This window comes from Bacillus sp. SCT118 (assembly GCF_058566435.1).
On the sequence record NZ_CP191225.1, the window covers coordinates 1,038,085 to 1,095,755 of the forward strand.

The following is a 57,671-nucleotide window of genomic DNA, read 5'->3' on the forward strand; positions in this document are numbered from 1 at the left end:
GCCTTTTTTCTACATAGGATATATAAGACCGGTACACTGGGAAGGAGTGGCTGTATGAAAAAGGCTTGGTGGAAGGAAGCCGTTGTTTACCAAATTTACCCCCGCAGTTTTAAAGATTCAAATGGCGACGGAATCGGGGATATTCAAGGAATCAGATCCAAGCTTTCTTACATAAAAGAGCTGGGCGCTGACGTCATATGGATTTGCCCGCTGTATGATTCACCGAATGCCGATAATGGCTATGATATCAGGGATTATCAAAACATATTAAGCGAGTTTGGCACGATGGAAGATTTTGACGAGCTGCTTGGTGACATTCATGATCTGGGCATGAAGCTGATTATGGATCTCGTTGTGAACCACACAAGCGACGAACATCCATGGTTCATAGAATCCCGTTCATCCATATACTCGGAAAAGCGCGACTGGTATATTTGGAAAGACGGCAAAAACGGAAAAGCGCCTAACAATTGGGAAAGCATTTTCGGCGGGGCGGCTTGGGAGTATGATCAAAAGACAAGCCAGTATTATCTTCACCTTTTTGATAAAAAACAGCCTGATTTGAATTGGGAAAATGAAAAGGTGAGGAATGCCGTTTATGACATGATCAATTGGTGGCTTGATAAAGGAATTGACGGATTTCGGGTGGATGCCATTACGCATATTAAGAAAAAAGAAGGGTTTCCCAACATGCCGAATCCAAAGGGGCTGGACTATGTCCCTTCCTTTCCTTATCATATGAATGCTGACGGCATTATGGATTTGTTAACAGAACTGAAGGAAAACACATTTTCCCGCTATCCGATTATGACAGTTGGTGAAGCAAACGGCGTCGCTGCAAAGGAAGCAGCTGATTGGGCTGGAGAAAAAAACGGCATATTCAGCATGATTTTTCAATTTGAGCATCTCGGCCTGTGGGATGTAGAGATTAATGAAAGTATTGATATCGCCTCTTTTAAACGAATTTTAACTGACTGGCAGGACAGTCTGGAAGGGATCGGCTGGAATGCTTTGTTTATGGAGAATCACGACCAGCCCCGTTCAGTTTCTGTGTGGGGAGATGACGGAGTGTACCTGAAAGAAAGTGCAAAAGCGCTTTCCGCTGTTTATTTTCTCATGAAAGGCACACCGTTTATTTATCAGGGACAGGAACTCGGGATGACGAACGTGGCTTTTCCCTCTATTGAGGACTATGATGATGTCGCAATGAAACGCCTGTATGAAACAAAAACAGCGAAAGGCGCATCACACGAGGATGTGATGAAGATTGTCTGGAAAAAGGGAAGAGACAATTCGCGAACGCCGATGCAATGGAATGCTGGTCCATACGCCGGATTTTCTGAGGCCAAACCGTGGATCGGAATCAATGAGAATTACAAATGGCTGAATGCCGAGGCGCAAAAAAACGATAAAACATCCGTTTACCATTTTTACAAAAGCTTGATCAAGCTGCGCCCAACATATGATGTTTTTATTAACGGGACATACGAGCTCATTTTACCGGAAGATCAGCAAATCTTTGCATATCTTCGGAAAAACGAGAGCCATACTGCACTGATTGCGGCCAATCTGACAGGAACACCGGCGTTGTTCAGGCACTCTGGATTGCCATTGTCATCAGATGCACTCGTCTTGTCAAATATTGAAACAGAGCCGCACAAGCATATGACATCAGTACTCTTAAAGCCGTATGAAGCAAGAATATATCTATGGCGCTAATCTCCAGCCTTAGACTGGAGTTTTTTTGTTGTATCAGGTTTATGAGAGCGGTTTAACAGGAAAAAAAGAACACAGAACGAATTAATAGAGCGGACAAAAGAAAGGAGAAACAAATGCTGAAAACACTGCAAATCAAAACGACAAAACGAGATGAAATGATTGATATCACCCGGGAGGTGGAAGCGTTTCTTCAAGAAACAGGTATAACGAGCGGCGCAGCGCTGATTTACTGTCCGCATACGACTGCGGGTATTACAATTAATGAAAATGCCGATCCGGACGTCAAAAAAGATATGCTCAGAAGGTTTGATGAGGTATATCCGTGGGAACATGAGCTGGACCGCCATATGGAGGGCAATACAGCTGCACACATGAAGTCGAGTACGGTCGGAGCTTCACAGCATGTCATTGTGGAAAACGGCCGGCTCATTCTTGGAACGTGGCAGGGCATTTATTTCTGCGAATTTGACGGCCCTCGCACCCGGACATGCTATATCAAAATGATGGGATAATAGTGACAAAAGCATGATCGCTGAACAAGCGCCGATAGCCGGAGGGCTTGTCACACCCGCCTCGGCTGCCGCTTTATCGAATGAAGGCGCGCTTGGCATTCGGCTATCTCAGTCACGACATGCTCGAAAAGCTAATCCATATGCAAAATAAAAAGCGCGGGAAAGAGACACGCGCCTCATCCTTTGTTTTCAGGAAAGCCTGCATGAGGGATAGTCAATCAATGGATGTAAACGTACCGAGCTTTGCCGAACGTAACTTGATAAACTGAGGTGACAGATATGAACATTCTTCAATATTCTTATAAAAAAAGAGGGAAAATTGAGTTTGTATTTGAAGGCTGGCCTCACTCAAAAGTTACAATGGTTCCTATCAAAGGCTACTATTTTGTCCGCTTTATCAAATGGAGCAGCCAGGATCCAATCGTGACAAGAAATGACCTTGAAAAAATGGAGTGGGCTGCGAACCAATATTTCGGCACAGCCCCCTTCTATCGAAAACGAAAGGCATTTGAAACCCCACCGTCCGGAAAATAGGCGATGGGGCTTTTTAGCGGACGATGCGGAAAAGAGACGGAACATCCAGTCTGGTCGCCTGAGACAGAAGGTAGGCTGACTGTAAGGCTCCTTTTTTCCTAAAAGAATTCAGCTTATCAATAATTTGCTGTCCGTTTAAGATTCCAAGACCATGGGCAAAATATTTATCTTCCCCCAGTAAAATTACATTTTCGCCTCTCCATTGCGCCTTTTGTGGATCAAATTCAGGATTCTTAAAATACAAACAATCTCCAAGGAAAAAGTGGTGTCCTGTTTCCGTATATATCGGCAATTTCTCATAATGCCAGTCATATAAAATAATTCTGTCAAAGCTGGCATTGAATTTATCTTCTCCGATTGTATCGATTAAGGCCAAGTAATAAATGATAACGATTGCGGTTGCGCATTCAAACGCATAAAACGGGCCGTTCTCTGCAATGTCCCGAATCGCTTTTGAAGGCGGCATTCTGTATTTCAGCTCCAAGGCGCCCTCCGGTGAAACCCTCCAATACGTTGTATTCCCGTATGTTTTTAAAAAAGTGGCAAACTTCGCCCCGCTTTTGTGCAGCGTCTTTGCCGCTGCTACAATATTCATCCGCAGTTTAAGCTCAAACATCAGTTCAGCAATTGAATGATAATCAAACTGAACAGGCGTCTCAATCATCTCTTTTAACAGCGGATTCAGATTTTGATCAATCTGCCAATTTTCAATATCCTGGGGACGGAGCAATTGTCCTGATACAATAATCATGTTTAGCCCCCCTTGTTTTTTATAAGATATGCAAAGGGCTTGGGCAATGAAAGTTAAAAAGACAGAAGACAGCCAAAAAGAACTTCTTCCATTTTTTATTTTAAAACTTTTTTAAGCAGCCGATATATACTGTATCAAACCTGAAGGAGCAAGTGACATGAAGACTTTTATCAATTGGCTGAAGAAACCGTCTATTTCAAAGAAATTAATCGTCTCATTTATCGCGATTCTCATTATCCCTATTCTTATATTAGAATTTAGTTCTTACCGAAGCGCCAGCGGAAAGCTGGATCAGGAAATTATGGGAAATGCGAAAAACAGTGTCGATACATTTAATACAACTGTTACAAATAATCTGGGAGAAAAAGCGAAAGCAGTCACCTTTTTCAGTGAATCTCTTAAAAGATCCGCATTCAAAGGGAAATCTAATCAAGAAGAGATCAAAGCTAAATTTTCACAATATGTATCTATTAATCAAGGAGTAGCCAGAATTTATGGGGGCGCAGATAACGGCACTTACGTACAAGCGCCAAAAGAAAAATTGCCGGACGGATACGACCCGAGACAACGCCCTTGGTACCAGGATGCGATGAAGGCCGGCGGTGAAATTGTCGTGACAGATCCTTACGTGGCTGCGAGTGACGGAAGCATGGTCATTACCATTGCACAGGAGCTGAAGGACGGATCTGGCGTTGTCGCCATGGATATTACCATTGATAAATTGTTAGAACAAATGAAACAAATCAAGGTCGGAAAAGAAGGTTATGCTTTCATTGCAACAAAAAACAAAACCTATGTCGCCCACAAGAACCATAAGGCTGGAGAAAAGCTTTCAGGCGACTGGGTAGCCAAAATGTATGCGAATGACAGCGGTGAACTCCAGTATACTCTTAATAACGAAGATAAAAAGATGACCTATACTACAAACGAACTGACTGGTTGGAAAATAGCCGGCACAATGTATATGGATGAAATTAAGGATGCCTCAAAGTCTGTGCTGACAACAGGAATGATCGTGCTGATTGCTTCGATTGTGGCAGGCGGAATTTTAATTCTGTTTATCGTTCGTTCGATTACAAAACCGTTAAAATGTCTTGTCCAATCATCGAAAACGATCAGCAGGGGGGATCTGACCGAAACGATCGAAATCCATTCAAAGGATGAGCTTGGGGAGCTTGGGGAAAGCTTCAATGAAATGGGACAATCTCTCCGCTCTCTGATCAGCGCTATTCAGGACTCGGTGAACAATGTGGCCGCATCTTCCGAACAGCTTACCGCATCTGCCGGGCAGACGAGTAAAGCCACCGAGCATATTACGATGGCGATTGAGCAGTTTTCAAACGGAAACGAGGAGCAAAGCGAAAAGGTTGAATCCAGCTCTCATCAGCTGAACTTAATGAATGAAGGACTTCAGCAAGTCTCACAAACATCGTCAGATATTACAAAGGCATCTATCCAATCAACGGAAATTGCCGGAACGGGTGAGAAGTTTGTGCAGCAGACAGTCGGACAAATGAACTCGATTAATCAATCTGTTCAGCAGGCTGAAGCTGTTGTCAAAGGCTTAGAAGGAAAATCAAAAGACATCACAAGCATTTTGAGAGTCATCAACGGAATCGCTGACCAAACAAATCTGCTTGCACTAAACGCAGCCATTGAAGCGGCGCGTGCCGGAGAGTCAGGACGCGGCTTCTCTGTTGTAGCGGAGGAAGTGCGCAAGCTGGCTGTCCAATCAGCCGATTCAGCAAAAGAAATCGAAAAGCTGATCCAAGAAATCGTCGCAGAAATCGAAACCTCTCTTCACATGTTTAAAGAGGTCAATCAGGAAGTACAGTCCGGACTTGTTGTCACAGACAATACAAAAGAAAGCTTCCAGAGCATTTTCAGCATGACAAACGAAATCGCGGGCAAGCTGCAGACGATGAATTCCACCGTCGAGAAGCTGTCAGACCGTTCACAGCATGTTTCAGCAGCAGTCAGCGGCATTGCAGACGTGTCGAAAGAAAGCTCGGCAAGCATCCAGGACATTGCCGCATCAGCTGAAGAACAGCTTGCTTCCATGGAAGAAATCAGTTCCTCAGCGACCACTCTTGCGCAGATGGCAGAAGAGCTTCGTGATCTGACGAAACAATTTAAAATCGAGTAAAAGCCAAAAAACAGCGCATCAAAGCGCTGTTTTTTTATATGGTAAACAATAATAAAGTCCTAGTTTAACAGGTGAATTTAGAACTATTTTTCATTTTTTCCTCCATTTTCAATGTAATTTAAAGGAAGATCCGCCGATATAATTTGTAAATTATTGAAAGAAGGTTCAAAAGGAAATGAAAAAAACACTCACCACTATTCGCAGATCATCAATTGCAAGGAGACTTATTATTTCTTTCCTGCTGATCTTAATTGTTCCGATAACCGCCCTTTCGGTTAGCGCTTATCAATCAGCAGTTGCCTCACTTGATGTACAGATGACGCAAAGCGCAAAGGAAAATGTTCAGATATTAGATCACATCATTGATGATAAAATCAGCACGACTGAAAAAAGCCTCGCGTATTTCAGCGATTGGGCTACAGCAGAAAAATTTCAGGATAAAAAGAAAACAGAGCTGAAACAGGAATTTAAACAATTTATCCAAATGAATGATAATGTCGCTGCGGTATTCTCCAGCAGCAAAGACGGGGAATTCACCCGTTATCCGTACGCTGACATGCCAAGTGACTTTAATGCTTTGGATCGAGATTGGTACAAAGAAGCAACGGCCAATAAAGGCAAAACAATTGTCACTGAGCCTTATGAATCGATTTCATCAGGAAAAATGGTCGTCACCATCGCCCGTCAAACGGTGGATGGATCAGGCGTTGTCGCCATTGATATGAAAATTGATGACTTAGTCACTACTGCGAAAGGAATCCATATCGGAAAAGAAGGCTATGCTTTTATCTTGAACCAAAACAAGAAAGTCATCGCCTACTCCGGAGAAAAAGCGGGAACAGAGCTAAAAGGGGACTGGGTTGATAAGCTCTACAAGGATAAGAGCGGGGACTTTGAATATACGTACAAAGGCAAAAAGAAAAAAATGGCATTTGCAACAAGCGAAACAACAGGCTGGAAAATCAGCGGTACGATGTATGCAAACGAGATTCACGATGCTGCAAGCAAGGTTCTGATCATGGCTTCAATCGTTCTGGCGATTGCCATCGCAGCTGGAATGACGGCGATTTATTTTGTGATTCGGTCCATCACAAAGCCATTGAGACGCATTGTCGCATCCGCTGAAAAAATTAGTGAAGGCGATCTAACCGAAACGATTGAAATCAATTCAAAAGATGAACTCGGTGTTCTGAGCGAGAGCTTCAATCATATGGCACACTCGCTTCGCTCGCTCATTCACGGGATCAAAGACTCAGTAGAACACGTTGCCTCATCGTCTGAAGAGCTGACTGCATCGGCAGACCAGACAAGCAGAGCTACTGAGCACATTACGATGGCTATCGAGCAATTTTCAAACGGCAGTGAAAGCCAAAGCGAGAAAATAGAAACGACAACCGAACAAATTAATGAAATGAATGACGGATTAGCAGAGCTGGCGCGGGCTGCAGCAGTGATTACAGAAACATCCGCAGATTCAACAGAAGTGTCAAGTAAAGGGGAGACACTCGTCCAGAAAACAGCAGGCCAAATGAACACAATTGACCATTCCGTTAAAGCAGCGGAACATGTGGTGAAAGGGCTGGAGATCAAATCAAAGGATATCACAAATATTTTGCGTGTCATCAACGGCATTGCGGATCAAACCAATCTATTGGCTTTAAATGCCGCCATTGAAGCGGCCCGAGCGGGTGAATACGGACGGGGCTTTTCAGTCGTCGCTGAGGAAGTGAGAAAGCTCGCGGTACAGTCGGCTGACTCGGCAAAAGAAATTGAATCGCTGATCAGTGAAATAGTAAAAGAAATTCACACATCACTGAACGTGCTTCAGTCCGTAAACAAAGAAGTTGAAACAGGGCTTGTCATGACGGATGAAACTAAACAGAGCTTCAAACATATATCGCAAATGACCAATCAAATTGCTTCCGAGCTGCAAAACATGAATGCGACGGTTGAGGAACTGTCAGCGGGAGCTCAAGAAATTTCCGCAGCTTCAAATGATATCACAGCCATTTCTAAGGAAAGCTCGGATGGCATCCAAGATATCGCCGCTTCAGCTGAGGAACAGCTGGCATCCATGGAGGAGATTAGTTCATCTGCACTGACGCTTGAAAGAATGTCTGAAGAACTCCGTGATCTGACAAAACAATTTAAAGTAGATAAATAATAGGTCTAAAATACTATTTATTTATGGGAAATTAGTTACTTTTGTTAAATTTCTTCTTTTTTGCTGTATATATTTACCCATTTCCAGCCGATATGAAGGGTAGCATAAAAAAGGAGAAATGAATGATGAAAAAAATACTCCAACTCATAAAACAAAGATCAATTACAAGGAAGCTTCTCGTTTCCTTTCTGTCGATCCTTATCATACCGGTTGTCATATTGGCGATCTTTGCGTATCAATCGGCTAGCAGCTCACTCGACAGACAGATGATGGGGAGCGCATTGGAAAATGTACAGCAATTAAACGAAATCATTAACACCAGCATCAGCGAAAAAGAAAACAGTGCTGATTATTTCAGCGAATGGCTGACAAAAGAGAAATACAATGCAAAAAGCAATGCAAGCATTGCAGAGAAATTCTCACAATATATCAGCCTTAACAAGGATGTAGAATCCATTTATACAAGCGACACAAAAGGACACTTTACCCGCTATCCGGATCTTCCGATGCCAAGCGGCTATAATCCGGTTGAACGCGACTGGTACAAAAAAGCGGTTGCAAATAAAGGGAAAGTCGTGATCACAGACCCTTATAAAACCGCGTCGACAAATACGATGGTTGTGACAATCGCCCAGCAGACAAAAGATGGTTCAGGCGTTATCGCAATCAACATGACGATTGAAAATCTGCTGAAAACAACCAAAAAAGTCAACATCGGCACACAAGGCTACGCATTTATCATGACGAAGGACAAAAAAGTTGTCGCTCACCCGAATGAAAAATCAGGAACTGAATTAAAAGGCGACTGGCTCGATAAGATGCTGAGTGCTGATAAAGGCGATTTTCAATACACCATGGATGGCGATAAGAAAAAAATGGCCTTTGACACAAACAAGTTGACGGGATGGAAGATCGGCGGCACCATGTATTTGGATGAAATCCATGAAGCAGCCCAGCCTGTCCTTCACCTTGCTTTAATTGTCTTGGCCGCAGCTATTATCATAGGGATTATCGTCATGACTTTGATCATTCGATCGATTACAACACCGCTGAAACAGCTTGTCGGTTCCTCTAAGCGGATCAGCGAGGGAGATTTGACGGAAACCATTGATATCCGTTCAAAAGATGAATTAGGCGAGCTCGGCAAAAGCTTTAACAATATGGCGTCGTCACTTCGTTCTCTCATACACGCCATCCAGGATTCGGTAGATAATGTTGCCGCTTCCTCTGAGGAGCTCACTGCATCAGCTGCGCAAACGAGCAAGGCAACAGAGCACATTACATTGGCGATTGAACAATTTTCTAACGGCAATGAAAAACAAAACGAAAACATTGAAACGGCAGCAGAGCACATTTATCAAATGAATGACGGATTGACGAATATGGCTCAAGCTTCTGAAGTGATCACTGATTCATCTGTTCAATCGACAGAAATTGCAAGTGAAGGCGGCAAGCTTGTTCATCAAACCGTCGGCCAAATGAATGTCATTGACAAGTCCGTTAAAGAAGCGGAGCAAGTCGTACGCGGATTGGAAACGAAATCGAAAGATATTACAAACATTTTGCGTGTGATCAACGGCATCGCAGACCAGACGAACCTGCTTGCCTTAAACGCAGCAATTGAGGCAGCGCGCGCAGGCGAGTACGGCCGCGGCTTCTCGGTTGTAGCGGAAGAAGTAAGAAAACTGGCAGTACAGTCAGCAGATTCAGCAAAAGAGATTGAAGGATTAATCATCGAAATTGTGAAGGAAATTAATACATCTCTCGGCATGTTCCAATCTGTCAATCAAGAGGTGCAGACAGGTCTTGACATCACAGATAAAACAGAAATGAGCTTCAAACGCATTTCTGAAATGACGAACCAAATCGCCGGCGAACTGCAAAATATGAGTGCGACGGTTCAGCAGCTTTCTGCGAGCTCTGAGGAAGTTTCGGGAGCATCCGAGCACATTGCATCGATTTCAAAAGAAAGCTCAGCGCATATACAAGATATCGCGGCGTCAGCCGAAGAGCAGCTTGCTTCCATGGAAGAAATCAGCTCGTCAGCAGAAACCCTTTCCTCTATGGCGGAAGAGCTTCGCGATATGACCAAACGATTCAAAATCGAATAATAAGCCTTAACACCCAAGCTTGTTGCGCTTGGGTGTTTTTTTAGTTTTTTTATTAAACCTTTTATCCTAGTTTGACGATATTAGATTTATCTTAAAGGAGGAGTCAACGAGAATGGGAAAATTCATACAATGGATCAAACAGCCATCGATCAGCAAACCGCTAATCGCTGCGTTTCTGGCAGTGCTTATTTTGCCGGTTGGGGTTTTAGCATATTTCAGTTATCAATCAGCTTGGAATGCGTTAGACAGAGAGCTCATAAGCAGTGCGAAGGGAAATGTTGAAGAACTAAACAGTACGCTGCAAAATAAATTAGAAGATAAAGTAAAAGCAATAGATTATTATAGTGAGACTGTCGATAAAGACATATTGCTAGGCAAAAACAAAACATTACTGAAAGAGAAATTTAAGCAGTACACGACACTTAACGACGATGTAGGCGCAATCTATGCTGCTTCAGAAGATAAGAAGCTTTATAAATATCCGGATAGCGGTGTTCCGAAAGGCTTCGATCCGACAGGACGTGACTGGTACAAACAGGCGGTTGCGGAAAAAGGACAAGCTGTTTTCTCAGAACCGTATACCGATGAAGCGACAGGAGATATCGTTGTCACAATTTCAAAACAATTAAAAGACGGTTCAGGGGTTATAGCGCTGGATTTAAACCTGGATGAAGTGCTTACTGCATCAAAAAGAATCAAAATCGGTAAAGAAGGCTTTGCATTTATTACGACAGGCAACAAAAAATATATCGCCCATCCGACCATTAAGCCGGGGACAACCGGTTCCGGCGATTGGACAAACCAAGTATATTCCAAAAAAGAAGGCTCATTTGAATATACATTCGAAGGCAAAGAAAAGAAAATGGCCTTTACGACAAATAAACTGACTGGCTGGAAAATCGCGGGCACATATTTTGTCAGTGAATTGCAAGATGCTTCAAGCCCGGTGCTGAACACTGCGGTTATCATTCTATGCGTGTCAATAGTAATCGGCGGCATACTCATACTCTATATTATCCGTGCCATCACCAAGCCGTTAAGAAAACTTGTCTCAACGTCTGCAAAAATCAGCAGCGGAGATCTCACAGAAGTCATTGACATTCACTCGAAAAACGAGTTTGGCCAGCTTGGTGAAAGCTTTAATGAAATGTCTGCATCATTGCGTTCTGTAATCGGCGTTATTCAAACGTCTGTAGAAAACGTTGCTTCATCTTCTGAGGAGCTGACGGCAAGCGCAGCCCAAACAAGCAAGGCAACTGAACATATTACACTTGCCATCGAACAGTTCTCAGATGGCAACGAGGCACAAAGCGAGAAACTGGAAACAAGCTCAAATCATCTTTCTCAAATGAACGAGGGGATTTCAAAAGTGGCTCAGGCCTCTTCAACCATTACGAAATCATCGATTCAGTCCTCTGAGGCAGCGGGCAGCGGAGAAAAGCTGGTGGAGCATACAGTCGGCCAGATGAAAACAATTGACCAATCCGTTCAAAAAGCGGAAGCGGTTGTAAAGGGCCTTGAAACAAAATCACAAGACATCACAAGCATCTTGAATGTGATTAATGGCATTGCTGATCAAACCAACCTGCTTGCATTAAATGCTGCGATTGAGGCGGCAAGAGCGGGAGAATACGGAAGAGGTTTCTCAGTAGTTGCGGAAGAGGTTAGAAAACTTGCTGTACAATCAGCAGACTCCGCCAAGGAAATTGAAGGATTAATTCAAGAGATTGTCAGGGAAATCAGCACCTCACTTTCAATGTTCCAATCCGTGAATCATGAAGTGAAAGAAGGCTTGCAGATTACGGATCAAACAGCGGAAAGCTTTAAACAAATCTATGAGATGACAACTCAAATTTCCGGCGAATTGCAAAACTTGAACGCGACGGTTGAACAACTGTCAGCCGGATCGCAGGAAGTGTCAAGTGCCGTTGAAGATATTTCTGCAGTGGCGAAAGAAAGCTCAGCAGGCATTCAGGATATCGCAGCTTCGGCTGAAGAACAGCTTGCGTCTATGGAAGAAATCAGCTCTTCAGCGGAAACGTTGGCAAACATGGCGGAAGAACTTCAGGACATTACGAAGAAATTTAAAATTGAATCTTAATGAAAAAAGAAAGCGGCATATCTGCTGCTTTCTTTTTTGTTAAAAACAAAAATAAACAAAAACAATTCAAAAACAAACGGAAATCATATATAATGAAAACGGATACAAATAAAAGGGGATGGAGGAATATCAAATATGGTGAAACATATATGGGATTCAGACCGAGCTGCACAGCTGCCTAAAGGTGTAGACGAATTGGTGTACAGGTCCAATCTGATCGGGTCAGACCGCACTGTCTGCAACTGGGGCGGGGGGAATACATCTATGAAAACAACGGGAAAGGATTTTAGAGGCCGTGAAATAGAAGTCATGTGGGTAAAAGGAAGCGGTTCGGATTTGGCAACAATGAAAGCGCATAACTTTACCGGTTTGAAATTAGATGATATCCGCCCGCTGATTAAAAGGGACCAAATGCCAGATGAAGAAATGGTAGATTACCTGTCTCATTGTATGATAGACAGCAAACATCCCCGCCCTTCAATTGAAACGCTATTACACGCTTTTCTGCCATACAAACATGTTGATCATACCCATCCAGATGCGATTATCAGCATATGCTGTGCAGATAATGGAAAACAAATCGCTGAAGACATTTATGGAAACCGGTTTGTATGGGTGCCATACGTCCGTCCTGGATTTACTTTGTCTAAAATGATCACTGAAGGCGTAGCAAAAAATCCCCACGCCGAGCTTGTATTAATGGAGAAACACGGCTTAGTCACTTGGGGAGAGACGTCTGAAACATGTTATCAAAAAACGATATCCATCATTCAAGAAGCCGAGCAGTATATTAACGATCGTATCAATCAGCATGAGGTATTCGGAGGCAAAAGGTATCAGCCGCTGCCGGAGGATAAAAGAAAACAAATCTTGGCAGGCATCATGCCTGTGATCAGAGGAGCAGTAAGTGAAGAAAAGAAAATGATCCTTTCCTATGATGATCATGACGACGTCTTGGAATTTGTAAACAGTGTCCAAGCGCCAGCACTTTCGCAAATCGGTGCGGCATGCCCGGATCACCTTGTTCACACAAAACGGGTTCCGCTGTACATTGATTGGAATCCGGAAACTCAAGATGTGCACAAGCTTGCGGATCTGATCAAGTCAGGAGTCGAGACCTTTACATCAGAGTATCAGGCTTACTTTACACGCAATCAGCAGGATGGGGATCAAATCTTTGAATCCGCCCCGCGGGTGATATTGATTCCTGGAATTGGAATGGTGAATACAGGAAAAAGTTATGCCATGTCTAAAGTAAGCGGGGCTTTATATCGGAGGGCCATCGCCGTGATGAAAGGAGCAACCGCTCTGGGGCAATTTGTTTCTTTACATGAAAATGAATCCTACCATGTCGAATATTGGCCGCTCGAACTATATAAACTCACGCTGGCCCCGCCGGAAGCAGAATTTTCCCGAAAAGTCGCGTTGATAACTGGAGGAGCCGGCGGAATCGGCAGTGCAGCATGCCGCCGATTTGCAGCTGAGGGAGGGCACGTGATCGTAGCTGATCTGAATATAGAAGGTGCACAGAAAATTGCCGGGGAAATAAACGATGCATACGGAGAAGGACGGGCAATTGTTGTCAAAATGGATGTGACAAAGGAGGAAGACGTACAGTCAGCTTTTGAACGAGCGGCGCTTGCTTACGGCGGCATTGATATCGTCGTCAATAATGCCGGGCTGGCCACATCAAGCCCATTTGACGAAACAAGTCTAAAAGAATGGAATCTTAATATGAATGTTTTAGGAACAGGCTATTTCCTTGTAGCCCGTGAAGCGTTTAAACAGATGAAACAGCAAAATAGAGGCGGAAGCATGGTATTTGTCGGATCGAAAAATTCGGTTTATGCGGGCAAAAACGCCTCTGCCTACAGCTCTGTTAAGGCGCTTGAAACCCATTTAGCAAGATGCATCGCAGCAGAAGGTGGAGAATTCGGCATTAGGGTCAACTCCGTTTTGCCTGATGCAGTTCTTCAAGGATCGGCAATCTGGGGTTCAAGCTGGCGGGAGGAACGAGCCGCGGCGTACGGGATTGAACCAGATCAGTTGGAGGAACATTACCGGAAACGTACAGCATTGCTCGTCAATATTTACCCGGAGGATATTGCCGAAGCCATTGCATTCTTCGCTTCTTCCAAAGCCGAAAAAACAACGGGCTGCATGATTACGGTAGACGGCGGCGTCCCTGCTGCTTTTACGCGTTAGAAATATGCTAAGATAAAAAATATAAGATGGACTACGATATGAGGAAGGGCGTTACTGATGCTAGTAGCAGAACGGCAGCAAAAAATAGTGGAAATAGTGAATACGCGTTCAAGCATCCGCGTTTCCGAATTAAGTGACATATTTTCAGTCACAGAGGAAACCATTCGGCGTGATCTTGAAAAGCTTGAAAAAGAACATAAACTGAGCCGGAGCCACGGAGGAGCGGTCAGTATTCAGCAGAAGGAATCAGAAATTCATTTTTCTGAACGGGAAATCACGAATGTCATCGAAAAAAAAGCTATCGCTCACGAAGCGGCCAAATATGTAAAAAGCGGAGACCGAATCATTCTCGATGCAAGCACAACCGCCTGGTACATGGCGAAAATACTCCCTGACATTGAGCTCACCGTGATTACAAACTCAATGAAAGCAGCTATTGAACTCAGCAATAAAGAAAACATATCAGTCATTTCAACAGGCGGCATTTTGCTGGAAAAATCATTATCGTTTGCCGGCCCGTTAGCAGAGCGTTCACTTGAGACCTATCATGTCAATAAAACCTTTCTGTCATGTAAGGGATTCGACGTACACAACGGGATGAGTGATTCAAATGAGTGGCAGGCGCTGCTCAAAAAACGGATGATCGAAAGGTCGGACCAGACCGTTTTGATGGCCGATTCAAGCAAATGGGGGAACCGCGAGTTTTCACATATAGCCTCGCTGCAAGATGTCAGCCGCCTAATTACGGATTCTGGACTTGATCCGGCATCGGTAAAAGCTCTTGAGGACAAAAAGGTGAAGGTGACAGCTGTTCCTCTTTCGAAGAGAGGGTGAAAGAATGATTTATACTGCCATTGATATAGGCGCATCAAGCGGGAGAATCATGGTAGGTGAACTGAATGAAGGGAAGCTTGACATACAAGAGATTCACAGGTTCGCTAACGGTTTCAGTCAAAGAGACGGGCATTGCTTTTGGGATATTGATCATTTGCTAAAACAAATCCTGCAAGGACTGCAAAAAGTAAAGACGCTTGGGTATGAACACTGCACCGTAGGCATTGATACATGGGCAGTTGATTATGTCTTACTGGACGAAAAAGGCGATCGGTTGCGGGAAGCAATCTCCTACCGTGATAGAAGAACAGATCACACAATAGACAAACTGGAACATATCCTCTCAAAAGCCGCAATTTATCAAAAAACAGGAATACAATTTCAGCCTTTCAACACGATCTATCAATTGTATGAAGAAGACCGTGAGCTGCTGAAAAAGACAGACAAAATTATGATGGTTCCTGATTATTTAGGCTATTGTTTAACCGGAAAAGCTGTAACGGAAATCACAAACGCGTCCACAACACAGCTTTTAAACGCCTCAACGGGAAATCTTGATCCTGAATTGCTTGAAGCCGTGTCCGTTCAGGAACAGCAATTTGCGCCGCTGACTGAACCGGGGTGTGAGCTCGGGAAGCTAAGAAATGAGTGGTTCCCGGATTATGATCTCCCGGCGTGCAAGGTGATGACAGTCGCAACACATGATACGGCCTCGGCCGTCATTGCGGCGCCAGGCGTACATGATGGCTGGGCGTATATCAGCAGCGGAACATGGTCGTTAATCGGGATTGAAAACAAAACACCGATAATAACTGATCTTGCTTTAGAAAACAACTATACAAATGAACGCGGCGCAAACAACACCATTCGCTTTCTCAAAAACATTATCGGCATGTGGGTGATACAAGAAGTCAGACAGCAGTTACAAGCAGATTATTCTTTTCAGCAGCTTGCAGAAGAAGCCGAAAAAACAGAACCATTCCAGCAATTTATAAACTTAAATGATAAACGATTCCTGAATCCAGAAAACATGATAAAGGAAATACAACATTATTGCAGACAAACCCGCCAAAAGACTCCTCGCACTGCAGGCGAACTTGCCTGCTGCATCTACAGCAATTTAGCCATCATCTATGCGATTGCCATCAAAGAGCTGGAAACGATCACAGAAAAACAGATTCAGCAGCTTCATATCATCGGCGGCGGAGCCCGAAATGACTTCTTAAATCAATTAACGGCAGACATGAGTGGAAAAGCGGTATATGCAGGGCCGATAGAGGCAACTGCCACCGGAAATCTTTTGATGCAAATGATTGCTGCCAAAGAAGTCAAAGACATAAAAGAAGCCCGGCAAGTCGTCAGAAATTCCTTTCCGATCAAAGTGTTTACACCTAAAGACATTGACAGAAGCACGATCATTCAGTCCTTTCAGCAAACTGTTTTGAAAGCGCTATCTCAATGATGAAGAGGTGAAAAGGTTTGAAAAGAAAAGCCAGTATCATGTTTGTCCATCAAGACAAGTACGAAGAATACAAGCAGCGGCATGATGACATTTGGCCTGAGATGGCCGAAGCACTCAAAGCTCATGGAGCACACCATTATTCCATTTTTCTAGACGAGGAAACAGGCAGGCTTTTTGCATATTTAGAAATAGAGGATGAAGAGAAATGGAGAAAGATGGCGGACACAGAAGTTTGCCAAAGATGGTGGAAATCGATGTCGCCATTAATGAAAACAAATTCGGATTTCAGTCCTGTTTCGGTAGATCTAAAGGAAGTTTTTTATTTGGATTAAAAAACTGATAAAGGGAGAGAGCCGTATGACCATAAAAACCAATTATGACAGTGCAAAACAGGCATATGAAAAATGGGGAATTGATGTTGAAGAGGCGCTTCGGCAATTAGAGCAAGTGCCCATTTCGATCCACTGCTGGCAGGGTGACGATATTGAAGGCTTTGAAGTAAATAAGGGCGAGCTTTCAGGCGGAATTGACGTGACCGGCAATTATCCCGGAAAAGCGCAAACTCCTGAAGAATTAAGAAGAGATTTGGAGAAGGCTCTTTCTCTCATTCCTGGAAAGCACCGCGTAAACCTGCATGCGATATACGCAGAAACAAACAGGGAAGCGGTAGAACGTGACGAATTGAAGCCGCAGCATTTTGAAAACTGGGTGAAATGGGCAAAAAAACTTGGTCTCGGTTTAGATTTTAATCCAACCTTGTTTTCGCATGAGAAAGCGGCTGACGGACTCACCCTTTCACACCCTGATCCGGACATCAGAGAATTTTGGATCAGGCATTGCATCGCGTGCCGCCGTATCGGGGAATACTTCGGGAAAGAATTAGGAACACCTTGCTTGACGAATATTTGGATTCCCGACGGCTATAAGGATATCCCGAGTGATAGGCTGACACCGCGTAAAAGACTAAAAGAATCACTGGATCGGATCTTCGCAGAGGAGATCAGTGAACAACACAATCTTGATTCAATCGAGAGCAAGCTGTTCGGGCTTGGCTCCGAATCATATGTTGTCGGATCTCATGAATTTTATTTAGCTTATGCTTTGACGAATCATAAGCTTTGTTTACTTGATACAGGCCATTTCCATCCGACTGAGACGGTATCAAACAAGATCTCGTCCATGCTGCTTTACACAGACAAGCTTGCCTTGCACGTATCGCGGCCTGTTCGTTGGGATAGCGACCATGTAGTGGTTTTGGATGATGAATTGAGAGAAATCGCTCTTGAAATTGTACGAAATCAGGCTCTTGAGAAGGTCGCCATCGGTCTGGATTTTTTCGATGCCAGCATTAACCGTGTAGCCGCCTGGACCATCGGAACGAGAAATATGATCAAAGCTTTATTGTATGCCTTGCTTCTCCCGAACGGCTATTTAAAACAATTGCAGGAAGAGGGCCGCTATACAGAAAGGCTGGCCCTGATGGAGGAATTCAAAACATATCCTTTCGGAGCCATCTGGGATTCCTACTGTGAGCAAATGGGCGTTCCGGTAAAAGAGGCATGGCTTCATGACATCAAAGAATATGAGCAACAGGTGCTTTTAAAAAGGAAGGCATCTTCTCCGATTGTCTAATAAAAAATCCGCCGCGGCATTTGCGCGCGTGCGGATTTTTTTAAGCTTGATCAGCAGGGTATATAATCCCCATTTGCTTTCTTGCTTCTTCCATAATTTTTGCGGTGGTCAAAGACCGTTCAAATGTATTCTCTTCAGATTCTTGCTTATTCTCTTTTATGAGCGTGACAAATTCTTCTGCTTCATAGAACATCGCCGGTTTAGGATCAGGAATCGAGATGTTTTCTAGGCGGCCGTCCCGGTAGCGGATTTCAACACGTTCAGGCCGGTGAATTGTATCGATTACAATCGTCCCGTCTTCACCCTGGATTTCCGCTGGGGCATAGGAAGTAGAGATTTTGGAATGCATCAGAACGGCTTCGAACCCGTCGTAAGACAGAATGACAGTTCCTTCTCCATCCACTCCGGAAGATAAAGCATATCCGTTTGCTTTTACATCCTTTGGCTCGCCAAACAACACAACAGCCGGATAAATACAATAGACGCCAATATCCATTAATGACCCATTGGAAAGCTCAGGCTGAAACGCATTCAAAACAGTTCCGCTTCTGAACGCGTCATACCGTGAGGAATACTGGCAGTAGCTTGCGGTAAATCTGCGGACAGTACCGATTTTATGCAGGTGTTTTTTCAGCTCTTTGAAATTCGGCAGGAAAGTGGTCTTCATTGCTTCCATGAGAACAACGCCGTTTGCCTTAGCCGCTGAGATCATCTCTTCTGTTTCTTTTGTATTCGAAGCAAACGGCTTCTCACAAAGCACATGCTTGCCATGGTTCATAAAGAGAACGGCTTGTTCCTTATGAAGAGCGTTCGGGCTCGCTATGTATACGGCATCAAAGCAATCGCTCGCCGCCATTTCCTGAAGGTCTGAGAAGGCATGCGCAGCGTTGTGTTTAGCAGCAAACTCGGCAGCGCGTTCAGCCGATCTTGAATAAACAGCAGTCAGCTGAAAATCTTCGATATCCGCTGCTGACTCAAGAAAGCGGTCTGTAATCCAGTTGGTTCCTATTATTGCAAAACGTATCACTCGTATCGCTCCTTTTGTATGATATAGCTAAATTATAGCTTAAAAAGAACAAAATCACATGATAGATATAAATAGAATGTTAAAACCGTGAAAGCTTTTCCAGCAATTAACGGTTTTTATTTTTCATTATAGGGACGATAGTGTACAATTTAATTAAACTATGTATGACGGAGGAACGATAGTGGAGACGTTGCAAACATGGAGCGGCAGATTCAAGCGATTCTTCTTGGACAATAAGTTTGTTTTATTTTTGCTTGTGCTGCTGCTGATTGGTTTAAATATTCTAGTATTTACAAAAACATCATTTATTTTCACCCCGATTATTGTTTTGCTCAAAACGATATCACTTCCGATTATTTTGACAGGCATTGTTTTTTATCTGTTAAACCCGGTCGTCGATTTCCTTGAGAGAAGAAGAATAAGAAGAATCTATTCTATTTTACTGTTGTATCTATTGATTATCGGGCTGATCACGATCACAATCGTGTCCATCATTCCCTTTTTAAAAGAACAAATTATGAGTTTAATCGACAACATCCCAAGATATGTGGATATCGTTGAAAATCAGACGAAACAGCTGATCGGCAGCAACTTCGTCAATCAGGCCCAGCAAACGACGAACATCAATATATCTGATCTCGCAACAAAGGTTTCAGATCAGGCAGCGACAATTGTGAACAGTACCTTTACCGGCGTTGGGAATTTTATCGGCGCCCTGACTGAGATTATCATTTCAATCGTTACGGTTCCGTTTATCCTTTTCTATTTGTTAAAGGACGGAAAAAAATTGCCGGTCTACATACTGAAGTTTGTTCCGACGCAATTGAAAGAACAGACATACACAGTCTTAAGCGAAATGAATCATCGGTTAAGCTCTTATATCAGAGGCCAGATCATTGTCAGCTTCTGTATCGGGTTTTTGCTGTTTATCGGTTATTTGATTATCGGGCTGGATTATGCTTCATTGCTAGCCGTCATTGCGGCTTGTACTAGCATCGTTCCATATTTAGGGCCAACGATTGCCATTACGCCTGCGATTATCATTGCCATAGTGACATCGCCGCTCATGCTGCTTAAATTGGTGATCGTTTGGACCATTGTTCAGCTGATTGAAGGGAAGCTGATCTCTCCGCAAATTATGGGAAAAAACCTTCACATCCACCCTATCACAATTATTTTTCTGCTGTTAACAGCTGGCAAACTGTTTGGCGTTGTTGGAATCATTCTTGCCATTCCGGGCTATGCAGTTGCTAAAGTCATTACGACACATTTATTTGACTGGTTTAAAATGCGGTCACATTTATACGACGAAGAAAAAAATGAAAATGCGCCGGGTCATAAAGTGTGATTTTCGTTTATAGTTATATAAGACGGGCTTTCCATTTATGGAAAGCTCCCGTTATGTAAAAAATAAATGTCTAATGGGGAGAATCAAAATCATGACTCTATGGGAATTGTTTGTAGCCGCCATTTTAGGAATCGTAGAAGGATTAACAGAGTACGCGCCGGTTTCTTCGACAGGACATATGATTATAGTAGACGACATCTGGCTTAAATCAAGTAATCTGATGTCAGAAGAAGCTGCTAACTCATTCAAGGTGGTTATTCAGCTAGGTTCCATTTTAGCAGTAGCTATCGTGTTTAAAGACCGAATTTTAAACTTACTCGGCTTGAAAAAAAATATCACAAGCGACCAGGAGCAGGGACATAAATTAAGCATTGCCCAAATTGCCGTCGGACTCGTGCCTGCAGCTGTTCTCGGCTTTTTGTTTGAAGATTACATTGATGAATATTTATTTTCCGTTAAAACTGTGGCCATCGGTTTAATTGCCGGGGCAATCCTGATGCTTTTTGCTGACTGGGTCAATAAGCGGAAAACAGCGACAGACACGCTCGACCGCATTTCCTATAAACAGGCGATAGCAGTCGGCTTATTCCAATGTCTTGCCCTTTGGCCGGGTTTCTCGCGTTCGGGTTCAACCATTTCCGGCGGTGTTATTCTCGGATTAAACCACCGAGCGGCAGCCGACTTTACGTTTATTATGGCGATGCCGATCATGATGGGAGCCAGCTTTCTAAGCCTCGTGAAGCATTGGGACAGCTTAAGCTCGGATCTGATGCCATTTTTCATCGTCGGCTTTATCTGTGCCTTTGTGGTCGCACTGTTTGTCGTCCGTTTCTTCTTAAGGCTGATTAACAAAATCAAACTTGTCCCATTTGCAATCTATCGAATTATTCTCGGTGTGATTTTACTTTTGATCATGATGTAAGTCGAAAAATAAGGCTCTTTTCCGAGCCTTATTTTTTCTGTCAATTCGAGAGGAAACAGCTTGTTTTTCAAAAAAAAATCATCTATAATAAACATGACGTTACATACGGGGCCATAGCTCAGCTGGGAGAGCGCTACGCTGGCAGCGTAGAGGTCAGGGGTTCGAGCCCCCTTGGCTCCATACCTTTAAACCCTTATTCTATAAGGGTTTTTTGTTTTGAGGAAAAGGTTCATTCTCTGAATCCTACAGTTGAGCGAAGTCAAAGTGAGCAGTTTATCTGTCAATCATGAATTTTTCAATACCTCCTTTTGTTCCTCAAAGACCGTCATGTCTTCCAAAGGGGGGGAGTAGACATGAAGAGACACCATTCGTTCGGATGTCGGATTGGACATTTTGTGAATTAAACCTTTGGTTGAAATAAGGCATTCTCCTTCGTGGACAAAGTATGAATTGGAGAGTTCTGCGTGTTCGCCGGCTGAGCGATAAATAGAATTAAGAAGCTTTCCTTCTAGCACCATTGCACAACCAATGGATTGACCATGATCGTGTACTGTCGTCTCCTTGTTTGGCGGAATGTTAATCACGATAATTTCCAATTCATTATTTCGATAGATGGCATTTCGGCCGTAAGCGTACTGGTCTGGTTCCTTAATATACGGTTGACTCAATTTTGCTGCGTTTGGAATTTGTTTTAAAGATGTTGCTAAATCTTTAACCGATGGATTTTTTAAGCCGCTAAAAATGTCTTGGATACACTCATACAGTTCCATTCGTTTTTGCCTCCCAGAATATTTAAAATTTCCTTACATTGGTATTTCATAGGTTAATTCATGGTATTTACCCATATACAATTTAGAGGCGGCAAACGCCCAGTGAACACAAAAAAATGTGCGGCCAAAATGTTGTCTTATCACCAACTAATTCGAGTTTATTAGTTGGAATAGTGGATTGAAAGGATTAAAACGGCCTGCTTTAATTCGCTTGAGGGAACGAGCAGGGATCCATAAGTGCAGTTCTAGGCCCCTTGGCTCCAAAACACAATATCGGGGAAAAGCTTTCAGACTTTCTATGTTGTGCTTGAAATTTACTCCATTGACAAAACACAATCGATTTGAAATAATATTTGATTATATGCTCATTCATTCACATAATTATAATAAAATAATATCATTTCCCCTGAAAGGGAGAATATTAGAATGAAAGCTAATGGTATGCAAAATCTATTAGCTTCTTTTGTTTTCAAAAAATGATGTGTTTCGCATGTATTCATATAGGAAGGAATGACAACATGAAGACAAAACACTATTGGATGATTTCTTTGCTCGCCGTCTTAGCGGTCGGGCCGGGATTGATGTCTAACACGGCATTGTCGTCAGTTCAAGGCCTTGTTCAGAAAGCGGTTGGAACAAGTGGCTTCACATCAGTAAATCCAATATTGATCGGCAATATGGCCTTTGCCTTACTAGTTCCGGCAGGACCGCTGCTGAGGAAAAAATTCGGTGCTCGTCCCGTCTATCTGGCTTCATTACCTGTCTTTATACTAGGCTCACTGCTCATCGCATGTTCAGGCGATATTGCATGGATGGCGGCAGGGCGCTTTTTACAGGGGGCGGCAACAGGCGTCATGCTGATGATTATGATTCCAATGCTTGTACTGTCATTCCCGATTGAACGCAGGAACTATGCACTGCTTGTGCTGATCGGGGGATTCTATGGTTCTGTTATCATCGGCACCATCCTGGGAACCATTGCAACAAGCTGCGGGCATTGGAGATGGCTGTTTTTCATCTTTGGCACCTTGTCCCTGATCGGTGTCGCGGTGAGCTATTTCTTTCTTCATGACGAGCATCACGGGGCGTCGGATCAAGAACAGCCGCTTGATCGTGCGGGAATTCTTTTATCTGTTTTCCTTGCCGCAGCCTCAGCGGTTTCATTCATTTTTCTGCAAAAATGGGGGCTGTCATCGGGTTATGTAAGGATTGGTTTCGGGGTGACGTTATGTTTGCTCATTGGTCTATTGATTGTGGAATATAAAGTGAAAAACCCCTTCATATCTATTAAACTGATGCTGCTGCCAAAACCGGTGCTTGGCTTATTGATCATAGCTGCAGGGACGATAACGGTAGCTGTCAGCCTGTCTGCTTTTCAAGGCTTGCTCCGTCAAATGTATGATATTTCTCAGGAGCATCTCATTTTTTTAAACTTGACTCTTTTAATCGGAGTGGCGATCGCGGCCATTTTGAGCGCTCTGTTATATGATAAAGTCGGACCAGGGATGCTCGGTATTATTGGCGGACTTATTCTCGTTTTTGTGAATTTTCAATGGCTGCATATACAGGATCGATCATCTCTTTATATGTTCGCAGCACTGTTTATCATGCTTGCAGCGGGAACAGGCCTGACAGTCGCCGCAGGGCTGATGGGAGCTGCCATGGGAGGCCCGCTGCCTGATTTGGTCAAGAGAATGACAGCTGTTCAGTTTTTAAGATTGTTTGTCTATATGGGAGTTCCCATTCTCATCGGCTTTTTCACGAAAAAAGATGCTGCCAGACAAAGCGGTTCGGTACAGGATTCTATGATGACTGCTTATCATGATCTCTTCTTCATTTCTTTTATCCTTAGCGTGCTGCTCGTCTGTCTGTCATTTTGTATGAATGCCACTGGAATGGGGCACAAGCTGGCACATAAACCACATGATAAAGCGAAAACAGCTCCGGAAAAACAGGCCGTCTCAGCACAAGGTTTGTCGAAGGCAACCGTCAATTCATATAAAGTAATAAATGATACGGAATATCGGAATGCACTCAGAAATTTACAAAAATAGAAACATGGTAAAACCTTTTCATTGAGCGAAAAGGTTTTTATTTTGCAATCTTTTCCCAACTTTATCCCTAAAGAATTGAAAAATATTAGAAGTGCAAGTAAAATTCTAAAAGGTAGATTCTTTTACATTCGTAATCTTTTAATTCGAAGGAAGGTTTTCATGGCCCGTAAAAAACTTAAAAAACGTAAACTCTTGATTTCACTATTTTTCCTTGTATCGATTCCGCTAGCTCTGTTTGTTTTAGCGACAACTTTATCAAAACCGATTGAAATATCCAAAGAAACTGAAGAAATCGATGAACAGCAAGTGTTTATAGACAGTCTGTCCGGACATGCCCAAATTTTGTATGAAAAATACCATGTTCTCCCCAGCATCACAATTGCTCAGGCCATTCTCGAATCGGACTGGGGGAACAGTGAACTGGCTGCTAAGGCCAACAACCTTTTTGGCGTAAAAGGGAATTATAAAGGCCATCATGTCACGATGGAAACGGACGAAGTTGAAAAAGGGAAAAGAAAAACCATTCGCGCGAAGTTTCGAAAATACAGCACGTTTTTTGAATCTATGGATGATCACGCCCAATTGTTCGTCCGTGGCACATCGTGGAATAAAAAGAAGTATAAACCGGTGCTTGAGGCAGGGAATTATAAGGAAGCGGCAACCGCCCTGCAAACATCAGGATATGCTACAGATCCTGACTACGCTGACAAAATCAGCGCTATTGTGGAAAAATACGATTTAGATGAGTACGATGAGGTAAATCCATCCCTCAAATCTGTGGATTTAAACGCCTCTATTAAAGACAGTGCCGTTCAAGATGTATGGTCCAAGCCTTCTACTGATGATCGGTCCATAAGGCTTACCTCTGCCCAATCTTACGTCGGCAAAGATATAAAGGTTGTGTCTAAAAAACAGAAAGGCCAGTCTGTATGGTACCAATTCCAAATCAATGATAAACTTATTGGCTGGATTGATGATTCAGCTGTTGAAATAAAGGAGGCAACCTAAGCCCTTTTTACTGGTATTTTTAATTCTTTGTTCCATTCTGGGGAATTTGAGGTATAATATTCCACGGAAGTTATCACTTTTTAACTATGCTTTCGGGAGGGAACAAAGGTGCAGAAATATAGACGCAGAAACACGGTTGCCTTTACAGTATTAGCTTATTTTACTTTTTTTGCGGGAGTATTTTTGTTTAGTATCGGACTCTATAATGCTGATAATCTGGAACTCAATGAAAAAGGTTATTACATCGCTGTTATGATACTTGTAGCAGTTGGTGCGATTCTTACACAAAAAGTAACCCGTGATAACGCGGAGGATAATGAAATCATCGCGGAACAGGAAAAAAGACAAAATCAATCTCATATCGAATCATAAAAAAATCCGGCGACTGCACGCCGGATTTTTTGATATCACCCTGTAAACACTTCGCCGTCAGGATAACGGATATTTGATTGCTCTGTTTTTGCGAATGAAAACACGAACGTTAAAGGACCAATTCTTCCGATAAACATGATGACAATAATGATACACTTGCCAGCTGTTGTCAGTTCAGGAGTAAGCCCCATCGTAAGGCCGACAGTTCCGAATGCGGAAAAGGTTTCAAACACAATTTGAAGAAATGGCGCTTGTTCTGTGATCGTCAGGGCGAAAATCCCTAAAAACACGATGAACAAACTGGTGACGCTCACAGCTAAAGCTTTAATGATAATCGGATATTTGATGGAACGGCGGAAAATAACCGTTTCTTTTTTACCTCTCAAGTAAGCAATAACAGATGTTAAAATCACGATGAACGTAGTCAGCTTAATGCCGCTCGCCGTTGATGCGCTTCCTGCTCCGATAAACATCAATAATAAAGTAAATACAATTGTTCCTTCTCTCATGCTTCCAAAATCTAGAGAATTGAAGCCTGCGGTTCTCGGCGTCACCGCTTGAAAATAGGACGCCCACAGTTTATCCACTATATGCAGGTGGCCGAGCGTCCCAGGGTTGCTGTATTCTAAAATAAAGATCGCAAGCATAGCAATCGCATTCAACATCAGCGTTCCTGTAAGCATGAGCTTTGTATGTAAAGAAAAAGCTTTAAAACGCCGATTTTTCATCACATCAAACAGAACCGTAAATCCGATCCCTCCTGTAATAAATAGGAAAGTAATCACGAGGTTTACTGTAGGATCGCCAACGTAGCTCATCAAATTATCAGGCCACAACGAAAACCCGGCATTGTTAAAAGCAGATATTGCGTGAAACAAACTGGCAAACAAGCCGGATGACCAGCCGTACTGAGGTACAAGCCTGATGGATAAAATGAGTGCTGCTATCAATTCAATACTGATCGAAAACAGAAACAGGACTTTGACAAGGCCAATGACACCGCCGATTGTCGGCTGGTTTAAGGCTTCCTGGACGAGCATTCGTTCTTTTAAGCCGATTTTTTTTCCTAATATCATGACGATCAAGACCGCAAATGTCATAAATCCAAGCCCGCCAATCTGAATCAGCCCCATAATTACTGTTTGCCCGAATACCGTAAATTGAGTACCGGTATCGACAACAGCAAGCCCTGTAACAGTTGTAGCGGAAGCCGCAGTAAAAAGGGCATCTATCCATGACAATGGCTTCGTAGTGGAAATCGGAAGCATTAATAGGACAGCCCCGATGATAATGGTAAGGAAAAAACCAATGGCAAGCACTTGAGGCGGTGTAAACCGAACCCATTTGATCACTTTATCCTTTTGAAGTGTCACCTTTGTCTACATCCCTTCGTTTTCAAAACGTTTAATATCCTTTTTGTGGCCCATGATCACCAGGCAATCTTGCTCGTGAATGATGTCTTCAGGCGCGGGGGAAAGACAGATATCTCCATGGTGTTTAATGGCCAGGATCGTGCAGCCGTACTTTGCTCTTACATTCAGGTCAATAATCGATTTTGAATCAAGCTTGCGCGTAGCCAGCAGCTCGACAATACTGTATTCATCAGATAGATCAATGTAATTCAAAACATTTTCGTCTGAAAGGCTTTGTGCGATTTTAACCCCCATATCTTTTTCAGGATGAATAATGCGGTCAGCGCCGATTTTTTCAAGCACCTTGTGATGATAATAGTTTTGAGCCTTTACCCAAATATTTGGAATATCAAGCTCCTTTAATAATAGGGTGGTCAGCGTACTCGCTTGAATATTTGCTCCGATGGCAACAATCACATATTCAAAATTGCGTATTCCTAATGAAAGCAATTCGTTTTCTTCGGTGGCGTTGGCAATTACCGCATGAGTGGCGTAAGAAGCATATGCATTGACCTTTTCTTCGTTGATATCAACCGCAAGGACCTCATGCCCCATTCTATGAAGTTCTTTACAAATGCTGCCGCCAAACCGGCCCAGCCCGATCACGGCAAATTGCTTATTTTTAATTCTTCCCAATGTTCATATCTCCCTTAGTGAATTAACGTTTTTGAAGCAAAAAAGACCATTGCAAAGAATGGCCGATAATAGACCTCCTCTCTGTATACGCCTACGAGGTTAGCTGTCGGATTAGGGATTCAGAGTACCCCCTCTTACTTAGTAAGATTCACCCCAAGGCTGTTAATAAAACAGCCAATCGTTGGTTCCCCCGTTCGTGTTTGATTAAGCGGTAAAAGAGACTGTATGAAATTGAACACTCAAGAATTTACTCCTGTTTCTAGTGTTTGTCAATTTAAATTTTAAACCAGAAAAAAGATAACGGGGATTAGAGAAAAAGGGGAGGGTAAAACGCAAAAAAGACCGGCGTTAACCGGTCTTTTACATTAGTTGCAACCGCAAGGCTGAGTCGGAGGAGTGCTGCGCTTAGCCACGTCAATGCTGGCTTCTGCGTAAAATTTATTTCCGATGCTTAATGATTTATTCTCCGCACGGAAAGTATATGTACCAGCGGCAGGAAGTGTTTTGTTATTCAGTTTTAATTTGAATTCGCCAGCTCCTAACAAATCAAGTGCCAAAGGAACTCTTACTGTTTTCCCGTTATTGAGGATCTGTGTTGTACGCAAGGCATTTCCGTTCAATGTGTCTTTCGTGTTTGCAGTAAATCCGCTTGGCAATGTAAACTCCATAACGCCAAGGCTGAGAAGCGTGTTTGGACGGTAAGTCAATTCGATATCTGAGAAAGACCATTCCGTTTTGCTGGCGCCAGTGATTGTTGCGAACAATGAAGCTGTAGACTGTGTTCTCATAGTAGATTCAGTATGAGCTTTAGTTGATGTAGATTCAGCCGCGAAAGAAGCTGTAGGTGCAGAAACGAGTAACCCGAGACTTAATGCACTAATTGCCAAAGAAGATAATAATTTGCGTTTCATAACAAAATTCCCCCTAAAAAATGATAAATTAAACAGGCCTGCCCGCTTTTCACCTCCTCTGAAGGCCAAATACAAATTTTACCTACATAAAATTACCATCAAATATTTTGGAAGTAAATGGGGTGTTTTTCCCGTATTTTTCAAATTTGTAGTAGTTACATCAAAAAAACGCCTGGTTTCCCAGACGTTTTCTGCTTTACTTTGTTTCGATCGGTATAAATTTAAAAATTTCTCCGGTCTGCACCGATTCAGCAAGCCGTTTCAGCCAGTCATAGTAAGCTTTAGAGCTTTCCAGCTGATCGTATAACTGCAGTGCCTCATTTTTGATATCCTCATCGAGATCTTCCTTGCTTAAAACCTTTTGTAAATCAGCTTGAGCTTCCTCGATCGCTGCTACATTCACTTGAACCTCCCGCTCCCATTTAGGTGGAAAGAAATTTGTGAAAAATTTAAAGAAATCCTTTTCAGCCACAAATGTATGCTTGCGGATTCCCCGGTGAAATGTTTTTTTCACTACATTTAAGTCTTGAAGCTTTTTGACGCCTGTGCTCATGCTTGGTTTGCTCATTTGCAACTCCTCACGCATTTCGTCAAGCGTCATCTCATCCCTCATATACATCGTCCCATATAAAATCCCGACACTGCGGGTAATTCCGTAAAGATCCATCGTTTCAGCAATGGAGTCAATAACAAGATCCCGAGCCTGTTCTATAGCTGCAAATTCTGGATTTTCATCCATACTGACCCTCTTTTCCTTTAGAAAATTAAATTCGTTAAGTTATTTCTTTATGTTCTTTATCTTAACGAAACATGAGGAAAAGTCAAAAAGAAAAATCGAAATGGGACTTTGACAGTTTAAAAACCATATGTTAGATTAAGGTTGTTAAAAACATTAAATTTTTATTTAACAAACTTTATTTACGTCAAGGAGGCTTATATGAGTCAAACATTATTCATTGACGGAGAATGGATCAGTGCCGAAAAAGAACAGATCCGCAGTATTATCAACCCATTTAATCAAGAAGAAATTGCAACTGTAAGCGAGGGAGGGCGAGAGGACGCCATCAAAGCAATCGCAGCCGCACGCAGAGCATTTGACAAAGGAGAATGGTCATCGCTATCCGGGCTTGAACGCGGGAAAATTGTTCTGAAAATTGCGGAATTAATCAGACGCGATCTTGAGGAGCTGGCTGAGCTTGAATCTCTTGATACAGGAAAAACACTCGAAGAAAGCAAGGCCGATATGGACGATATCGCCAATGTTTTTCAATATTACGCCGGCTTGGCAGACAAAGATGGCGGAGAGATCATTTCATCTCCGATTCCTGATTCAGAAAGCAAAATTATTAGGGAGCCAATCGGGGTTTGCGGCCAGATTACTCCATGGAATTATCCGCTCCTTCAAGCGAGCTGGAAAATCGCCCCTGCACTGGCTGCAGGAAACACAATCGTCATGAAGCCGAGTGAGATTACGCCGCTGACGACAATCAAAGTCTTTAAGCTGATGGAAGAAGCCGGTGTTCCAAAAGGTGTCGCAAATCTTGTTCTTGGACCGGGAGCCACAGTGGGCGACGAGCTTGCCGTAAACAAAGACGTCGATTTGATTTCATTTACGGGCGGAATTGAAACAGGCAAAAAAATCATGCGGGCGGCAAGCGGAAACGTCAAAAAAATCGCCCTTGAACTTGGCGGGAAAAACCCAAATATTGTTTTCAAGGACGCGGATTTAGAAGTTGCGGTTGATCAGGCCTTAAACGCTGTATTTTTCCACGCCGGCCAAGTATGCTCTGCAGGTTCCCGCTTGCTTGTTGAGGATGCCATTCATGATCAATTTTTGGCGGAGCTGGTCAAACGGGCAAAACGCATAAAACTCGGAAACGGTTTTCATGCTGAGACAGAAAGCGGTCCGCTTATTTCGGCGGAGCACAGGGCAAAGGTAGAAAAATATGTAGAGATCGGAATAGAGGAAGGCGCGAAGCTGGAGACAGGAGGCAAACGCCCGGAAGATCCTGCGCTTCAAAACGGCTTTTTCTATGAACCTACTATTTTCTCAAACTGTAATTCTGACATGAGAATCGTTCAGGAAGAGGTTTTCGGTCCTGTATTGACAGTCGAAACCTTCAGCTCTGAAGAAGAGGTAATCGAGCTTGCGAATGATACCATCTATGGCTTGGCTGGAGCGGTATGGTCAAAAGATATTGAAAAGTGCGAACGGGTAGCAGCCCGCTTGAGAATGGGAACCGTTTGGATCAACGATTTTCATCCGTACTTTGCACAAGCGCCATGGGGCGGATATAAGCAATCCGGGTTCGGACGCGAGCTTGGAAAAATAGGCCTTGAAGAATACACAGAAGTCAAACATGTATACCGCAATACAAAACCGGCAGCGGTTAACTGGTTCAATTCATAAGAGGGGGAGATTGATGATGACATTAAATATGAAGGTAGAAAGCATGCAGAAATTCCACACATTTGAAATTCCGACTGTGATTAAGCATGGAATCGGAGCCATCAAGCATACGGGTGAGGAAGTAGCTGCACTGGGCGTTTCAAAAGCGCTCCTTGTCACAGACCCAGGGATTTATAAAGCCGGTGTTGCTGATCCTGTAATCGAATCACTTAAAGAAGCAGGCATTGAAGTGGTGCTCTTTAATAAAGTTGAGCCAAACCCGCCTGTCCGTCTGGTGAATGAAGGATCTGAGCTTTACAAAAAAGAGAACTGTAATGGTTTGGTGGCAGTCGGAGGCGGAAGCTCCATGGATACAGCAAAAGCAATCGGAGTAGAAGCGACTCACGAAGGAAGCGTGCTTGATTATGAAGCGGCAGATGGGAAAAAACCGCTGGAAAACCGCATTCCTCCGCTGACGACAATTCCTACTACAGCTGGAACAGGATCAGAAGTAACCCAATGGGCGGTTATCACAGATGAAGAAAGAGAATTCAAATTCAACACGGGCGGTCCGCTGATTGCAGCGCACTTGACCATCATTGATCCTGAGCTTCATGTTTCAATGCCTCCGCATGTAACAGCTATGACGGGAATTGATGCGCTCGCCCATGCCATTGAGTGCTATACAATGAAATTTGCACAGCCAATCACGGATGCGGTTGCCTTAATGGCGATTGAGTATGCTGCTCATTACATTAAGAGGGCATTTGCTGACGGAGAGGATCTGGAAGCAAGGTACGGAATGGCGCAGGCTGCGATGCTTGCTGGTCTTTCTTACGGAAGTGAATCAGCGGGCGCGGCTCATGCGATGAGCCAAACGCTTGGCGGTATTATCCCAGTCGCTCACGGCCAATGTGTAGCGGCGATGATGGGCCCTGTCATGGAATACAACTGGAAGGGCTATCCTGAGAAGTTTGCGCGTATTGCGAAAGCGTTCGGTATTGATACAAGCAAGATGAAAACAGAAGAAGCTGCGAAAGCATCTGTCAATTGGATGTATGATCTGGTCGAAGATTTAGAAGTGCCGACTTTAGAAGAGCAGGGAGTATCACCTAATATGATCGAACGCTTGTCTAAAGAAGCAATGAAAGATCCGCAAACCTTCGGAAACCCTAGAGATTTAAATGAAAAAGCATACAACTGGATCTACAAACGCTGCTTTAACCTTACGCCTAAAACGGTATAATCAAAATCCCGCTCCTTTACAGAGCGGGATTTTTTGGGATAATGAAGCATAGGTGGGAATTTTAGATAAGAAGGAAGGTGCCAGCTGATGTGGAAGCGTATGACTGCAAAAGCGGAAGGCTTATATATCGCAGATACAGAAAGCTTCGTAACAAAGCAAATGGACAAGCTTGATTTTGATTATGGCGGCATCCCCGGAGACTTGCATTTTGGTCTGACCAAAAAAGCGGGAGCCAGAGAACCAATGTTTTCAAGAGGGACTGAAATTTTCAACCGCAGACAAATTTCAATTGTTTCAATAGAGGAATGCAACGAAATCGCTTTAAAAATGGGAGTGCCGAGGATTTTGCCGGAATGGCTCGGGGCGAATGTGGCAGTCAGCGGTATGCCAGATCTTACTTCATTAAAAGAAGGAAGCCGGATTATTTTTCCGAGCGGAGCGGCTCTGCTGTGTGAGGGCGAAAATGATCCGTGTATCCAGCCGGGAGAAGTCATTCAGTCTTATTATCCGGACCAACCGAAGCTCGCGCCGGCTTTCGTCCGCCACGCACTTGGCATTAGAGGGATTGTCTGTATTGTGGAGAGACCTGGTGCTGTTTACACAGGTGATAAAATAGAAGTTCATTCCTATCAGCGAAAAGTCAAACGAAAAGCAGAAAGGGTCTGATGAAATCAGGCCCTTTCTATCTTTTCTTTAATTTCTTTCATTTGGCTGAGATGCCGTTTTTCATGATGGCCGATAAAATCGATCCACTGTCTGACAGTCAGCTCTTGAAACACAGGATGCGGAAGCACTCTTTCAAAATCTTCTTCTTTCAGAGAGGCAATCGCAGCAGTCAGCTGCTCTCTTACCACATCAAGCTCACGTTTCATTTGGCTGCCTGAAATAAAATCATGCGCAGGCTCAAGATGACTCGGGGCTTTCCGTTTATTATTTCTGTCCTGTGCTACCTCAAGCGGTTTTTCTTCAATTTCTTTAATCGGAGCGTCCTTTACACGTTCCTTCAACATTTTTTGTGCGGTCATATCGATTTTTTTCAAATGGTCAAGAACTTCCCGTATGCTCCATTCTTCAGCAGAAGGCTTTTGGTTCAGCTTTTCGTCAGAAAGTCCTTTCAATTCGTTCCACGTTTCTAATCTGGCTTCATTAAAGATACTCATCATATCTCCTCCTAAAATGACATTACCATATATATAAGCAATTATCATTTATAAAGCACTTCAAATGGGTTATTTGTCTTAAAATTTTGAAACTTTTCCCGTGGTGTCTCGTATAAATGGTAACGGCAGCCGTTCATCAATGCATTGATGAAGAAAGGATGAGGAAATTGGAGTTATTTGGAGTACCTATACAAACAATTTATCTTTATACGCTTATTATTGCGGGCAGCCTTACGCTGTTATTTCTGTTTTTCGGAGATGTATTTGCAGGGCTGCTGGAAGGCATTCCGTTTCTTAATCCGACATTAGTGCTCTCATTTTTCACATGTTTTTCAGCGGGCGGATATATAGGTGAACTCGTATTGCCTCTGTCAAGCTTGCTGATTGCGCTTTTATCTTGCATCCTTTCAATCATGCTGGTGGTATTGCTTCACATCTTTGTACTGGTACCATTATCATCTGCAGAAGAATCATTGGCATATAGAGAAGATGATCTCAGAGGAAGACTCGGTAAAGTGATTACAGCTGTTCCGGTTGACGGGTTTGGTGAAGTGGTCATAGAAGGGATAGGAGGCACCATTTCAAAGTCAGCGGTCAGTTTTGATAATCAGCAGATCAGTTACGGGACAACGGTGTTAGTCGTAGATATTAACAACGGAGTTCTTTCGGTTACTCCGCATGAACCCATTTAACATAAAAGGAGGAATTTGATATGACAATGCCGATTATAATGATCATCGGAGTTGTATTCTTTTTATTAATTGCACTAATAGCTGTGTTTATTACGAAGTATCGTACAGCAGGGCCTGATGAAGCGTTAATTGTAACAGGGAGCTATCTGGGGAATAAAAATGTTCATGTCGATGAAGGCGGCAACCGTATTAAAATCGTCCGCGGCGGAGGAACCTTTGTCCTTCCCGTCTTCCAGCAGGCAGAGCCGCTAAGCTTATTATCAAGCAAACTCGATGTTTCGACACCTGAAGTCTATACAGAACAAGGAGTGCCAGTAATGGCCGATGGAACTGCGATTATTAAAATCGGCGGTTCTATAGGAGAAATCGCTACAGCGGCCGAACAATTTTTAGGGAAATCAAAAGACGACCGTGAGCAGGAAGCGCGGGAGGTTTTAGAAGGCCACCTTCGTTCCATTCTCGGCTCAATGACAGTAGAAGAAATCTATAAAAACAGAGAAAAATTCTCTCAAGAGGTGCAGCGTGTCGCTTCACAGGATCTCGCGAAAATGGGGCTTGTAATCGTCTCGTTTACCATTAAAGATGTTCGTGATAAAAACGGTTATCTTGAATCATTAGGGAAACCGAGAATTGCCCAAGTAAAACGCGATGCTGATATCGCAACAGCAGAGGCTGATAAAGAAACCCGAATTAAGCGGGCAGAAGCCGATAAAGACGCAAAAAAATCAGAACTTGAACGGGCGACGGAAATCGCTGAAGCTGAAAAACTCAATCAGCTCAAAATGGCTGAATTCCGCAGAGAACAAGATACGGCAAAAGCGAATGCCGACCAGGCATATGATTTAGAGACTGCCAGAGCGCGCCAGCAAGTCACAGAGCAGGAAATGCAGGTTAAAATTATCGAACGCCAAAAACAAATAGAACTAGAAGAAAAAGAAATTCTTCGCCGTGAACGTCAATACGACTCAGAGGTAAAGAAAAAAGCCGATGCAGACCGTTATTCTGTTGAGCAGTCCGCAGCAGCTGAGAAAGCCAAACAGCTCGCGGAAGCCGATGCCAAGAAGTACAGTATTGAAGCAATGGCAAAGGCTGAGGCGGAAAAAGTAAGAATTGACGGGCTAGCAAAAGCAGAAGCGGAAAAAGCGAAAGGAGAGACAGAGGCAGAGGTTATCCGCCTGAAAGGTCTTGCAGAAGCGGAAGCAAAAGAGAAAATTGCGGCTGCCTTTGAACAGTACGGGCAGGCGGCGATTTTCGATATGATTGTCAAAATGCTTCCGGAATACGCGAAACAAGCAGCGGCACCTCTTTCAAATATTGATAAAATCACCGTTGTCGATACAGGAGGAAGCGGTGAATCAAGCGGAGCAAACAAAGTAACCAGCTATGCGACGAACTTAATGTCAAGTCTGCAAGAAAGTTTAAAAGCATCCTCGGGAATTGATGTAAAAGAAATGCTTGAGAACTTTTCAGGAAAAGGAAACGTAAAACAAAGCATTAATGAATTAACCAATGAAATCAAAGAAGCCAAAACGATCCAAAAATCAGAGTAAGGAAAGGGCAGAACCGTATGGTAACTGTACGTGAAGCGAAGTTAGAGGATATAAAGGACATTGCAAAAGTGCATGTAGACAGCTGGAGGACAACATACCACGAAATTATCCCGATTGATTATTTAAACAGCCTGAACTATAAGGAATTTGAAGACAAATGGAAAAGTCGCTCGTTAAAGGGAGTATTTGTTGCTCAGGACGAAAAGGGTTCAGTATTCGGCTTTGCTTCATTTGGACCTATTCGCTCTGAACAAGAAGTCTATGACGGCGAGTTATACGCTATTTATCTTCTGGAAGAGCGCCAGCGATAAGGTGCAGGCAGGGCGCTCTTAGCAAAAGGAGCGGAGTTTTTGCTTCAACATGGTTTTTCAAGTATGTTTGTTTGGGTTATTGAGCAGAATCCCTCGATTATATTTTATCAGGCCTATTCTCCTGAAAGAGTAGCGGAGGACAACTTTGAAATTGACAGAGTAAGGCTGAAAGAAGTAGGTCTTGGCTGGCCGTATCTTTCAGCTTTAAAAACACTTCTTAACAGATAACGAACAATCCCCCAGCGGAATTCGCTGGGGGATTGTTATTTTTACGCTTTGTCACTTTTAAGCAAACGGGGTGCTGTCATAAATAATAAACATAGGACAATTGCACAAATAATGAATGAAGGAACCATGTAAGTCGCATTATAAGTTAAAGAATAAAGCCATACCGGTGTTCCTTTTGGAGCAAAGCTGCCGAAAAACACAGCTCCTGAAATGACATGCGCGGCATAGCGCAGCAAACTGCCGATAAAAACTGCGCTGACCACTGAAACAATCAATTTCCCTTTTGTTTTTGATACAGCGGCTTTACGGACAGAAGAAGCGAAACAGCCGCTTATGCCGATTGCTGCGAAAGCGACAATGTAATCTAACAATAGCTGTACAGGATGTTGAGCAAACAAGTTTCCGATTGCTATTTGTACTAGACCTGTCAACAAACCTGTAGTAAGACCTGCTTTGACACCCCAGCGAAACGAAATTAAAAAGATCGGAATCATCATGATGGAGACCGAGCCTCCTTGAGGCATGCTAAGAAACATTCCTGAGACAATGTCTAAAATAACGGCTGCCGCTGTCATAATGGCAATTTCAATAAGGCGAACCAGTTGCTTAGATTGATTCATATCTATCTCCTTCCATTGACAGACAACCAAAAGGACAACAAAAAAGCAGCACGCGGAAGGATGAGAAAAGTTCCACGCACTGCTTTACGATCTGCAATTCATTTGACTTTGCCACATCCCTACGCCAGCGTTAACTAACAGGTTCAAAGGGTCAGAACGAAACCGCTCACTCTCAGCTTTAATGCTCCCCTTGTGGTCATCAGTATTTAGTTCGTTTCTACTATACAAGAAAACGAAAAAAACAACAAGATCACATGACTGATGTATATGTTCTTTTAAGAAAGTTATATGATACACACGCTTTAGAAATCATGGCGAGGATTATAGTTTATTTGTTTTATAGATTTTTTAAAAAAACTATTGCAATAAATAAATACAGGTGTTATATTATTAAACGTCGCTGATGCACAGCGGACACAAACTAGATGCTTCAAAACAACTTGAAAAAAGTTGTTGACAAAAAAGAAGCTGAATGTTATATTGGTAAAGATGCTTCATTGAGAAGTGACGAAATGATCTTTGAAAACTAAACAAGACAAAACGTACCTGTTAATTCATTTTTATAAATCGCACAGCGATGTGCGTAGTCAGTCAAACTAGGGCCTGCACGACGCAGGTCACACAGGTGTCACCGCAGGATGCGGTGAACTTAACCTGTGATCCATTTATCGGAGAGTTTGATCCTGGCTCAGGACGAACGCTGGCGGCGTGCCTAATACATGCAAGTCGAGCGGACAGATGGGAGCTTGCTCCCTGATGTTAGCGGCGGACGGGTGAGTAACACGTGGGTAACCTGCCTGTAAGACTGGGATAACTCCGGGAAACCGGGGCTAATACCGGATGGTTGTTTGAACCGCATGGTTCAAACATAAAAGGTGGCTTCGGCTACCACTTACAGATGGACCCGCGGCGCATTAGCTAGTTGGTGAGGTAACGGCTCACCAAGGCGACGATGCGTAGCCGACCTGAGAGGGTGATCGGCCACACTGGGACTGAGACACGGCCCAGACTCCTACGGGAGGCAGCAGTAGGGAATCTTCCGCAATGGACGAAAGTCTGACGGAGCAACGCCGCGTGAGTGATGAAGGTTTTCGGATCGTAAAGCTCTGTTGTTAGGGAAGAACAAGTACCGTTCGAATAGGGCGGCACCTTGACGGTACCTAACCAGAAAGCCACGGCTAACTACGTGCCAGCAGCCGCGGTAATACGTAGGTGGCAAGCGTTGTCCGGAATTATTGGGCGTAAAGGGCTCGCAGGCGGTTTCTTAAGTCTGATGTGAAAGCCCCCGGCTCAACCGGGGAGGGTCATTGGAAACTGGGGAACTTGAGTGCAGAAGAGGAGAGTGGAATTCCACGTGTAGCGGTGAAATGCGTAGAGATGTGGAGGAACACCAGTGGCGAAGGCGACTCTCTGGTCTGTAACTGACGCTGAGGAGCGAAAGCGTGGGGAGCGAACAGGATTAGATACCCTGGTAGTCCACGCCGTAAACGATGAGTGCTAAGTGTTAGGGGGTTTCCGCCCCTTAGTGCTGCAGCTAACGCATTAAGCACTCCGCCTGGGGAGTACGGTCGCAAGACTGAAACTCAAAGGAATTGACGGGGGCCCGCACAAGCGGTGGAGCATGTGGTTTAATTCGAAGCAACGCGAAGAACCTTACCAGGTCTTGACATCCTCTGACAATCCTAGAGATAGGACGTCCCCTTCGGGGGCAGAGTGACAGGTGGTGCATGGTTGTCGTCAGCTCGTGTCGTGAGATGTTGGGTTAAGTCCCGCAACGAGCGCAACCCTTGATCTTAGTTGCCAGCATTCAGTTGGGCACTCTAAGGTGACTGCCGGTGACAAACCGGAGGAAGGTGGGGATGACGTCAAATCATCATGCCCCTTATGACCTGGGCTACACACGTGCTACAATGGACAGAACAAAGGGCAGCGAAACCGCGAGGTTAAGCCAATCCCACAAATCTGTTCTCAGTTCGGATCGCAGTCTGCAACTCGACTGCGTGAAGCTGGAATCGCTAGTAATCGCGGATCAGCATGCCGCGGTGAATACGTTCCCGGGCCTTGTACACACCGCCCGTCACACCACGAGAGTTTGTAACACCCGAAGTCGGTGAGGTAACCTTTTAGGAGCCAGCCGCCGAAGGTGGGACAGATGATTGGGGTGAAGTCGTAACAAGGTAGCCGTATCGGAAGGTGCGGCTGGATCACCTCCTTTCTAAGGATATTATACGGAATATAAGACCTTGGGTCTTATAAACAGAACGTTCCCTGTCTTGTTTAGTTTTGAAGGCTCATTCCTTCGAAACGTGTTCTTTGAAAACTAGATAACAGTAGACATCACATTCAATTAGTAATACAAGATATCACATAGTGATTCTTTTTAACGGTTAAGTTAGAAAGGGCGCACGGTGGATGCCTTGGCACTAGGAGCCGATGAAGGACGGGACGAACACCGATATGCTTCGGGGAGCTGTAAGCAAGCTTTGATCCGGAGATTTCCGAATGGGGAAACCCACCACTCGTAATGGAGTGGTATCCATATCTGAATTCATAGGATATGAGAAGGCAGACCCGGGGAACTGAAACATCTAAGTACCCGGAGGAAGAGAAAGCAAATGCGATTCCCTGAGTAGCGGCGAGCGAAACGGGATCAGCCCAAACCAAGAGGCTTGCCTCTTGGGGTTGTAGGACACTCTGTACGGAGTTACAAAAGAACGAGGTAGATGAAGAGGTCTGGAAAGGCCCGCCATAGGAGGTAACAGCCCTGTAGTCAAAACTTCGTTCTCTCCTGAGTGGATCCTGAGTACGGCGGAACACGTGAAATTCCGTCGGAATCCGGGAGGACCATCTCCCAAGGCTAAATACTCCCTAGTGACCGATAGTGAACCAGTACCGTGAGGGAAAGGTGAAAAGCACCCCGGAAGGGGAGTGAAAGAGATCCTGAAACCGTGTGCCTACAAGTAGTCAGAGCCCGTTAACGGGTGATGGCGTGCCTTTTGTAGAATGAACCGGCGAGTTACGATCCCGTGCAAGGTTAAGCAGAAGATGCGGAGCCGCAGCGAAAGCGAGTCTGAATAGGGCGCATGAGTACGTGGTCGTAGACCCGAAACCAGGTGATCTACCCATGTCCAGGGTGAAGTTCAGGTAACACTGAATGGAGGCCCGAACCCACGCACGTTGAAAAGTGCGGGGATGAGGTGTGGGTAGGGGTGAAATGCCAATCGAACCTGGAGATAGCTGGTTCTCTCCGAAATAGCTTTAGGGCTAGCCTCAAGGTAAGAGTCTTGGAGGTAGAGCACTGATTGGACTAGGGGCCCCTACCGGGTTACCGAATTCAGTCAAACTCCGAATGCCAATGACTTATCCTTGGGAGTCAGACTGCGAGTGATAAGATCCGTAGTCGAAAGGGAAACAGCCCAGACCGCCAGCTAAGGTCCCAAAGTATACGTTAAGTGGAAAAGGATGTGGAGTTGCTTAGACAACCAGGATGTTGGCTTAGAAGCAGCCACCATTTAAAGAGTGCGTAATAGCTCACTGGTCGAGTGACTCTGCGCCGAAAATGTACCGGGGCTAAACGTATCACCGAAGCTGCGGACTGTTCTTCGAACAGTGGTAGGAGAGCGTTCTAAGGGCTGTGAAGCCAGACCGGAAGGACTGGTGGAGCGCTTAGAAGTGAGAATGCCGGTATGAGTAGCGAAAGAGGGGTGAGAATCCCCTCCACCGAATGCCTAAGGTTTCCTGAGGAAGGCTCGTCCGCTCAGGGTTAGTCGGGACCTAAGCCGAGGCCGAAAGGCGTAGGCGATGGACAACAGGTTGATATTCCTGTACCACCTCCTCACCATTTGAGCAATGGGGGGACGCAGGAGGATAGGGTAAGCGCGGTATTGGATATCCGCGTCCAAGCAGTTAGGCTGGGAAATAGGCAAATCCGTTTCCCATAAGGCTGAGCTGTGATGGCGAGCGAAATATAGTAGCGAAGTTCCTGATTCCACACTGCCAAGAAAAGCCTCTAGCGAGGTGAGAGGTGCCCGTACCGCAAACCGACACAGGTAGGCGAGGAGAGAATCCTAAGGTGATCGAGAGAACTCTCGTTAAGGAACTCGGCAAAATGACCCCGTAACTTCGGGAGAAGGGGTGCTCTGTTAGGGTGCAAGCCCGAGAGAGCCGCAGTGAATAGGCCCAGGCGACTGTTTAGCAAAAACACAGGTCTCTGCGAAGCCGTAAGGCGAAGTATAGGGGCTGACGCCTGCCCGGTGCTGGAAGGTTAAGAGGAGCGCTTAGCGTAAGCGAAGGTGCGAATTGAAGCCCCAGTAAACGGCGGCCGTAACTATAACGGTCCTAAGGTAGCGAAATTCCTTGTCGGGTAAGTTCCGACCCGCACGAAAGGCGCAACGATCTGGGCACTGTCTCAACGAGAGACTCGGTGAAATTATAGTACCTGTGAAGATGCAGGTTACCCGCGACAGGACGGAAAGACCCCGTGGAGCTTTACTGCAGCCTGATATTGAATGTTGGTACAGCTTGTACAGGATAGGTAGGAGCCTTGGAAACCGGAGCGCCAGCTTCGGTGGAGGCATCGGTGGGATACTACCCTGGCTGTATTGACCTTCTAACCCGCCGCCCTTATCGGGCGGGGAGACAGTGTCAGGTGGGCAGTTTGACTGGGGCGGTCGCCTCCTAAAAGGTAACGGAGGCGCCCAAAGGTTCCCTCAGAATGGTTGGAAATCATTCGCAGAGTGTAAAGGCACAAGGGAGCTTGACTGCGAGACCTACAAGTCGAGCAGGGACGAAAGTCGGGCTTAGTGATCCGGTGGTTCCGCATGGAAGGGCCATCGCTCAACGGATAAAAGCTACCCCGGGGATAACAGGCTTATCTCCCCCAAGAGTCCACATCGACGGGGAGGTTTGGCACCTCGATGTCGGCTCATCGCATCCTGGGGCTGTAGTCGGTCCCAAGGGTTGGGCTGTTCGCCCATTAAAGCGGTACGCGAGCTGGGTTCAGAACGTCGTGAGACAGTTCGGTCCCTATCCGTCGTGGGCGCAGGAAATTTGAGAGGAGCTGTCCTTAGTACGAGAGGACCGGGATGGACGCACCGCTGGTGTACCAGTTGTTCTGCCAAGGGCATCGCTGGGTAGCTATGTGCGGACGGGATAAGTGCTGAAAGCATCTAAGCATGAAGCCCCCCTCAAGATGAGATTTCCCATTCCGCAAGGAAGTAAGATCCCTGAAAGATGATCAGGTTGATAGGTCTGAGGTGGAAGTGTGGCGACACATGGAGCTGACAGATACTAATCGATCGAGGACTTAACCACATTTTGAATGATGTCACACCTGTTATCTAGTTTTGAGAGAACACTCTCAATTTGTTTGGTGGCGATAGCGAAGAGGTCACACCCGTTCCCATGCCGAACACGGAAGTTAAGCTCTTCAGCGTCGATGGTAGTCGGGGGTTTCCCCCTGTGAGAGTAGGACGCCGCCAAGCAATTGCACGTTAGTGCAATTATGGAGGATTAGCTCAGCTGGGAGAGCATCTGCCTTACAAGCAGAGGGTCGGCGGTTCGAGCCCGTCATCCTCCACCATTTTTCATTATACATATCGGTTTTACATATATGCCGGTGTAGCTCAATTGGTAGAGCAACTGACTTGTAATCAGTAGGTTGGGGGTTCAAGTCCTCTTGCCGGCACCACTTTTATATGATATAATATTCAAGTCTCTTGTAAGAAGAGCCATTAGCTCAGTTGGTAGAGCATCTGACTTTTAATCAGAGGGTCGAAGGTTCGAGTCCTTCATGGCTCACCATTTACATGTTGCGGATGTGGCGGAATTGGCAGACGCGCTAGAATCAGGCTCTAGTGTCTTTACAGACGTGGGGGTTCAAGTCCCTTCATCCGCACCATTTCTGCGGAAGTAGTTCAGTGGTAGAACACCACCTTGCCAAGGTGGGGGTCGCGGGTTCGAATCCCGTCTTCCGCTCCAACTATACCATCCACGCCGGGGTGGTGGAATTGGCAGACACACAGGACTTAAAATCCTGCGGTAGGTGACTACCGTGCCGGTTCAAGTCCGGCCCTCGGCATTAAGTTTTGCGCCCGTAGCTCAATTGGATAGAGCGTTTGACTACGGATCAAAAGGTTAGGGGTTCGACTCCTCTCGGGCGCGCCATGATCTATATGAAATCGGGAAGTAGCTCAGCTTGGTAGAGCACATGGTTTGGGACCATGGGGTCGCAGGTTCGAATCCTGTCTTCCCGACCATTCTTGGGGCCTTAGCTCAGCTGGGAGAGCGCCTGCTTTGCACGCAGGAGGTCAGCGGTTCGATCCCGCTAGGCTCCACTTGGTTTCAAAAAATATTTGGCGGTGTAGCTCAGCTGGCTAGAGCGTACGGTTCATACCCGTGAGGTCGGGGGTTCGATCCCCTCCGCCGCTACCAATGGACCTTTAGCTCAGTTGGTTAGAGCAGACGGCTCATAACCGTCCGGTCGTAGGTTCGAGTCCTACAAGGTCCACCACTATACGGAGGAATACCCAAGTCTGGCTGAAGGGATCGGTCTTGAAAACCGACAGGGGTGTCAAAGCCCGCGGGGGTTCGAATCCCTCTTCCTCCGCCATACATATTCCTAATCATCGCGGGGTGGAGCAGTTCGGTAGCTCGTCGGGCTCATAACCCGAAGGTCGCAGGTTCAAATCCTGCCCCCGCAACCAAATTTTAAAATGGTCCGGTAGTTCAGTTGGTTAGAATGCCTGCCTGTCACGCAGGAGGTCGCGGGTTCGAGTCCCGTCCGGACCGCCATTTAAATACTTAGGCTCGGTAGCTCAGTTGGTAGAGCAACGGACTGAAAATCCGTGTGTCGGCGGTTCGATTCCGTCCCGAGCCACCATTTATCATTATATTTTGGCGGTTGTGGCGAAGTGGTTAACGCACCAGATTGTGGCTCTGGCATTCGTGGGTTCGATTCCCATCAATCGCCCCAAATAAAAATTGCGGGTGTAGTTTAGTGGTAAAACCTCAGCCTTCCAAGCTGATGTCGTGGGTTCGATTCCCATCACCCGCTCCATTTCTATATCGTCATGGGCCTGTAGCTCAGCTGGTTAGAGCGCACGCCTGATAAGCGTGAGGTCGATGGTTCGAGTCCATTCAGGCCCACCATGACTTTTGTATTCCACAGTAGCTCAGTGGTAGAGCTATCGGCTGTTAACCGATCGGTCGCAGGTTCGAATCCTGCCTGTGGAGCCAAATGGAGAAGTACTCAAGTGGCTGAAGAGGCGCCCCTGCTAAGGGTGTAGGTCGTGTAAGCGGCGCGAGGGTTCAAATCCCTCCTTCTCCGCCATATGATTACAGATATAATAATTATCGGCCCGTTGGTCAAGCGGTTAAGACACCGCCCTTTCACGGCGGTAACACGGGTTCGAATCCCGTACGGGTCATCCAGAAGCCTTGCATATCCTGCAAGGTTTTTTTGTTTTATAAATCATGATATGTCTTAGATTTTGTTCTTTATTTTAAAAACAGACTACAAAAATCTCCATATATTTCGTTTTTCTTCAGAAAATGAAGTTAATTGTCTATAAGTATAAGCGCTTTCAGGAAAGGGCTTTTTTTTATTTCTTCGAATAAATACTATAAATGAAAACTATGATGTCAGAAAGGATGATTACATGGCCGCTGCCAGCCCGACAGCACATGATGTTTATCTTTTTCACGAAGGCAGTCTGTTTAAAAGCTATCAGCTGTTTGGCTCGCATTACCGCGAGCTGAATGGCAAAAGCGGATATGAATTCTGTGTGTGGGCGCCTCATGCGTTGGAAGTACGAGTGGCTGGAGATTTTAACAGCTGGTCTGGAGAAGAGCATGTGATGCACAGAGTGAATGATAATGGCATTTGGACGTTATTTATTCCAGGTATAGGAGAAAAGGAACGATATAAATATGAAATCGTGACGAATAACGGTGAGATCAGGCTGAAGGCAGATCCATACGCTATTTATTCAGAAGTCAGACCAAACACAGCGTCACTTACTTACGATTTGGAAGGGTACAGCTGGCAAGATCAAAAATGGCAAAAAAAACAGAAGGCTAAGACGCTGTATGAAAAACCTGTTTTCATTTATGAACTGCATCTTGGATCTTGGAAGAAGCATTCTGATGGCAGGCATTATTCCTATAAAGAATTAAGTCAGACGCTTATCCCTTATATCAAGGAGCATGGGTTTACCCATATTGAACTGCTTCCGGTGTATGAGCATCCATATGATCGTTCATGGGGGTACCAAGGAACGGGGTATTACAGCCCGACAAGCAGGTTTGGCACGCCGCATGATCTGATGAAGTTTGTTGATGAATGTCATCAACAAAATATCGGAGTCATTTTGGATTGGGTCCCCGGACATTTTTGTAAAGATGCACATGGACTCTATATGTTTGATGGAGAACCGCTTTATGAATACAAAGAAGAACGTGATCGGGAGAACTGGTTATGGGGCACGGCAAACTTTGACCTGGGAAAACCGGAAGTTCATAGTTTTTTAATTTCGAATGCGTTGTACTGGGCGGAATTCTATCATATAGATGGATTTAGGGTTGATGCAGTGGCTAATATCTTGTATTGGCCAAATCAGGATGAACGCCACACGAATCCATATGCTGTTGATTTTTTAAAAAAACTCAATCAAACCATGAGAGAGGCATATCCCCATGTGATGATGATTGCGGAAGATTCTACAGAATGGCCTCAAGTGACAGGTGCCGTTGAGGAAGGGGGGCTTGGTTTTCATTATAAATGGAATATGGGATGGATGAATGACGTACTGAAATACATGGAGACGCCGCCCGAAGAAAGGCGGCATTGTCATCAGCTTATCTCTTTTTCATTACTATATGCGTTTAGTGAGCATTTTGTATTGCCGTTTTCTCATGATGAAGTCGTATACGGAAAAAAATCACTTCTTAATAAAATGCCTGGCGACTACTGGCAGAAATTTGCCCAGTATCGGCTTTTGCTGGGCTATATGACAGTGCATCCCGGAAAGAAATTGATCTTTATGGGATCAGAGTTTGCCCAATTTGATGAATGGAAAGATACAGAACAGCTTGATTGGTTTTTGGACTCCTTCCCCATGCATCAGAAAGCCAGCGTTTTTACGCAAGATCTTCTCCGCTTTTACCAAAAAAGCAAAATCCTTTATGAGCATGACCATCGTGCACAATCGTTTGAATGGATTGATGTCCATAATGACGAACAATCAATCTTTTCTTTTATTCGTTATGGCAAAAAGCACGGTGAGGCGCTTGTCATCATTTGTAATTTTACACCCGTGGTCTATCATCAATATGATGTTGGAGTTCCTTTTTTTACTCAATACATTGAAGTGCTTAACAGTGACAGTGAAACATATGGAGGCTCAGGACAAATCAACAAAAAGCCGTTATCGGCTAAAAAGGGAGCACTTCATCATAAACCGTGTTATATCACGATGACCATCCCCCCTTACGGCATCTCGATTTTACGGGCGGTTAAAAAAAGAGGAGAGATAAAAAGATGAAAAAACAATGTGTAGCCATGCTCCTTGCCGGCGGGAAGGGCAGCCGTCTCAGCGGATTAACAAAAAATATGGCCAAACCGGCTGTATCTTTCGGGGGAAAATACAGGATTATTGATTTTACCCTAAGCAACTGTTCTAATTCAGGCATAGACACAGTCGGGATTTTAACGCAATATCAGCCGCTTGAGCTGAATTCCTATATTGGGATCGGCAGTGCATGGGACCTGGATAGATATAATGGCGGCGTGACGGTTTTACCCCCTTATGCCGAGTCATCAGAAGTCAAATGGTATAAAGGGACGGCAAGCGCCATTTATGAAAATCTCAATTATTTGAATCAGTATGATCCTGAGTATGTACTGATTTTGTCAGGAGACCACATATACAAAATGGACTACGGCAAAATGCTTGATTATCACATTGAAAAGAAAGCAGATGTGACCATCTCTGTCATCGAAGTGGGCTGGGAGGAAGCAAGCCGGTTCGGCATCATGAAGGCCAATCCAGATGGGACGATCACACATTTTGATGAAAAGCCCAAATTCCCTAAGAGCAATCTTGCCTCAATGGGGATTTATATATTCAATTGGCCGCTTTTGAAACAGTATCTTGAGATGGACGATCAAAACCCTTATTCTAGCCACGACTTCGGCAAAGACATTATTCCTCTGCTTTTGGAGGAGAAAAAGAAGCTTTCCGCTTATCCGTTCAAGGGATATTGGAAGGATGTCGGAACGGTGCAGAGCTTGTGGGAAGCCAATATGGATTTGTTAAAAGAGGACTCGGAGCTGAAGCTGTTTGAACGCAAATGGAAAATTTACTCCGTCAATCCAAATCAGCCTCCGCAATTTATTTCATCTGATGCGCAGGTTCAAGATTCGCTTGTGAACGAAGGTTGTGTTGTATATGGAAATGTGTCTCACTCCGTTCTTTTTCAAGGTGTGACTGTCGGTAAGCATACGACTGTTACATCATCCGTCATAATGCCGGATGTGACGATTGGGGAGCATGTAGTCATTGAAAATGCCATCGTTCCTAATGGGATGGTGCTGCCGGATGGCGCAGTGATTCGCTCCGAAAAAGACATTGAAGAGGTGCTGCTCGTTTCAGAGGAATTTGTAGAAAAAGAATTGATTTAATTACTGAAGAGGGGGCAGAGTCAGTGTTCAATAATCAAATGTTAGGTGTTATAGATGAAACCACATATAAGCATTCTCTTCAGGATTTAACAGCACAGCGGTCGCTCGGGGCGATCCCTTTTGCCGGCAGGTACCGTCTGATTGATTTTATGCTTTCCAACATGGTGAATGCGGATATTAGGAGTGTTGCAATTTTTCCGAAGTATCGTTACCGTTCGCTCATGGATCACCTTGGAGCGGGTAAGGAATGGGATTTGCACCGGAAAAAGGACGGCCTCTTTTTTTTCCCGTCTCCCCATCTTCATCACGAATACGATGAATTCGGGTCCTTTCGCCAGTTTTCGGACCATCTAGATTACTTCCACAGAAGCACGCAGCAATATGCTGTTATCTCCAACAGCCATACCGTATGCAACATTCAATTTCAATATGTGCTGAAACGCCATCAGGAGGTTGGCTGCGACGTCACCGAGGTATTTCAGGACGGCCAGTCGCTGCAAATCTATATCATGTCAACAACGCTTTTAAAGGATCTGATCTACGGACATAGCGAAAAAGGCTATAAAACCATTCAGGAGGCTGTTGAAAAGGAATCTTCCGCCCTGACCATTTGCCCATATGAATATTCAGGTTATGCCGCTGTCATTGATTCGGTGGAAAAATATTATACCCACAGTATGGAGCTCATTCAGCCTCGTTTTTGGCAGCAGGTGTTTTTGCCGCAGCAGCCGATCTATACAAAAGTGAAGGATGAGCCGCCTACGAAATACGGAAAGCACAGCACTGTCAAAAATTCTTTGGTGGCAAACGGCTGTGTGCTTGAAGGAGAGGTTGAAAACTGCATTTTGTTCAGGGCGGTCCATGTCGGAAAGGGTACGAAGCTGAAAAACTGTATTATTATGCAAAAAACGCAGATTGGCGAGGATTGTCTTCTTGAGCAGGTCATTTCGGATAAGGACGTTAAAATCGGCAAGGCGACGGAAGCTGCAGGAACAGCTGAGCAGCCGCTTGTATTAAGAAAAGGTTTGGTGCAAGGAGAGCTGATGAATTCTTGAAGATATTATTTGCTGTGTCAGAATGCACCCCATTTGTTAAATCAGGAGGTCTTGCCGATGTAGCAGGTGCTCTGCCAAAGGCACTTGCACGATTAGGCAATGAAGTAGCTGTGATGCTGCCGAAGTACAGACAAATACCTGAACCGTGGAAAAAGCGTATGAAAAAAAAGGCTGAGTGTACGGTAGCTGTCGGCTGGCGTCAGCAATATTGCGGAATTGAACATATGGCCAAAGATGATGTGAATTATTACTTCATCGACAATGAGTACTATTTCAACAGGGATTCGTTGTACGGGCATTATGATGACGGTGAGCGGTTTGCCTTTTTTTCAAGAGCTGTGCTGGAGGCTGCCAAAGTTGTGAATGTTCCAGCCGATATTGTTCATACTCACGATTGGCATACAGCGATGGTCAATTATTTGCTGAAAGAGGAGTACAGAAAACATCCTTTTTATGAACGGATGAAAAGCGTGCTTACGATCCACAACCTGCAGTTTCAAGGCATATTCCCTCCTGATGTCACACATGACTTGCTGGGTCTTGAGATGGATCATTTTCATTATGAAAGGTTAGAATGCAACGGATTTGTTAATTTTATGAAGGCGGGCATCATTGCGGCTGATCATGTGACAACTGTGAGCCCCACTTACAGAAATGAAATATTGACTCCGTATTATGGTGAGCAGTTGGAACAGGTTTTGCAATATAGGGAAAATGATGTAACCGGCATATTAAATGGCATTGATGATACGTTCTATCAGCCGAAAAGCGATCCTTATATAGAGGCGCAATACGATTCAGGGGATCTTGCATGCAAGTTGGAAAACAAAACGAAGCTTCAGCGGCGGATGGGGCTTCCAGAGAAAAACGATATTCCGCTGATCAGTATGGTGACAAGGCTCACTAAACAAAAGGGGCTTGATCTTGTCCGCAGAATTATGCACGAACTTCTTGAGGAGCAAGACATACAGCTGGTTGTGCTGGGCACAGGAGAACGTGAATTTGAAGATTATTTCCGGTATGCAGAATTTGCTTTTCATGAGAAGTGCCGGGCTTATATCGGGTTTGATGAGCCGCTAGCTCATCAAATTTATGCGGGCTCTGATATGTTTTTGATGCCGTCGAAATTTGAGCCGTGCGGTTTGGGGCAGCTCATTGCTCTTCAATATGGCGCCATTCCGATTGTCAGGGAAACGGGCGGTCTTTACGACACTGTTCGTGCCTATCAGGAGGAAGAGGGAACGGGCAATGGCTTTACGTTTTCCGCCTTTAATGCGCATGATCTGAAATTTACGATTGAACGAGCGCTGTCGTTTTATCGCCAACAGGATGTATGGAAGAGCATCGTGAAGACCGCAATGAATGCAGATTACAGCTGGAGGAAGTCGGCTAAAGAGTATCAGCGTATTTTCGAGCAGGTGACAAGGAGTGGACGGGATGTTCTCGAGTAAAGAACGCTTTGCAGACTTATTTTTAAAGCGTCTGGAAATGACGTGCGGAAAAAGCTTTAAAGATTCTGCCAAGCTGGATCAATATAAAACGTTGGGCAATATGGTCAGAGAGTATATCAGCGCTGATTGGATCGAAACGAATGAAAAAAGCAGATCAAATTCCGGGAAGCAGACATATTATTTATCAATCGAATTTCTGCTCGGTCAGCTCCTTGAGCAAAACTTAATGAATCTTGGTGTTCGTGATGTTGTAGAAGCTGGTTTAAAGGAAATCGGCATCAATTTAGAGGAAATCCTTCAGATAGAGAACGATGCAGGTCTCGGCAACGGCGGGCTTGGCCGCTTGGCCGCTTGCTTTTTAGATTCTCTTGCTTCGTTGAACCTGCCTGGGCATGGGATGGGCATACGCTATAAGCATGGTTTGTTTGAGCAAAAAATTGTAGACGGGCATCAGGTGGAGCTGCCTGAGCAATGGCTGAAAAACGGGAACGTATGGGAAGTAAGGAATGCGGATCAAGCAGTAGACGTGCCGTTTTGGGGCGAAGTCCATATGACAGAAAAAAGCGGGCGCCTGCATTTTCGCCACGAACAAGCCACAATCGTTACCGCTGTTCCTTATGATATCCCGATCATCGGCTATGAAACGGGCACTGTCAATACGTTAAGGCTTTGGAACGCCGAGCCCTATGCGCATTATCACGGCGGTAATATTTTGTCTTATAAGCGGGAAACAGAAGCGGTTTCTGAATTCTTATATCCCGACGACACCCATGATGAGGGGAAAATTTTACGGTTGAAGCAGCAGTATTTTTTAGTATGCGCAAGCTTAAAAAGCATTGTGAACAATTACCGTAAAACACATAAATCCTTATCCGGCCTGCATAAAAAAGTGAGCATTCATATTAATGACACTCACCCTGCGCTTGCGGTGCCCGAGCTGATGCGGATTTTGCTCGATGAAGAGAACATGAGCTGGGAAGAAGCTTGGCATATCACTGTACATACGATTTCTTATACAAATCATACAACATTGTCAGAAGCGCTCGAGAAATGGCCGATTCATTTGTTTAAGCCGCTGCTCCCGCGAATGTACATGATTATTGAAGAGATCAATGAGAGGTTTTGCCGTGCAGTTTGGGAAAAGTATCCGGGAGACTGGAAAAGGATAGAGGACATGGCGATTACAGCGCATGGTGTTGTCAAAATGGCTCATCTGGCCATAGTAGGCAGCTACAGTGTAAATGGCGTTGCAAAAATTCATTCCGATATATTAAAGGAAAGGGAGATGCGCGACTTTCACTTGCTGTTCCCGAATCGTTTTAACAATAAGACGAATGGAATTGCCCACAGGCGCTGGCTGTTAAAAGCGAATCCAGGCTTGTCTGCCATCATTACAGAGGCGATCGGCGATGAATGGGTCAAACAGCCGGAATCACTGATCCGTTTAGAACCGTACGCCTCTGATCCTACATTTATTGAACAGTTTCAAAACAACAAAAGCAAGAAAAAACAAGAGCTTGCCGATTTGATTTTTTGCACGGCCGGGGTGGTTGTGAACCCTGACAGCATATTTGATGTACAGGTGAAACGGCTCCATGCATATAAACGGCAGCTGCTGAATGTTCTTCACATTATGTATTTGTATAACCGCCTCAAGGAGGACGCTGGGTTTTCAATCTACCCGCAAACCTTTATTTTCGGGGCAAAGGCTTCACCAAGCTATTATTATGCCAAGAAAATCATTAAGCTGATCCATTCTGTCGCAGAAAAAGTCAATTATGATCCAGCGGTCAAACAGCTGATCAAAGTTGTTTTTTTGGAAAATTATAGAGTTTCTATGGCTGAGCGAATTTTTCCGGCATCAGACGTAAGTGAGCAAATTTCAACCGCAAGCAAGGAAGCGTCTGGTACAGGGAATATGAAGTTTATGATGAACGGGGCTTTGACGATCGGCACGCATGACGGCGCAAATATCGAGATCCTTGAGCGGGTGGGCCCTGACTGTATTTACACGTTCGGCTTAAAGGCGGATGAGGTTCTATCGTATCAGGAAAACGGCGGCTATAGATCGAGGGAATATTATCAGCATGACAGGAGAATCAGGCAGGTAGCGGATCAGCTGATCAATGGTTTTTTCGAAGGAGAAGCAGATGAATTCGAATCGATCTTTGACTCGCTGCTTCCGCATAATGATGAGTATTTTGTGCTGAAGGATTTCAGCTCATATGCAGATGCGCAGGAGCGAATTCAAGCTGATTATCGAGAGCGAAGGAAATGGTCTGAGCGTTCGATTGTAAACATTGCTCATTCTGGATATTTCTCCAGCGACCGCACGATCCGGGAATATGCGAAGGACATTTGGGGCATCAAGCCGATGATGTGAAAAAGCCGCTGTATAAGCGGCTTTTTTTGTTCACAGATTCATTGAATTGATTGTAAAGGATAAGAACGTCGCAAATGCACTCCATAAAAAATAAGGCAAAAGAAGATAGCTTGCGGCTCTGCTGTATTTTTTGGCAATGATCAGTAATACGATTGCTGTGATGGCGACAAGCAGGCAGTCAAGCGATGCAGCCAGCAGATTTTTTTGCGTAAACTGGAAATAGCTGAATGCTTGATTGAGCACGTAATTTATCAAAAGTGTAAACCAAAAGCTTTTCGCACCTTTAAATGAAAACGCAGCATATACAATGGCTGCTGAAAGGGAGATCAGGGCAAACAGGATGGCCCAAATGATGCCGATCGCAGTTCCGCTTGGTGTCCAGTCCGGTTTTTTCAATGAATTGTACCATTCTTGGTCCACAGGAAACAGGTAGCCTGCGGCTGAAAACAGCGCATATGTAATCACAAAAACGGCTAAAGCGCCGACAATCTTTTTCATATTTGCAACCTCCGCATGTATTTATTTACCCTTTATCTTATAAAGATCAAACCCCCGATATGCGGGGGAAATGATGGTCTTAAATAAGCTGCTGCAATGCGTTTGCTTTAATGCGTTCATATTCAAAAGCTGATTCTAATTCTTCCTTCGGTAAAGCAGACTTGCGGACGTATTTTTCGCGAATGACATCGTAAAGCTCGTAAGGAAACAGCATATCAATAAACATGACTTGTTTTTGTTCTTCAGTTAATGGGGCTCTGGATTCGTATGCGTTCAGCATGACATGAAATGTTTCTTCATCCCAAACGCCCGTCGTATCCAAAAGCGGAATAATCATTTTGCGCAAATCGCGAATAGGCAGATCAAATGAAACGGTATCTAAGTCAATGACCCAAATCTGTTCATTTTCCCCTAAGAGTGTATTTCCGGTTCCGTAATCCTGGTGGCAAAGGTTAGGGCTTTTTTTCAGCTGTTCAGTCCATGGAACATAGGTCGACTGCAAAAGCCGGTCTTTGATGCGCAGCCCGTCTTCAATAAAGCCATCTATCTCCTGAAGATAAAGCTGTGAGAAAGGATCTTCTTTTTCCGCCTCCGCCATCAGCTTCCACGTTTCCATCTGTTTGCACCGTTTCGTATAGTGGTTCGGCCAGCGACCTAATTTGGTAAATACGGGAACGCCATTTGGCGGCTGATATCCGACGGACGCTGTATGAAAATCAGCAAGGCCTTTCATGATAAACTCCAAGTCCTGCTTTACAGTCAGCTCAAACGGTCTTCCTTCGATCCAGTCATATACGACAAATAGAAATGAGCCGTGCTTGGAATATAGGCTGCCTTTTTTGTTTGGGAGTATGCCAGGAACATTCATGCCTTTTTTTGCCAAATAGTCCTGCGCGAAAATGGAAAACAACGCTTTCTTTTCTGGCCTGTGTATTCGTTTTAGACAAACTGCGCCGGAGTCTGTGTGGACCTTCCAGACAAGCGCCATCTGGTTTCCCTGAATGACGTCTATTTTTTCAGTCTGCACATCCCATCCTTGAAGCACATTTTCAGCCAGCTCCGTTAATTTTTTTGCATCTTCTGCTGATAAAGGAAGCTCTGATGAATTCCCCTCCTCAATGACTTCATGGTTTTCTGCCATTAAAGGACACATCCTTACCTGTTTTACTCCTACCTTATGAATCAAAAGGAAAAAATGATTGAGTTATTTGACTATATTTAATAGATGAATCTGGTTGTTTACCCGTTTTGTTTTTAGGGCAGTCCCATTCCGCACAAGTTGGTTGTTCAGCCGTATCATGATTCTAACTAGTTAAAAATCATGCAGGAATGGAGGCTATGTATGAAAATAGCACTGATCGCCACAGAGAAGCTTCCTGTCCCATCGGTTCGAGGAGGCGCTATTCAAATCTACCTCGAAGCGGTTGCCCCTTTAATTGCCAAAAAACATGAGGTGACTGTGTTTTCTATTAAAGATCCGAATCTCGCTGATAGAGAGAAGGTAGACGGTGTCCATTATGTGCATTTGGATGAAGACCGTTATGAAGAAGCCGTTGGAGCAGAGCTGAAAAAGAGCCGTTTTGATCTTGTGCATGTTTGTAATCGCCCAAGCTGGGTTCCGAAATTGAAGAAACAGACGCCGGATGCTGTTTTTATTTTAAGCGTTCACAATGAAATGTTCGCTTACGATAAAATCAGCCAGGCGGAAGGCGAGATTTGCATCGACTCCGTAGCGCAGATTGTTACGGTCAGCGATTATATCGGACAGACGATCACAAGCCGTTTTCCGTCAGCACGATCAAAAACAAAAACGGTGTATTCCGGTGTGGATTTAAAAACGTACCACCCTCGCTGGACGAATGAAGGGCAGCGGGCTCGCGAAGAGATGCGAAGCGAGCTGGGGCTTCACGGCAAAAAAATCGTCTTGTTTGTCGGCCGGCTTAGCAAAGTCAAAGGCCCGCACATATTATTGCAGGCTTTGCCGGACATCATTGAGGAGCACCCCGATGTCATGATGGTGTTTATCGGGTCAAAATGGTTCGGAGATAATGAATTAAATAACTATGTCAAACATCTTCATACCCTTGGTGCGATGCAAAAGGATCATGTCACATTTATTCAATTTGTGAAGCCAAAGGACATTCCGCGCCTTTATACCATGTCAGATGTATTTGTATGCTCTTCGCAATGGCAGGAGCCTTTAGCAAGGGTGCATTATGAAGCGATGGCTGCGGGACTTCCTATTATTACAAGCAATCGGGGAGGCAATCCAGAGGTCATAGAGGAAGGGAAAAACGGCTACATCATTCATGACTTTGAAAATCCTAAACAATATGCCGAACATATCAATGATTTGCTGAGCAGCTCGGAAAAGCGGGAACGGCTTGGGAAATACAGCCGCCGTGAGGCAGAAAGCAATTTTGGCTGGCAGAGGGTGGCTGAAAATCTGCTCAGCGTCTATGAAAAGAACAGATAGAAGGGGTGAACAGAGTGTACCAAAAAGAGCATGAAGAACAGATTGTGTCCGAAATTCTCAGCTATTATCCTTTTCATATTGACAATGTGGCGCTGAAATCGAACAAAAGCGGGCGCAAAATCTGGGAAATACAAACTGATCATGGCCCAAAGCTGCTAAAAGAAGCGCAAATGAAACCGGAGCGGATGCTTTTTATCACTCAGGCACATGCCCATTTACAAGAGAAAGGGCTGCCGATAGCACCGATTCATCAAACAAAAAATGGCGGTAGCTGCTTGGGCACGGATCAGGTTTCTTACAGCTTATATGACAAAGTGACAGGAAAAGAAATGATTTACTATGATGCAGAGCAAATGAAAAAAGTCATGTCGTTTGTCGGTCATTTTCATCATGACTCAAAAGGATATGTTTGCACAGATGAAAGCAAGAAGAGAAGCCGGTTGGGAAAATGGCACAAATTGTACCGTTGGAAGCTGCAGGAACTGGAGGGGAATATGCAGATCGCAGCATCCTATCCTGATGACGTATTTTCGCAAACTTTCTTAAAACATGCTGATAAAATGCTGGCAAGAGGAAAAGAAGCTCTTCAGGCGCTTGATGACTCAGAATACGAAACCTGGACAAAAGAAACGCTCGAGCATGGCGGATTCTGTTTTCAGGATTTTACATTGGCACGTTTGACAGAGATCGAAGGGGAGCCTTTTTTAAAGGAGCTTCACTCGATTACCTACGATTTGCCGTCAAGAGACCTTCGTATTCTGCTGAATAAAGTGATGGTTAAGCTTTCTGTATGGGATACTGATTTCATGGTTGCACTGCTCGCGTCCTACGACGCAGTGTATCCGCTCACAGAAAAACAGTACGAGGTACTTTGGATTGATCTCGCGTTTCCGCATTTGTTTTGTGCAATCGGGCACAAATATTATTTGAAGCAAAAGAAAACGTGGTCAGATGAGAAGTATAACTGGGCGCTGCAAAACATGATTTCTGTTGAAGAATCTAAAGATTCGTTTTTGGATAAACTGCCGGAACTGTATAAAAAGATAAAAGCGTATCGGGAGGCGAATTGACATGAGGTCATCGAGACAAAAAGCCTCTATTTCTAAACTGGATCTCGACCAATTCGTATTTACACCGCCTGGACCAATGGGATGGCAGGCTCATGACTCAATCTCAGCTGAGAAGGAAGAAGAGGAGAAGCATTTAGATGTGGGCAGCATTCGAGAGCTCCCTCACATCAATGCACCGAAAGAATATCAAGAAGAAACGATGGAAAAGGAAACAGATCACAAAATCGTCGATGATGAAGAAGAAACAAAATTCGAAACCACTCTAGAGCCTGAGGAGGAGCATGATTCGAAACGCTCAGTGCCCCCATATGAAGAAGAGGATGAAGATGAAGATGAAGAACCAGACTTAGCGGAAGAAGCTAAAGTGGAAATCATCATTCTTCCAAGTGAATCTAAACCAGCTCCATGGTTTTCTCAAACCGTAAAGCGCAAGGCATAAAGTCACATTTATGCCTTTTTTTATGTTTTCTGCAGCAAAAAAACAGCCCGTTTTGCAACACGAGCTGTAGGTTTTATGTTTTTGCTTTCACAAAAAGCTGATTGATAGATGATAAATCAAAATTTTGCGTCAGAAAAGGCGGCGGAAATTGTTTGTTTTTCGGGGTCAGAACGGATTGGTAAACAGTATTGAGCCTTTTGGCCGCATGGGTAAAGGTAAATAAAGCTTCTACATGCTTTCGGGCGTTTTTTGTCATTTTGTTCATTAATTCTTGATCTGTAAAGGCTCTGTCAATTGCTTTTGCAAATGAAGAAGGTTTGTTGTATCTGTCGATGACAAGACCGGTGACTTCGTCTTTTACGACTTCTCCGTTTCCGCCCCGGTTTGTGGTAATTAAGGGCGTGCCGGCCGCCATTGCTTCATAATTCACACGGGCGAGGGGTTCGTTCCACTGAGAGCTGCACACAAATACATCTGCCATCAGAAATAGGTTTGGGATGTCGTCTGCGGGAATGAATTTTGTAAAGATTATGTGGTCTCTGTATGGCAGGGCCAGCGTGCGCAGATAGGTTACATAATGGTTTTCGCTGTCATCGCTGAACCACTTCCCGCCTGCTATGACCAGTACAGCATCAGGGTGCTGCTGCAAAATCCTTCTCATGCTGTGAATGAGAAGGTGAGGTCCTTTTGTCGGGCTTAAGCGGCCGGCGAATAAAATAACTTTTTTATCTTCAATACCGTATTTTTTCCGGTATGTTTTTCTGACAGCCGAGCCTTTCATCGTCCAGACG

The 57,671-nt window shown here is 44.5% G+C and carries 43 protein-coding genes, 22 tRNA genes, 3 rRNA genes, 3 pseudogenes and 2 riboswitches (1 of these 73 running past the window's edge); of the genes and pseudogenes, 59 read left to right on the plus strand and 12 right to left on the minus strand.

The features are described from left to right. Positions 1–54 precede the first annotated feature (54 nt). From ACQVGT_RS05195 to ACQVGT_RS05215, 5 genes and pseudogenes are all read left to right on the plus strand, one after another. The gene (locus ACQVGT_RS05195) at positions 55–1,719 is read left to right on the plus strand and encodes a glycoside hydrolase family 13 protein (protein WP_015384489.1); all 1,665 of its coding nucleotides are present in this window, start codon (positions 55–57) and stop codon (positions 1,717–1,719) included. A 25-nt stretch (positions 1,720–1,744) separates the two neighbouring features. Next, positions 1,745–1,873: pseudogene (locus ACQVGT_RS05200) on the plus strand (hypothetical protein). Beyond that, positions 1,833–2,231: a secondary thiamine-phosphate synthase enzyme YjbQ gene (locus ACQVGT_RS05205; protein WP_003243483.1), complete on the plus strand. Its 399-nt coding sequence runs from the start codon at positions 1,833–1,835 to the stop codon at positions 2,229–2,231. Before ACQVGT_RS05200 ends, ACQVGT_RS05205 begins: the two are co-directional and overlap by 41 nt. A 13-nt stretch (positions 2,232–2,244) precedes the next feature. Then, complete coding sequence (locus ACQVGT_RS05210; RefSeq protein ID WP_015384487.1) at positions 2,245–2,382, plus strand: hypothetical protein; 138 nt, start codon at positions 2,245–2,247, stop codon at positions 2,380–2,382. 128 nt (positions 2,383–2,510) lie between these two features. Continuing rightward, positions 2,511–2,765, plus strand: a complete 255-nt coding sequence (locus ACQVGT_RS05215; protein WP_015384486.1) for a protein YuzH — start codon at positions 2,511–2,513, stop codon at positions 2,763–2,765. A 13-nt stretch (positions 2,766–2,778) separates the two neighbouring features. Here ACQVGT_RS05215 and ACQVGT_RS05220 read toward each other — a convergent pair whose 3' ends face one another. Further along, positions 2,779–3,516, minus strand: coding sequence for a protein-glutamine gamma-glutamyltransferase (locus tag ACQVGT_RS05220; protein ID WP_015384485.1), 738 nt, complete (start codon positions 3,514–3,516; stop codon positions 2,779–2,781). 157 nt (positions 3,517–3,673) lie between these two features. Between ACQVGT_RS05220 and mcpB the strand changes: the two genes are divergently transcribed. The 10 genes and pseudogenes from mcpB (at position 3,674) to rhaA (ending at position 18,171) form a co-directional block, all read left to right on the plus strand. Beyond that, positions 3,674–5,662 (plus strand): methyl-accepting chemotaxis protein McpB, encoded by a 1,989-nt coding sequence (gene mcpB / locus ACQVGT_RS05225; RefSeq protein ID WP_015384484.1) that lies wholly within the window; start codon positions 3,674–3,676, stop codon positions 5,660–5,662. A 175-nt stretch (positions 5,663–5,837) separates the two neighbouring features. Continuing rightward, complete coding sequence (gene tlpA, locus ACQVGT_RS05230) at positions 5,838–7,826, plus strand: methyl-accepting chemotaxis protein TlpA (RefSeq protein ID WP_015384483.1); 1,989 nt, start codon at positions 5,838–5,840, stop codon at positions 7,824–7,826. Between the two features lie 269 nt (positions 7,827–8,095). Then, positions 8,096–8,944: pseudogene (gene mcpA / locus ACQVGT_RS05235) on the plus strand (methyl-accepting chemotaxis protein); the annotation flags it as partial. Positions 8,945–8,986: 42 nt separating this feature from the next. Further along, positions 8,987–9,937: a methyl-accepting chemotaxis protein gene (locus ACQVGT_RS05240; protein ID WP_369877620.1), complete on the plus strand. Its 951-nt coding sequence runs from the start codon at positions 8,987–8,989 to the stop codon at positions 9,935–9,937. A 112-nt stretch (positions 9,938–10,049) separates the two neighbouring features. Continuing rightward, a complete protein-coding gene (locus tag ACQVGT_RS05245; RefSeq protein WP_003243983.1) occupies positions 10,050–12,038 on the plus strand; it encodes a methyl-accepting chemotaxis protein in 1,989 nt (662 codons plus the stop codon). A gap of 135 nt (positions 12,039–12,173) precedes the next feature. Beyond that, positions 12,174–14,243, plus strand: coding sequence for a bifunctional rhamnulose-1-phosphate aldolase/short-chain dehydrogenase (locus ACQVGT_RS05250; protein WP_015384481.1), 2,070 nt, complete (start codon positions 12,174–12,176; stop codon positions 14,241–14,243). Between the two features lie 57 nt (positions 14,244–14,300). Then, positions 14,301–15,077, plus strand: coding sequence for a rhamnose catabolism operon transcriptional regulator RhaR (gene rhaR, locus ACQVGT_RS05255; protein ID WP_015384480.1), 777 nt, complete (start codon positions 14,301–14,303; stop codon positions 15,075–15,077). Between the two features lie 4 nt (positions 15,078–15,081). Continuing rightward, positions 15,082–16,539, plus strand: coding sequence for a rhamnulokinase (gene rhaB, locus ACQVGT_RS05260; protein WP_015384479.1), 1,458 nt, complete (start codon positions 15,082–15,084; stop codon positions 16,537–16,539). Positions 16,540–16,556: 17 nt separating this feature from the next. After that, positions 16,557–16,871 carry an L-rhamnose mutarotase gene (gene rhaM, locus ACQVGT_RS05265; protein WP_015384478.1) on the plus strand — a complete coding sequence of 105 codons (315 nt, stop codon included), beginning with the start codon at positions 16,557–16,559 and terminating at the stop codon, positions 16,869–16,871. Between the two features lie 25 nt (positions 16,872–16,896). Then, complete coding sequence (gene rhaA / locus ACQVGT_RS05270) at positions 16,897–18,171, plus strand: L-rhamnose isomerase (RefSeq protein WP_015384477.1); 1,275 nt, start codon at positions 16,897–16,899, stop codon at positions 18,169–18,171. Positions 18,172–18,211: 40 nt separating this feature from the next. Here rhaA and iolU read toward each other — a convergent pair whose 3' ends face one another. After that, positions 18,212–19,198 carry a scyllo-inositol 2-dehydrogenase gene (gene iolU, locus ACQVGT_RS05275; protein WP_015384476.1) on the minus strand — a complete coding sequence of 329 codons (987 nt, stop codon included), beginning with the start codon at positions 19,196–19,198 and terminating at the stop codon, positions 18,212–18,214. Positions 19,199–19,379: 181 nt separating this feature from the next. On the opposite strand from iolU, the gene ACQVGT_RS05280 reads away from it, so the two are divergent. The 3 genes from ACQVGT_RS05280 (at position 19,380) to ACQVGT_RS05290 (ending at position 21,648) form a co-directional block, all read left to right on the plus strand. Continuing rightward, a complete protein-coding gene (locus ACQVGT_RS05280; protein WP_015483614.1) occupies positions 19,380–20,546 on the plus strand; it encodes an AI-2E family transporter in 1,167 nt (388 codons plus the stop codon). A gap of 91 nt (positions 20,547–20,637) precedes the next feature. After that, positions 20,638–21,468, plus strand: coding sequence for an undecaprenyl-diphosphate phosphatase (locus ACQVGT_RS05285; protein WP_014477785.1), 831 nt, complete (start codon positions 20,638–20,640; stop codon positions 21,466–21,468). Positions 21,469–21,575: 107 nt separating this feature from the next. Beyond that, positions 21,576–21,648: transfer RNA gene (locus tag ACQVGT_RS05290), tRNA-Ala, on the plus strand. Between the two features lie 104 nt (positions 21,649–21,752). Here ACQVGT_RS05290 and cdoA read toward each other — a convergent pair. Beyond that, positions 21,753–22,238 (minus strand): cysteine dioxygenase, encoded by a 486-nt coding sequence (gene cdoA, locus ACQVGT_RS05295; protein WP_015384474.1) that lies wholly within the window; start codon positions 22,236–22,238, stop codon positions 21,753–21,755. Positions 22,239–22,756: 518 nt separating this feature from the next. Here cdoA and ACQVGT_RS05300 point away from each other — a divergent pair. The 3 genes from ACQVGT_RS05300 (at position 22,757) to ACQVGT_RS05310 (ending at position 25,672) form a co-directional block, all read left to right on the plus strand. Continuing rightward, positions 22,757–24,292, plus strand: coding sequence for an MFS transporter (locus ACQVGT_RS05300; protein WP_015384473.1), 1,536 nt, complete (start codon positions 22,757–22,759; stop codon positions 24,290–24,292). A gap of 159 nt (positions 24,293–24,451) precedes the next feature. Beyond that, positions 24,452–25,300 (plus strand): exo-glucosaminidase LytG, encoded by an 849-nt coding sequence (gene lytG, locus ACQVGT_RS05305; protein WP_003228938.1) that lies wholly within the window; start codon positions 24,452–24,454, stop codon positions 25,298–25,300. Between the two features lie 108 nt (positions 25,301–25,408). Further along, on the plus strand, positions 25,409–25,672 hold the full coding sequence (locus ACQVGT_RS05310) for a YiaA/YiaB family inner membrane protein (protein WP_003222348.1): 264 nt from the start codon (positions 25,409–25,411) through the stop codon (positions 25,670–25,672). 35 nt (positions 25,673–25,707) lie between these two features. Here the strand turns inward: ACQVGT_RS05310 and ktrB are convergent, their stop codons facing one another. The 4 genes from ktrB to gbsR all read right to left on the minus strand — a co-directional run bounded on the left by ktrB (position 25,708) and on the right by gbsR (position 29,370). Next, a complete protein-coding gene (gene ktrB, locus ACQVGT_RS05315; protein ID WP_046340262.1) occupies positions 25,708–27,045 on the minus strand; it encodes a Ktr system potassium transporter KtrB in 1,338 nt (445 codons plus the stop codon). Between the two features lie 6 nt (positions 27,046–27,051). Then, positions 27,052–27,720 (minus strand): potassium uptake protein KtrA, encoded by a 669-nt coding sequence (ktrA, locus tag ACQVGT_RS05320; RefSeq protein ID WP_003228942.1) that lies wholly within the window; start codon positions 27,718–27,720, stop codon positions 27,052–27,054. Between the two features lie 72 nt (positions 27,721–27,792). Beyond that, positions 27,793–27,941: riboswitch (cyclic di-AMP (ydaO/yuaA leader) on the minus strand. 144 nt (positions 27,942–28,085) lie between these two features. After that, entirely contained in the window at positions 28,086–28,631 is a 546-nt protein-coding gene (gene bslA / locus ACQVGT_RS05325; protein ID WP_003243556.1) for a biofilm surface layer hydrophobin BslA, read from the minus strand. 196 nt (positions 28,632–28,827) lie between these two features. Next, positions 28,828–29,370 (minus strand): transcriptional regulator GbsR, encoded by a 543-nt coding sequence (gene gbsR / locus ACQVGT_RS05330; protein ID WP_014477778.1) that lies wholly within the window; start codon positions 29,368–29,370, stop codon positions 28,828–28,830. 198 nt (positions 29,371–29,568) lie between these two features. Between gbsR and betB the strand changes: the two genes are divergently transcribed. From betB to ACQVGT_RS05345, 3 genes are all read left to right on the plus strand, one after another. Next, the gene (gene betB / locus ACQVGT_RS05335) at positions 29,569–31,041 is read left to right on the plus strand and encodes a betaine-aldehyde dehydrogenase (RefSeq protein ID WP_015483611.1); all 1,473 of its coding nucleotides are present in this window, start codon (positions 29,569–29,571) and stop codon (positions 31,039–31,041) included. Between the two features lie 16 nt (positions 31,042–31,057). Next, complete coding sequence (gene gbsB, locus ACQVGT_RS05340; protein WP_015483610.1) at positions 31,058–32,266, plus strand: choline dehydrogenase; 1,209 nt, start codon at positions 31,058–31,060, stop codon at positions 32,264–32,266. An 87-nt stretch (positions 32,267–32,353) separates the two neighbouring features. Continuing rightward, positions 32,354–32,932, plus strand: coding sequence for an MOSC domain-containing protein (locus ACQVGT_RS05345; protein WP_015483609.1), 579 nt, complete (start codon positions 32,354–32,356; stop codon positions 32,930–32,932). 5 nt (positions 32,933–32,937) lie between these two features. Here ACQVGT_RS05345 and ACQVGT_RS05350 read toward each other — a convergent pair whose 3' ends face one another. Then, a complete protein-coding gene (locus ACQVGT_RS05350; protein ID WP_003242867.1) occupies positions 32,938–33,426 on the minus strand; it encodes a DinB family protein in 489 nt (162 codons plus the stop codon). 167 nt (positions 33,427–33,593) lie between these two features. Here ACQVGT_RS05350 and ACQVGT_RS05355 point away from each other — a divergent pair, with 167 nt between their 5' ends. The 3 genes and pseudogenes from ACQVGT_RS05355 to ACQVGT_RS05365 all read left to right on the plus strand — a co-directional run bounded on the left by ACQVGT_RS05355 (position 33,594) and on the right by ACQVGT_RS05365 (position 36,207). Continuing rightward, on the plus strand, positions 33,594–34,118 hold the full coding sequence (locus ACQVGT_RS05355) for an NfeD family membrane protein (RefSeq protein ID WP_015483608.1): 525 nt from the start codon (positions 33,594–33,596) through the stop codon (positions 34,116–34,118). Positions 34,119–34,138: 20 nt separating this feature from the next. Continuing rightward, the gene (gene floT / locus ACQVGT_RS05360) at positions 34,139–35,668 is read left to right on the plus strand and encodes a flotillin lipid rafts scaffold protein FloT (RefSeq protein WP_015384468.1); all 1,530 of its coding nucleotides are present in this window, start codon (positions 34,139–34,141) and stop codon (positions 35,666–35,668) included. 17 nt (positions 35,669–35,685) lie between these two features. Next, a pseudogene (locus tag ACQVGT_RS05365) lies at positions 35,686–36,207 on the plus strand (GNAT family N-acetyltransferase). A gap of 41 nt (positions 36,208–36,248) precedes the next feature. Here the strand turns inward: ACQVGT_RS05365 and thiT are convergent. Continuing rightward, on the minus strand, positions 36,249–36,827 hold the full coding sequence (gene thiT / locus ACQVGT_RS05370; RefSeq protein ID WP_015483606.1) for an energy-coupled thiamine transporter ThiT: 579 nt from the start codon (positions 36,825–36,827) through the stop codon (positions 36,249–36,251). Positions 36,828–36,926: 99 nt separating this feature from the next. Further along, positions 36,927–37,028, minus strand: a riboswitch (TPP riboswitch). Between the two features lie 464 nt (positions 37,029–37,492). On the opposite strand from thiT, the gene ACQVGT_RS05375 reads away from it, so the two are divergent. From ACQVGT_RS05375 to glgP, 29 genes are all read left to right on the plus strand, one after another. Continuing rightward, positions 37,493–39,042: ribosomal RNA gene (locus ACQVGT_RS05375) — 16S ribosomal RNA — on the plus strand. A gap of 170 nt (positions 39,043–39,212) precedes the next feature. Continuing rightward, positions 39,213–42,140 (plus strand): 23S ribosomal RNA (locus ACQVGT_RS05380). Positions 42,141–42,194: 54 nt separating this feature from the next. Then, positions 42,195–42,310, plus strand: a 5S ribosomal RNA gene (gene rrf / locus ACQVGT_RS05385). The 16S, 23S and 5S rRNA genes sit together here with 21 tRNA genes alongside, the layout of an rRNA operon. A gap of 22 nt (positions 42,311–42,332) precedes the next feature. After that, positions 42,333–42,408, plus strand: a tRNA-Val gene (locus ACQVGT_RS05390). A 32-nt stretch (positions 42,409–42,440) separates the two neighbouring features. Beyond that, positions 42,441–42,516, plus strand: a tRNA-Thr gene (locus ACQVGT_RS05395). A gap of 37 nt (positions 42,517–42,553) precedes the next feature. After that, positions 42,554–42,629 (plus strand) — tRNA-Lys (locus ACQVGT_RS05400). A gap of 10 nt (positions 42,630–42,639) precedes the next feature. Next, a tRNA-Leu gene (locus ACQVGT_RS05405) sits at positions 42,640–42,726 on the plus strand. Positions 42,727–42,731: 5 nt separating this feature from the next. Continuing rightward, positions 42,732–42,806: transfer RNA gene (locus ACQVGT_RS05410), tRNA-Gly, on the plus strand. A gap of 14 nt (positions 42,807–42,820) precedes the next feature. Next, positions 42,821–42,906, plus strand: a tRNA-Leu gene (locus ACQVGT_RS05415). A gap of 9 nt (positions 42,907–42,915) precedes the next feature. After that, positions 42,916–42,992: transfer RNA gene (locus tag ACQVGT_RS05420), tRNA-Arg, on the plus strand. A gap of 15 nt (positions 42,993–43,007) precedes the next feature. Further along, positions 43,008–43,084 (plus strand) — tRNA-Pro (locus tag ACQVGT_RS05425). A 5-nt stretch (positions 43,085–43,089) separates the two neighbouring features. Further along, positions 43,090–43,162 (plus strand) — tRNA-Ala (locus ACQVGT_RS05430). A 20-nt stretch (positions 43,163–43,182) separates the two neighbouring features. Beyond that, a tRNA-Met gene (locus ACQVGT_RS05435) sits at positions 43,183–43,259 on the plus strand. Between the two features lie 2 nt (positions 43,260–43,261). Further along, positions 43,262–43,338, plus strand: a tRNA-Ile gene (locus ACQVGT_RS05440). A gap of 6 nt (positions 43,339–43,344) precedes the next feature. Continuing rightward, positions 43,345–43,437 (plus strand) — tRNA-Ser (locus ACQVGT_RS05445). Positions 43,438–43,454: 17 nt separating this feature from the next. Beyond that, positions 43,455–43,531 (plus strand) — tRNA-Met (locus ACQVGT_RS05450). Positions 43,532–43,542: 11 nt separating this feature from the next. Further along, positions 43,543–43,619: transfer RNA gene (locus tag ACQVGT_RS05455), tRNA-Asp, on the plus strand. Between the two features lie 12 nt (positions 43,620–43,631). Further along, positions 43,632–43,707, plus strand: a tRNA-Phe gene (locus tag ACQVGT_RS05460). Positions 43,708–43,724: 17 nt separating this feature from the next. Continuing rightward, positions 43,725–43,800, plus strand: a tRNA-His gene (locus ACQVGT_RS05465). A gap of 10 nt (positions 43,801–43,810) precedes the next feature. Beyond that, positions 43,811–43,884 (plus strand) — tRNA-Gly (locus tag ACQVGT_RS05470). 15 nt (positions 43,885–43,899) lie between these two features. Next, a tRNA-Ile gene (locus ACQVGT_RS05475) sits at positions 43,900–43,976 on the plus strand. A gap of 12 nt (positions 43,977–43,988) precedes the next feature. Further along, positions 43,989–44,063, plus strand: a tRNA-Asn gene (locus tag ACQVGT_RS05480). Between the two features lie 3 nt (positions 44,064–44,066). Then, positions 44,067–44,157, plus strand: a tRNA-Ser gene (locus ACQVGT_RS05485). Positions 44,158–44,182: 25 nt separating this feature from the next. Further along, positions 44,183–44,254 (plus strand) — tRNA-Glu (locus ACQVGT_RS05490). Between the two features lie 231 nt (positions 44,255–44,485). Then, positions 44,486–46,369 carry a 1,4-alpha-glucan branching enzyme gene (gene glgB, locus ACQVGT_RS05495; RefSeq protein WP_015384463.1) on the plus strand — a complete coding sequence of 628 codons (1,884 nt, stop codon included), beginning with the start codon at positions 44,486–44,488 and terminating at the stop codon, positions 46,367–46,369. Continuing rightward, positions 46,366–47,508 carry a glucose-1-phosphate adenylyltransferase gene (locus ACQVGT_RS05500; protein WP_003229018.1) on the plus strand — a complete coding sequence of 381 codons (1,143 nt, stop codon included), beginning with the start codon at positions 46,366–46,368 and terminating at the stop codon, positions 47,506–47,508. The genes glgB and ACQVGT_RS05500 overlap by 4 nt, the downstream gene beginning before the upstream one ends. 23 nt (positions 47,509–47,531) lie before the next feature. Beyond that, positions 47,532–48,563: a glucose-1-phosphate adenylyltransferase subunit GlgD gene (gene glgD, locus ACQVGT_RS05505; protein WP_004398841.1), complete on the plus strand. Its 1,032-nt coding sequence runs from the start codon at positions 47,532–47,534 to the stop codon at positions 48,561–48,563. Then, entirely contained in the window at positions 48,560–50,014 is a 1,455-nt protein-coding gene (gene glgA / locus ACQVGT_RS05510) for a glycogen synthase GlgA (RefSeq protein ID WP_015483604.1), read from the plus strand. Before glgD ends, glgA begins: the two co-directional genes overlap by 4 nt. Further along, entirely contained in the window at positions 50,001–52,397 is a 2,397-nt protein-coding gene (gene glgP / locus ACQVGT_RS05515; RefSeq protein ID WP_015483603.1) for a glycogen phosphorylase GlgP, read from the plus strand. The genes glgA and glgP overlap by 14 nt, the downstream gene beginning before the upstream one ends. Before the next feature lie 30 nt (positions 52,398–52,427). Here glgP and ACQVGT_RS05520 read toward each other — a convergent pair whose 3' ends face one another. Both ACQVGT_RS05520 and cotI read right to left on the minus strand, forming a co-directional pair. Then, positions 52,428–52,895, minus strand: a complete 468-nt coding sequence (locus ACQVGT_RS05520; RefSeq protein ID WP_003229024.1) for a TspO/MBR family protein — start codon at positions 52,893–52,895, stop codon at positions 52,428–52,430. A 79-nt stretch (positions 52,896–52,974) separates the two neighbouring features. Further along, positions 52,975–54,048 carry a spore coat kinase CotI gene (gene cotI / locus ACQVGT_RS05525; protein WP_080030688.1) on the minus strand — a complete coding sequence of 358 codons (1,074 nt, stop codon included), beginning with the start codon at positions 54,046–54,048 and terminating at the stop codon, positions 52,975–52,977. 189 nt (positions 54,049–54,237) lie between these two features. On the opposite strand from cotI, the gene cotSA reads away from it, so the two are divergent. The 3 genes from cotSA to ACQVGT_RS05540 are packed head-to-tail and all read left to right on the plus strand — an operon-like array spanning position 54,238 to position 56,880. Beyond that, positions 54,238–55,371 (plus strand): spore coat protein CotSA, encoded by a 1,134-nt coding sequence (gene cotSA, locus ACQVGT_RS05530; protein ID WP_046340261.1) that lies wholly within the window; start codon positions 54,238–54,240, stop codon positions 55,369–55,371. Positions 55,372–55,385: 14 nt separating this feature from the next. Next, positions 55,386–56,441 carry a spore coat putative kinase CotS gene (gene cotS, locus ACQVGT_RS05535; protein ID WP_015384458.1) on the plus strand — a complete coding sequence of 352 codons (1,056 nt, stop codon included), beginning with the start codon at positions 55,386–55,388 and terminating at the stop codon, positions 56,439–56,441. Between the two features lies 1 nt (position 56,442). Next, positions 56,443–56,880 carry a hypothetical protein gene (locus tag ACQVGT_RS05540; RefSeq protein WP_015384457.1) on the plus strand — a complete coding sequence of 146 codons (438 nt, stop codon included), beginning with the start codon at positions 56,443–56,445 and terminating at the stop codon, positions 56,878–56,880. Between the two features lie 73 nt (positions 56,881–56,953). On the opposite strand, the gene ACQVGT_RS05545 is transcribed toward ACQVGT_RS05540, so the two are convergent. After that, on the minus strand, positions 56,954–57,671 hold the 3' portion of the coding sequence (locus tag ACQVGT_RS05545) for a glycosyltransferase family 4 protein (RefSeq protein ID WP_015384456.1). It continues 506 nt past the right edge of the window; only the last 718 of its 1,224 coding nucleotides appear in the window; its start codon lies beyond the right edge, outside the window; its stop codon occupies positions 56,954–56,956.

Excerpts from the sequence above, each read along its gene's own strand:
- ACQVGT_RS05500 (WP_003229018.1), top strand. The coding sequence starts at position 46,366 with ATGAAAAAACAATGTGTAGCCATGCTCCTTGCCGGCGGGAAGGGCAGC.
- ACQVGT_RS05220 (WP_015384485.1), bottom strand. The coding sequence starts at position 3,516 with ATGATTATTGTATCAGGACAATTGCTCCGTCCCCAGGATATTGAAAAT.
- ACQVGT_RS05250 (WP_015384481.1), top strand. The coding sequence starts at position 12,174 with ATGGTGAAACATATATGGGATTCAGACCGAGCTGCACAGCTGCCTAAA.
- thiT (WP_015483606.1), bottom strand. The coding sequence starts at position 36,827 with ATGAATCAATCTAAGCAACTGGTTCGCCTTATTGAAATTGCCATTATG.
- glgB (WP_015384463.1), top strand. The coding sequence starts at position 44,486 with ATGGCCGCTGCCAGCCCGACAGCACATGATGTTTATCTTTTTCACGAA.
- rhaA (WP_015384477.1), top strand. The coding sequence starts at position 16,897 with ATGACCATAAAAACCAATTATGACAGTGCAAAACAGGCATATGAAAAA.
- ACQVGT_RS05210 (WP_015384487.1), top strand. The coding sequence starts at position 2,245 with ATGATCGCTGAACAAGCGCCGATAGCCGGAGGGCTTGTCACACCCGCC.
- betB (WP_015483611.1), top strand. The coding sequence starts at position 29,569 with ATGAGTCAAACATTATTCATTGACGGAGAATGGATCAGTGCCGAAAAA.
- ACQVGT_RS05300 (WP_015384473.1), top strand. The coding sequence starts at position 22,757 with ATGAAGACAAAACACTATTGGATGATTTCTTTGCTCGCCGTCTTAGCG.
- ACQVGT_RS05540 (WP_015384457.1), top strand. The coding sequence starts at position 56,443 with ATGAGGTCATCGAGACAAAAAGCCTCTATTTCTAAACTGGATCTCGAC.
- ACQVGT_RS05285 (WP_014477785.1), top strand. The coding sequence starts at position 20,638 with ATGACTCTATGGGAATTGTTTGTAGCCGCCATTTTAGGAATCGTAGAA.
- ACQVGT_RS05345 (WP_015483609.1), top strand. The coding sequence starts at position 32,354 with ATGTGGAAGCGTATGACTGCAAAAGCGGAAGGCTTATATATCGCAGAT.
- ACQVGT_RS05215 (WP_015384486.1), top strand. The coding sequence starts at position 2,511 with ATGAACATTCTTCAATATTCTTATAAAAAAAGAGGGAAAATTGAGTTT.
- rhaR (WP_015384480.1), top strand. The coding sequence starts at position 14,301 with ATGCTAGTAGCAGAACGGCAGCAAAAAATAGTGGAAATAGTGAATACG.
- glgP (WP_015483603.1), top strand. The coding sequence starts at position 50,001 with ATGTTCTCGAGTAAAGAACGCTTTGCAGACTTATTTTTAAAGCGTCTG.
- ACQVGT_RS05195 (WP_015384489.1), top strand. The coding sequence starts at position 55 with ATGAAAAAGGCTTGGTGGAAGGAAGCCGTTGTTTACCAAATTTACCCC.
- cotI (WP_080030688.1), bottom strand. The coding sequence starts at position 54,048 with ATGTGTCCTTTAATGGCAGAAAACCATGAAGTCATTGAGGAGGGGAAT.
- ACQVGT_RS05520 (WP_003229024.1), bottom strand. The coding sequence starts at position 52,895 with ATGAAAAAGATTGTCGGCGCTTTAGCCGTTTTTGTGATTACATATGCG.
- ACQVGT_RS05205 (WP_003243483.1), top strand. The coding sequence starts at position 1,833 with ATGCTGAAAACACTGCAAATCAAAACGACAAAACGAGATGAAATGATT.
- floT (WP_015384468.1), top strand. The coding sequence starts at position 34,139 with ATGACAATGCCGATTATAATGATCATCGGAGTTGTATTCTTTTTATTA.
- gbsB (WP_015483610.1), top strand. The coding sequence starts at position 31,058 with ATGACATTAAATATGAAGGTAGAAAGCATGCAGAAATTCCACACATTT.
- cotSA (WP_046340261.1), top strand. The coding sequence starts at position 54,238 with ATGAAAATAGCACTGATCGCCACAGAGAAGCTTCCTGTCCCATCGGTT.
- ACQVGT_RS05245 (WP_003243983.1), top strand. The coding sequence starts at position 10,050 with ATGGGAAAATTCATACAATGGATCAAACAGCCATCGATCAGCAAACCG.
- mcpB (WP_015384484.1), top strand. The coding sequence starts at position 3,674 with ATGAAGACTTTTATCAATTGGCTGAAGAAACCGTCTATTTCAAAGAAA.
- ACQVGT_RS05240 (WP_369877620.1), top strand. The coding sequence starts at position 8,987 with ATGGCGTCGTCACTTCGTTCTCTCATACACGCCATCCAGGATTCGGTA.
- lytG (WP_003228938.1), top strand. The coding sequence starts at position 24,452 with ATGGCCCGTAAAAAACTTAAAAAACGTAAACTCTTGATTTCACTATTT.
- tlpA (WP_015384483.1), top strand. The coding sequence starts at position 5,838 with ATGAAAAAAACACTCACCACTATTCGCAGATCATCAATTGCAAGGAGA.
- bslA (WP_003243556.1), bottom strand. The coding sequence starts at position 28,631 with ATGAAACGCAAATTATTATCTTCTTTGGCAATTAGTGCATTAAGTCTC.
- ACQVGT_RS05350 (WP_003242867.1), bottom strand. The coding sequence starts at position 33,426 with ATGAGTATCTTTAATGAAGCCAGATTAGAAACGTGGAACGAATTGAAA.
- gbsR (WP_014477778.1), bottom strand. The coding sequence starts at position 29,370 with ATGGATGAAAATCCAGAATTTGCAGCTATAGAACAGGCTCGGGATCTT.
- cdoA (WP_015384474.1), bottom strand. The coding sequence starts at position 22,238 with ATGGAACTGTATGAGTGTATCCAAGACATTTTTAGCGGCTTAAAAAAT.
- rhaB (WP_015384479.1), top strand. The coding sequence starts at position 15,082 with ATGATTTATACTGCCATTGATATAGGCGCATCAAGCGGGAGAATCATG.